This window comes from Thalassoroseus pseudoceratinae, from assembly GCF_011634775.1.
Lineage (GTDB): Bacteria > Planctomycetota > Planctomycetia > Planctomycetales > Planctomycetaceae > Thalassoroseus > Thalassoroseus pseudoceratinae.
Window position 1 is genome coordinate 173,015 of record NZ_JAALXT010000004.1, and the last position, 57,671, is coordinate 230,685.

42 protein-coding genes (1 of these 42 cut by a window edge) are annotated in these 57,671 nt (G+C 54.2%); 22 read left to right on the forward strand and 20 right to left on the reverse strand.

Annotation, left to right across the window (positions count from 1 at the left end; translation table 11 throughout):
• Positions 1-137 precede the first annotated feature (137 nt).
• Positions 138-1,448 carry a xylose isomerase gene (xylA, locus tag G6R38_RS15005; RefSeq protein ID WP_166827145.1) on the forward strand — a complete coding sequence of 437 codons (1,311 nt, stop codon included), beginning with the start codon at positions 138-140 and terminating at the stop codon, positions 1,446-1,448.
• A 6-nt stretch (positions 1,449-1,454) separates the two neighbouring features.
• Here xylA and G6R38_RS15010 read toward each other — a convergent pair whose 3' ends face one another.
• The 3 genes from G6R38_RS15010 to G6R38_RS15020 all read right to left on the reverse strand — a co-directional run bounded on the left by G6R38_RS15010 (position 1,455) and on the right by G6R38_RS15020 (position 4,545).
• Positions 1,455-2,543 (reverse strand): glycosyltransferase family 9 protein, encoded by a 1,089-nt coding sequence (locus G6R38_RS15010; protein WP_166827150.1) that lies wholly within the window; start codon positions 2,541-2,543, stop codon positions 1,455-1,457.
• Between the two features lie 163 nt (positions 2,544-2,706).
• Positions 2,707-3,357 carry an alpha/beta fold hydrolase gene (locus G6R38_RS15015; RefSeq protein ID WP_166827155.1) on the reverse strand — a complete coding sequence of 217 codons (651 nt, stop codon included), beginning with the start codon at positions 3,355-3,357 and terminating at the stop codon, positions 2,707-2,709.
• Positions 3,358-3,462: 105 nt separating this feature from the next.
• Entirely contained in the window at positions 3,463-4,545 is a 1,083-nt protein-coding gene (locus G6R38_RS15020; protein WP_206028601.1) for an HD domain-containing phosphohydrolase, read from the reverse strand.
• A 432-nt stretch (positions 4,546-4,977) separates the two neighbouring features.
• Here G6R38_RS15020 and ffh point away from each other — a divergent pair, with 432 nt between their 5' ends.
• The gene (ffh, locus tag G6R38_RS15025; RefSeq protein WP_166827164.1) at positions 4,978-6,495 is read left to right on the forward strand and encodes a signal recognition particle protein; all 1,518 of its coding nucleotides are present in this window, start codon (positions 4,978-4,980) and stop codon (positions 6,493-6,495) included.
• Between the two features lie 316 nt (positions 6,496-6,811).
• Here ffh and G6R38_RS15030 read toward each other — a convergent pair whose 3' ends face one another.
• The 5 genes from G6R38_RS15030 to G6R38_RS15050 all read right to left on the reverse strand — a co-directional run bounded on the left by G6R38_RS15030 (position 6,812) and on the right by G6R38_RS15050 (position 13,402).
• A complete protein-coding gene (locus tag G6R38_RS15030) occupies positions 6,812-7,228 on the reverse strand; it encodes a hypothetical protein (RefSeq protein ID WP_166827168.1) in 417 nt (138 codons plus the stop codon).
• Positions 7,229-7,290: 62 nt separating this feature from the next.
• Positions 7,291-8,226, reverse strand: a complete 936-nt coding sequence (locus G6R38_RS15035; RefSeq protein WP_166827172.1) for a DUF1559 domain-containing protein — start codon at positions 8,224-8,226, stop codon at positions 7,291-7,293.
• Between the two features lie 435 nt (positions 8,227-8,661).
• The gene (locus G6R38_RS15040; RefSeq protein ID WP_166827177.1) at positions 8,662-10,335 is read right to left on the reverse strand and encodes an ABC1 kinase family protein; all 1,674 of its coding nucleotides are present in this window, start codon (positions 10,333-10,335) and stop codon (positions 8,662-8,664) included.
• A 135-nt stretch (positions 10,336-10,470) separates the two neighbouring features.
• Positions 10,471-12,429 carry an AAA family ATPase gene (locus tag G6R38_RS15045; RefSeq protein ID WP_240928219.1) on the reverse strand — a complete coding sequence of 653 codons (1,959 nt, stop codon included), beginning with the start codon at positions 12,427-12,429 and terminating at the stop codon, positions 10,471-10,473.
• Positions 12,430-12,547: 118 nt separating this feature from the next.
• The gene (locus tag G6R38_RS15050; protein ID WP_166827182.1) at positions 12,548-13,402 is read right to left on the reverse strand and encodes a hypothetical protein; all 855 of its coding nucleotides are present in this window, start codon (positions 13,400-13,402) and stop codon (positions 12,548-12,550) included.
• A gap of 501 nt (positions 13,403-13,903) precedes the next feature.
• Here G6R38_RS15050 and G6R38_RS15055 point away from each other — a divergent pair.
• The 7 genes from G6R38_RS15055 (at position 13,904) to G6R38_RS15085 (ending at position 32,302) form a co-directional block, all read left to right on the forward strand.
• Positions 13,904-15,952 carry a GAF domain-containing sensor histidine kinase gene (locus G6R38_RS15055; RefSeq protein ID WP_166827188.1) on the forward strand — a complete coding sequence of 683 codons (2,049 nt, stop codon included), beginning with the start codon at positions 13,904-13,906 and terminating at the stop codon, positions 15,950-15,952.
• A 114-nt stretch (positions 15,953-16,066) separates the two neighbouring features.
• Positions 16,067-17,068 (forward strand): 4-hydroxythreonine-4-phosphate dehydrogenase PdxA, encoded by a 1,002-nt coding sequence (pdxA, locus tag G6R38_RS15060; protein ID WP_206028602.1) that lies wholly within the window; start codon positions 16,067-16,069, stop codon positions 17,066-17,068.
• 186 nt (positions 17,069-17,254) lie between these two features.
• Entirely contained in the window at positions 17,255-19,846 is a 2,592-nt protein-coding gene (locus G6R38_RS15065; RefSeq protein WP_166829073.1) for a PSD1 and planctomycete cytochrome C domain-containing protein, read from the forward strand.
• Positions 19,847-19,970: 124 nt separating this feature from the next.
• Positions 19,971-21,425 carry a DUF1501 domain-containing protein gene (locus G6R38_RS15070; protein ID WP_166827193.1) on the forward strand — a complete coding sequence of 485 codons (1,455 nt, stop codon included), beginning with the start codon at positions 19,971-19,973 and terminating at the stop codon, positions 21,423-21,425.
• A 326-nt stretch (positions 21,426-21,751) separates the two neighbouring features.
• Positions 21,752-26,053 (forward strand): LVIVD repeat-containing protein, encoded by a 4,302-nt coding sequence (locus G6R38_RS15075; RefSeq protein ID WP_166827198.1) that lies wholly within the window; start codon positions 21,752-21,754, stop codon positions 26,051-26,053.
• A gap of 218 nt (positions 26,054-26,271) precedes the next feature.
• Positions 26,272-31,170: a PVC-type heme-binding CxxCH protein gene (locus G6R38_RS15080; RefSeq protein ID WP_166827202.1), complete on the forward strand. Its 4,899-nt coding sequence runs from the start codon at positions 26,272-26,274 to the stop codon at positions 31,168-31,170.
• 103 nt (positions 31,171-31,273) lie between these two features.
• The gene (locus tag G6R38_RS15085; protein WP_166827205.1) at positions 31,274-32,302 is read left to right on the forward strand and encodes a ThuA domain-containing protein; all 1,029 of its coding nucleotides are present in this window, start codon (positions 31,274-31,276) and stop codon (positions 32,300-32,302) included.
• A 121-nt stretch (positions 32,303-32,423) separates the two neighbouring features.
• Here the strand turns inward: G6R38_RS15085 and G6R38_RS15090 are convergent, their stop codons facing one another.
• Complete coding sequence (locus G6R38_RS15090; protein WP_166827209.1) at positions 32,424-33,287, reverse strand: UbiA-like polyprenyltransferase; 864 nt, start codon at positions 33,285-33,287, stop codon at positions 32,424-32,426.
• A 137-nt stretch (positions 33,288-33,424) separates the two neighbouring features.
• Between G6R38_RS15090 and G6R38_RS15095 the strand changes: the two genes are divergently transcribed.
• From G6R38_RS15095 to G6R38_RS15110, 4 genes are all read left to right on the forward strand, one after another.
• Positions 33,425-33,679: a FliM/FliN family flagellar motor switch protein gene (locus G6R38_RS15095; RefSeq protein ID WP_166827216.1), complete on the forward strand. Its 255-nt coding sequence runs from the start codon at positions 33,425-33,427 to the stop codon at positions 33,677-33,679.
• A gap of 165 nt (positions 33,680-33,844) precedes the next feature.
• Positions 33,845-34,654, forward strand: coding sequence for a DotU family type IV/VI secretion system protein (locus G6R38_RS15100; protein ID WP_166827221.1), 810 nt, complete (start codon positions 33,845-33,847; stop codon positions 34,652-34,654).
• 142 nt (positions 34,655-34,796) lie between these two features.
• Entirely contained in the window at positions 34,797-35,498 is a 702-nt protein-coding gene (locus G6R38_RS15105) for a hypothetical protein (RefSeq protein ID WP_166827228.1), read from the forward strand.
• A 61-nt stretch (positions 35,499-35,559) separates the two neighbouring features.
• Positions 35,560-36,399, forward strand: a complete 840-nt coding sequence (locus tag G6R38_RS15110; protein WP_166827233.1) for an ExeA family protein — start codon at positions 35,560-35,562, stop codon at positions 36,397-36,399.
• A gap of 73 nt (positions 36,400-36,472) precedes the next feature.
• Here the strand turns inward: G6R38_RS15110 and G6R38_RS15115 are convergent, their stop codons facing one another.
• Complete coding sequence (locus G6R38_RS15115; RefSeq protein ID WP_166827238.1) at positions 36,473-36,988, reverse strand: hypothetical protein; 516 nt, start codon at positions 36,986-36,988, stop codon at positions 36,473-36,475.
• 406 nt (positions 36,989-37,394) lie between these two features.
• On the opposite strand from G6R38_RS15115, the gene G6R38_RS15120 reads away from it, so the two are divergent.
• Entirely contained in the window at positions 37,395-38,339 is a 945-nt protein-coding gene (locus G6R38_RS15120; RefSeq protein ID WP_166827242.1) for an AAA family ATPase, read from the forward strand.
• Positions 38,340-38,402: 63 nt separating this feature from the next.
• Here G6R38_RS15120 and G6R38_RS15125 read toward each other — a convergent pair whose 3' ends face one another.
• Positions 38,403-39,728, reverse strand: a complete 1,326-nt coding sequence (locus G6R38_RS15125) for a PQQ-binding-like beta-propeller repeat protein (RefSeq protein WP_166827246.1) — start codon at positions 39,726-39,728, stop codon at positions 38,403-38,405.
• 174 nt (positions 39,729-39,902) lie between these two features.
• Positions 39,903-41,393, reverse strand: a complete 1,491-nt coding sequence (locus tag G6R38_RS15130; RefSeq protein ID WP_166827251.1) for an AAA family ATPase — start codon at positions 41,391-41,393, stop codon at positions 39,903-39,905.
• Positions 41,394-41,502: 109 nt separating this feature from the next.
• Here G6R38_RS15130 and G6R38_RS15135 point away from each other — a divergent pair, with 109 nt between their 5' ends.
• Both G6R38_RS15135 and G6R38_RS15140 read left to right on the forward strand, forming a co-directional pair.
• Positions 41,503-42,675 carry a M20 family metallopeptidase gene (locus tag G6R38_RS15135; protein WP_166827256.1) on the forward strand — a complete coding sequence of 391 codons (1,173 nt, stop codon included), beginning with the start codon at positions 41,503-41,505 and terminating at the stop codon, positions 42,673-42,675.
• A gap of 240 nt (positions 42,676-42,915) precedes the next feature.
• Entirely contained in the window at positions 42,916-44,037 is a 1,122-nt protein-coding gene (locus G6R38_RS15140) for a hypothetical protein (RefSeq protein WP_166827262.1), read from the forward strand.
• Between the two features lie 22 nt (positions 44,038-44,059).
• Here G6R38_RS15140 and G6R38_RS15145 read toward each other — a convergent pair whose 3' ends face one another.
• Positions 44,060-45,028, reverse strand: coding sequence for a glycoside hydrolase family 16 protein (locus tag G6R38_RS15145; protein ID WP_166827267.1), 969 nt, complete (start codon positions 45,026-45,028; stop codon positions 44,060-44,062).
• A 194-nt stretch (positions 45,029-45,222) separates the two neighbouring features.
• Between G6R38_RS15145 and G6R38_RS15150 the strand changes: the two genes are divergently transcribed.
• Positions 45,223-45,606 (forward strand): group I truncated hemoglobin, encoded by a 384-nt coding sequence (locus tag G6R38_RS15150; protein ID WP_166827272.1) that lies wholly within the window; start codon positions 45,223-45,225, stop codon positions 45,604-45,606.
• 23 nt (positions 45,607-45,629) lie between these two features.
• Here G6R38_RS15150 and G6R38_RS15155 read toward each other — a convergent pair whose 3' ends face one another.
• Positions 45,630-46,481 carry a hypothetical protein gene (locus G6R38_RS15155; RefSeq protein WP_166827275.1) on the reverse strand — a complete coding sequence of 284 codons (852 nt, stop codon included), beginning with the start codon at positions 46,479-46,481 and terminating at the stop codon, positions 45,630-45,632.
• Positions 46,482-46,867: 386 nt separating this feature from the next.
• Here G6R38_RS15155 and G6R38_RS15160 point away from each other — a divergent pair, with 386 nt between their 5' ends.
• Complete coding sequence (locus G6R38_RS15160) at positions 46,868-47,314, forward strand: helix-turn-helix domain-containing protein (RefSeq protein ID WP_166827278.1); 447 nt, start codon at positions 46,868-46,870, stop codon at positions 47,312-47,314.
• Complete coding sequence (locus G6R38_RS15165; protein WP_166827281.1) at positions 47,311-48,006, forward strand: IS630 family transposase; 696 nt, start codon at positions 47,311-47,313, stop codon at positions 48,004-48,006. Before G6R38_RS15160 ends, G6R38_RS15165 begins: the two co-directional genes overlap by 4 nt.
• Before the next feature lie 53 nt (positions 48,007-48,059).
• Here G6R38_RS15165 and G6R38_RS15170 read toward each other — a convergent pair whose 3' ends face one another.
• Both G6R38_RS15170 and G6R38_RS15175 read right to left on the reverse strand, forming a co-directional pair.
• Positions 48,060-49,424, reverse strand: coding sequence for a DUF2254 domain-containing protein (locus tag G6R38_RS15170; RefSeq protein WP_166827284.1), 1,365 nt, complete (start codon positions 49,422-49,424; stop codon positions 48,060-48,062).
• 218 nt (positions 49,425-49,642) lie between these two features.
• A complete protein-coding gene (locus G6R38_RS15175) occupies positions 49,643-51,376 on the reverse strand; it encodes an OprO/OprP family phosphate-selective porin (protein WP_206028603.1) in 1,734 nt (577 codons plus the stop codon).
• A gap of 604 nt (positions 51,377-51,980) precedes the next feature.
• On the opposite strand from G6R38_RS15175, the gene G6R38_RS15180 reads away from it, so the two are divergent.
• Positions 51,981-52,757 (forward strand): TIGR01457 family HAD-type hydrolase, encoded by a 777-nt coding sequence (locus G6R38_RS15180; RefSeq protein WP_166827287.1) that lies wholly within the window; start codon positions 51,981-51,983, stop codon positions 52,755-52,757.
• Positions 52,758-52,865: 108 nt separating this feature from the next.
• Here G6R38_RS15180 and G6R38_RS15185 read toward each other — a convergent pair whose 3' ends face one another.
• From G6R38_RS15185 to G6R38_RS15200, 4 genes are all read right to left on the reverse strand, one after another.
• A complete protein-coding gene (locus G6R38_RS15185; protein WP_166827290.1) occupies positions 52,866-53,528 on the reverse strand; it encodes a hypothetical protein in 663 nt (220 codons plus the stop codon).
• Positions 53,529-53,795: 267 nt separating this feature from the next.
• On the reverse strand, positions 53,796-55,058 hold the full coding sequence (locus tag G6R38_RS15190) for a hypothetical protein (protein WP_166827293.1): 1,263 nt from the start codon (positions 55,056-55,058) through the stop codon (positions 53,796-53,798).
• 790 nt (positions 55,059-55,848) lie between these two features.
• Positions 55,849-56,112, reverse strand: a complete 264-nt coding sequence (locus G6R38_RS15195; protein WP_166827296.1) for a hypothetical protein — start codon at positions 56,110-56,112, stop codon at positions 55,849-55,851.
• Between the two features lie 151 nt (positions 56,113-56,263).
• Entirely contained in the window at positions 56,264-56,560 is a 297-nt protein-coding gene (locus tag G6R38_RS15200; protein WP_166827299.1) for an RNA recognition motif domain-containing protein, read from the reverse strand.
• 482 nt (positions 56,561-57,042) lie between these two features.
• On the opposite strand from G6R38_RS15200, the gene G6R38_RS15205 reads away from it, so the two are divergent.
• Positions 57,043-57,255: a hypothetical protein gene (locus G6R38_RS15205; RefSeq protein WP_166827301.1), complete on the forward strand. Its 213-nt coding sequence runs from the start codon at positions 57,043-57,045 to the stop codon at positions 57,253-57,255.
• Between the two features lie 142 nt (positions 57,256-57,397).
• A protein-coding gene (locus G6R38_RS15210; RefSeq protein ID WP_166827304.1) for an REP-associated tyrosine transposase crosses the window boundary here: on the forward strand, positions 57,398-57,671 show its start. It continues 275 nt past the right edge of the window; only the first 274 of its 549 coding nucleotides appear in the window; it begins with the start codon at positions 57,398-57,400; the stop codon falls past the right edge of the window.

Here is a 57,671-nt window from a genome sequence, read left to right on the forward strand (position 1 = left end):
CCGCCTCGTCAAAATCGACGGTCTTTCCTTTGAAACCGGTAGTTCGCTGGCTTCGTGCAAAATTGCAGTTTCTTTTCCACTCCGTTAGCATATCCGGAACCCACACTTCTTTGCTGGCTGCTTGAGGATACACCCTGATGGCTTACTTCCCCGACGTTGATACCATTCCGTTTGAAGGCCCTGGAACGAAGAATCGGTTAGCGTTTCGGCATTATGATCCGTCGGCGACCATCGAAGGCCAGTCGATGAAGGATCTCATGCGGTTCAGCGTCGCGTATTGGCACACGTTCCGCGGAACCGGGAGTGATCCGTTTGGCGGCGGCACGTTGCAACGCCCCTGGGATGACGGGTCGGATTCAGTGGAGAACGCCTTGAAGCGTGTCGATGTCGCTTTCGAATTCATGCAGAAACTCGGAGCACCGTACTACTGTTTCCACGATCGCGACGTGTCGCCGGAAGGGGCATCGTTGGCTGAATCGCACAAGAACTTCGATGTCATCGCCAAACGTCTCAAAGAACAACAAGACGCAACCGGCATCAAGCTATTGTGGGGAACGGCGAATTTGTTTTCGCACCCCCGCTACATGCACGGAGCAGCTACCAGTTGCAACGCGGATGTGTTCGCCTACTCGGCCGCCGAGGTGAAGAAGGCCATCGAAATCACCCATGAACTTGGTGGCGAAAACTACGTGTTCTGGGGCGGTCGCGAAGGCTACATGAATCTGTTCAACACGAACATGAAACGGGAACTCGATCACCTCGCGAGATTCATGCACATGGCAGTTGATCATGCCAAGTCGATCGGCTTTACCGGTCAGTTTCTCTTTGAACCCAAACCGAAGGAACCGACCAAACATCAATACGACTTTGACGCCGCCGCTTGCCTGAACTTCTTGCGTGCCAATGACTTGATGGATCACGTCAAGTTGAACATCGAAACGAATCACGCCACGCTCGCCGGTCATACCATGATGCACGAGTTGGAATACGCTCGCATCCAAAACGCTCTCGGTAGCATCGATGCCAACACGGGCGACTTGCTGCTCGGTTGGGACACCGATCAATTCCCGACCGATATCTACCTAACCACACAATGCATGCTCGTCATTTTGGAGCAGGGCGGTTTGGCTCCGGGGGGAATCAACTTCGACGCCAAAGTTCGCCGAGAAAGTTTCGAGCCGATTGATTTGTTCCACGCCCACATCGGCGGAATGGACGCCTTCGCACGCGGAGCCAAAATTGCGGCGGCGATCCGGGCGGACGGGGCACTCACGGATATCGTCAAGAATCGCTATCGCAGCTACGACGATGGCATCGGTGCCAAGATTGAAGCCGGTACGGTGTCGTTCGCGGATCTCGAAAAGTACATGCTCGAGAAAGGCGAAGCGGATGCAAATGAATCTGGTCGTCAGGAAATGATCGAAAACCTGATCAATGATTATTTGTAGGATTCATCACGCGGCTTGAGACGAGGACAACTCCCGTTCGACGACCATCTGAACGGCTTGCCAAACGCGTTGGGTTTCCAATTCGTTGAAGCAAGCCAGATGGTCGGCACCGCTGTGTGGGCATTTCTTGCGATAGCTGCCGGCACAGGGGACACGTGTTGCAACCAAGGCGTGTTGCGTTCCCGGCGGTCCCGATTGGACCGGGTCGGTGCACGTGAATGCCGCCACGACCGGTGTGCCCATTGCAGCAGCCAAATGCATCGGTCCGGAATCGTTGGCAAGAACCACCGTCGCGGATTCCAACACTCCAGCCAATTGTCGCAGTGATGTCTTCCCGGCTAAGTTCACCACTTCGGTCGATGCGACAAATCGCTGGAGACTTGTTTCGACTTGGGAGGCGAGTTCCACTTCATCGGGGCTGCCGACGACGACAATGCTCAGATCCCACTGACGCACCGCGTTCGCGGCCACATGAGCGAAACGCTCCGCTGGCCATCGCTTTGTCATCCATTTGGCACCGGGAGCAATTACCAGTCGCGGCGAAGTCGCCCGGACCAACGCATTCTCGATCCAGTCTCGATCATCGGCCGTGATCGCGATTTTCGGAGCCAATTTGGTGGCATCACACCCCAACGCGGTCGCAACATTTTGATAGCGAACCTGTGCAGACACATCGCGAGCGGTTCCGGGTAGTGTGAGATGACACGCCCGATGCGCTCCCTCACGGGCGGTTTCCATGCCAAGTCGTAACGGTGCCCGACTCGCCCACGTCATGATCCCCGTGCGGATCAGTCCCTGCAAATCCAAAACGAGATCGAAATGAGCCCGCCGGATTTCACCAAGCAATTCCAATTGCGACCGCCAATTACCACGACGGTGAAAGGAAATCGTCCGCTCGAGATCCGGATGACCTTCCAAGAGATTCCGCAGACCATGGGCAATGACCCAAGAAACGGTCGCCTCCGGAAACCGATGCCGAAGGGCGGGTAAGATCGGCAATGTCTGCACGATATCCCCGAGCGCACTCGGCTTGATGATACCGATCCGCTTCGCGTCGATATGTGGAAGATCGGGGAGCGAAATCCGTTTTGCCATGAAAAAGCCTGAATCCGTGGCCGCGATTTGGTCGGGGAATATACAGTGGAACCGGTCCGTCGGACAAGAGGAGTTCGAGAGACAAGTAGGCCGGGCACCGCGAATCACTCTCGACCCACCATCTCAATTTTGCCCGCCGTCTTCGGCATAGAGACGCCGCACGTCACTCCACCTGCATATCGCCATCGATCTCTGCGATGAATCGCACGATTTGCCGGATGGCATTCTTGTAATTCTGCTCGACAGTGCGATCGGAGTTCTTTCCCGGTTGGAAACTGTGATCGCCGTCGGGTAGCCAATGCGTTCGGACTGTGTCGGCGAGTGCGTAACCATCGACTTCCGTCTTGTCACCGAACTTATCACGTGTTCCTTGCAGAATCAGCGTGGGCGTTTGGATGTCCTGCAAGTGCTCGATTCGCAACTTGTCCGGTTTACCACTCGGGTGAAACGGGTATCCTAAGCAGACCAATCCAGCCACTTGGAATTCGTCCGCCACTAGCGATGCGATCCGTCCCCCCATGGACTTTCCACCGATGATAAGACGTTCATTCCCAAGGGATTCGATCACCAACTTCCAAGTTTCTCGCAAGACCGCTTCCCGATCCGGCGGACGTTTGCGACCGGTGCGTCCGCGTTCAGCCATATACGGAAACTCAAAGCGAACCACTTGGAAACCCTTGTCCGCGAGCCCTTCCGCGAAGGAGTCCATGAAGCGATTGGACATGCTCGCCCCCGCTCCGTGGGCCAAGGCAATTGTCCATTTTGCCTTCTTCGGGCCGTTTTTCAGCAACACCGGCGTGGTCTGGCCAGACATTTCGAATCCGTAACGATCGAGACAAGTGCGTAATCCGAGGCGATGATAACGGCTCGAGAGTCGCAAGACCAAGCCCAGACTGAATTCGATCGCCAGGGAACTGACTTAGTCCATCAACTTGTCTTGAACCGCGATGATGTCATCGATTCTTCGAAAGAATGCATCGAGAATCGTGCCATCGAAATGGCAATCGCGGCCCTCTTCGAGAATCGCCAGGCACTTCTCGCGTGGGAAGGCTTCCTTGTAGGGTCGTTCGCTGCTCAAAGCGTCAAAGACGTCTGCCACAGCCGTGATTCGACCTTCGATCGGAATGTCTTCACCCGACAACCCCCGTGGATACCCGGATCCATCCCATCGCTCGTGGTGCGTTTGGGCAATGATCGATGCCATTCGGAGAATCGAAGATCGGGGCGAGTCACTCGATTTACTCTCGCAGGTCCCTGGTGGCAACGCGGTCTGCCGATCGTCGGCCGGTTCGATGATGTACTGACCAAACTGGGTGTGGTTCTGCATCTTCCGGAACTCTTCCGGCTCCAATTTGCCCGGTTTCAGCAAAATGGAATCCGTGATGCCGATCTTTCCGACATCATGGAGCTGGGCTGCCAACTCGATCTGCTCGACATATGCCGGCGAAAAGCCCAATTCGCTGGCGATGATCCCCGCATATTTTCCGACACGAATCACGTGTTGGCCGGTGTCGTCGTCTCGATACTCAGCCGCACGAGCCAATGCGGCGATGACGTCTCGTCGAGAGGCTTCCAACTGAGCCGTCTTTTTGCGAACCTCGCATTCCAATTCGATCGAATACCGCTCTAATTGATCGCGATGCGCTTTCGCCGCCAACACATTCCGAATTCGCGGAACAAGTTCAGTTGGCTCGATCGGCTTCGCCATGAAATCCGCAGCGCCCAGTTGAAGCGCTTTGGCTTTGATTCCAGCGTCGTTGGCGGCCGTCAGGATAATCACAGGAATCTGGCGAAGTCGCTCATCTTGAGAGATCGCCTCCAGAATCTCCAGCCCGCTCACTTCGGGCATCATGATATCCAGCAAGAGCACATCAGGTTCGGCGCGGCTGAACATGTCCAAAGCCTGAACAGATTTGCTCGTTGTGACGAAATCTCCGTATCCTTCGGCCAGCAAGAGTTTGCGGACAACTAGAATGTTGTACGGCTCATCGTCGACGATCATGATCTTCGACTTCTTGATCACTTCATCCTGAGGACTCGCGAATCCTCGACGCGTCTCGGTAGTCGATGCTGATTTGGAGTTGGTAGATGTTGTCACGGCATGAACCAGTCGCGATATTTCCATCGAGGGCACCTTACGCATCTGCGGCGTTGTCGTTTGAGTCGAGGAGGCATTTCGACCAACAGTTGTCCCGGTACAGATTCGAAGAAGATCACCGAACAACCGTAGTTTAGAAGTGGCACGGCTATTGGAAATAAATCGGCAGGTTGACCAAGCGATTGACAAGTGATCGGTTAAAAGTCCTGTTATGCGACTTGAAATGATGAATCCATGTTCGCACAAACCCGTCAACGAGTGTTGTCACTGATTTCTCGCCTCTCTAAGATGGTAGATTCACGGTGGTCGGAAATTTGAAGACGAACGAGGTTCGGCATGTTTGATGGAATTTCGAAGGGCATTCGCGGGGCGCTGTCCTTCATGGATCGCGGTCGGCTGACCGAAACGAACATCCAGGAAGGGATGCAGCAAGTCCGGCAAGCCTTGCTGGAAGCCGACGTCAATTACGACGTTGCCAACGATTTTGTCGAACGTGTCACGCAGCAGGCCATCGGTGCGCAAAGCGTTAAAACCGTTAAACCGAGCCAATACGTCGTAAAAATCGTTTACGACGAACTGACCCGGCTCATGGGCGGCGAACCCGATGCTGAACAAATCGAGCCCAAAACCGTCGCCACCCAACTCGGTCTGAAACGTGATGGCGTAACCGTCATCATGATGTGCGGGCTACAAGGGTCCGGGAAAACCACCACCTGCGGAAAACTCGCCCGCTTGCTCAAAGAGGGGGGCTACGAGCCAATGCTCGTCGCGGCGGACTTGCAGCGTCCGGCGGCGATCGAGCAGTTGAAAGTCATCGGCGGACAGCTGGGTGTGCCGGTGTACTCGGAAGAACCGTCCAAAAGCACACCGGTGAAAGTCTGCAACAACGGCCTGAAAGAAGCCAAGAAGGCCGGTAATGTCCGCGTGCTGATTCTCGACACCGCCGGTCGATTGCACGTTGACGACGCACTCATGAAAGAGTTGCAGCAGATCGACAACCAGTGCAACCCCGACCAAGCACTGCTCGTCTGTGACGCGATGACCGGGCAAGACGCGGTCAACTCGGCGAAAGCCTTCAACGATTCCTTGGTGCTCGATGGGGTCGTGCTCACAAAGCTCGATGGTGACACCCGCGGTGGGGCGGCACTCTCCATCAAGGAAGTTGCGGATGTCCCGATTAAGTTTATTGGTGTCGGCGAGCAACTTGACAAGCTCGAACATTTCCACCCCGACCGGATGGCCCAACGTATCCTGGGCATGGGCGATGTCCTCACGCTGATCGAAGATGCGCAAGAGAAGCTCGATCAGGAGGAAATGCTCAAAGCCCAAGAGGAGATGGAGAAGGGCAAATTCACGCTGGAAACGTTCCAGAAGACCATGCACCAGATCAAACGCATGGGGCCGATGAAGCAGATCATGAAAATGATTCCTGGCATGGGCGATATGATGGGGGCCATGGACGACATGAACCCCGAGGAGGATCTCAAACGCATCGACGGCATCATTAACTCAATGACGCCCGAAGAACGCAAGAATCCCGACGCCATCGACCGCAGCCGTCGAGCCCGTATTGCAATGGGGAGTGGCGTCGATCCCGCCGACGTCAACAAGATGCTCAAGGACTTCAAAGGCATGTCCGGCATGATGTCCGCGGTTGCCGGCGAAAAGAACCCGATGAAGCGATTCAAACGGGTCCAAGAAATGGCCAAGGGCGGGATGCTCGACCCGAACGCTCAAGTGAAAAAAGAGAAACAACGCAGCAAACGCGGCCCCCAAGACACCGCCAAACTCCGCGAAGACAAAAAGAAAAAACGCAAAGAAGCCAAGAAGAAACGCAAAAAGAACCGCAAATAGGCGTTTGGGTCTCGACTTCGATGCAATCCAAACAACACTCAACCGCTCAATGTGTTAACGGTGAATCGACATCGAGAAACGGCTTGTTCGCACCATTGCTATCACGAAATTCGCGAGCAAGCCTCCCTTCATTCTCCGATAAAACCCGCCCCCCCCTCAGCCCAGAACATCCAAGCGTTCGACTCAGCCATACCATCGCATGCTTGAACCGTCTTCATGTCATTGCAGCATTGAGTTGAGACAAAAAAACGCCGCTAGCCTTTTGCATAGGCTAGCGGCGTGATTGGATGTTGGTGGTCGAGAGATTTCGCGGCGTTCACTCGCCTTTGAGGTCAAAGGTGAAAGTGTTGTCGCCGGAATCGCTGACGGTTTCTGTTAAGGTCGAATTCGAATTGAATTCGGCCGGGATGTACTGAACCTGAGATGCCCCTTCGCCAGAGTCGGCGTATTGCGTCGGAGCAGGGGCTTCTTGATACGCGGTGATTTCGACGCGTTTATCCCCGGCTGTTGAATCGAACGAAAACTTGCCGTTCTCAATTTTGCCGGCCCAACTCTGGCCTTCGCCGCTGGCGGGACGAAACACGATATCGCCCGAAGACAATGGCTCGCCGTTGTACGACGCTGTTCCGGATACGGTAAACGTCTCCGGTCCTTCGGTGCCGCCACCACAACCCATCATCACAAGTGCACAGAGTGCTGGTGCAACAAAACACCGCGTCCATGTGTCAATCATTAGGAAGTCAAACTCCGATTTGTTGTTATGAAAGCCAAGCGTCAGGGAAGAATTGATGTCGACTAATTCAGTTCGACGACTTCGCCCTGGTTCGTACTACCAATGCCACGCCATGGGACAAGATCGATATTGTCACTGAAGAACCGGACAGAACCATCCGCCATCACGCCTTGCACACCACCGGAGTGATAGCTTCGTGCGAAGTTACGTAGATCGCTGCCGCCACCGACCGGAGTACAAGGAGCCTTCGGGAAGTTGTCGTTCTTGCAGTCGTAGATTTGGTCGGCCAATGTCGTGTTCGGGCCTTCGAGTGTGGTGAAGCCGTACGAACCGTGTGGACCACCACCCCAATAACCACCAGCGCCGCCCCAACTCACGCCATTCGGTCCGCTCGGAGTCTTTCCACGAATGATCGACTCACTCGCCATGATCGTGTTCGATGTTCCGTCAATCACGTCCCCCATGTCGGTTCGGGAATTGTTGCAGAACATCCCGTTGAGCGATTGGCTGTTGCGGGTCATCAACGTGTTGCCGGCACAGACGACGTAATTACCTTGAAATCCATCACCGTTGGAACGGCGACCACCGCCACCACCGAAACCAGGCGATGAAGGATCGGACGGGCACATTAGGATATCAATGACCGCGTCCTTCAAATCGGGTGGTGTGTCCATGACCCACTGCCCATCCCAAGCTTGGTATTGTTCGTAGAGGTTGCCTTGCTCGATGAACGGCAGGACTTGCTGCATCCAGGTGTCGCGACGGTGATATGTGCCCGAATCAAAATAACCGTACGGGAACTTTTCAAAGGTGTCGTGATAGTTGTGGAGCGCCAAGCCGAGGTTCTTGAGATTATTCTTACATTGTGTCCGACGAGCTGCTGCTCGTGCCTGTTGAACGGCCGGCAACAAAAGTGCGATCAAGATAGCAATGATGGCGATCACCACCAGCAACTCGATCAATGTGAATCCACTACGAGACTTCGGTTTCCTGTGCATAGACTGCCTTTCGAATGAAAGAAATTAGAAGATTAGTGACTGCCCGACGCCAACTACATACTTCTACCACCGCAAGAACGATGCCAACAACTGCCGAAAAAATTAGCAGAGAATTATTGATGGCGTCGGTGGTTGTGATCTTTCAGCTTATCGACTGAAAACCTAGCAATCAATGCACGGAAATGGCTATTTCTGACACCGTCCCACCAACATGTACGCACAACCACGCTTAAGAAGTAGGCACGATTGCCCGGATTTTGGTGATAAAAACGGCAGTCACGGCACGCGGAATCGTGAACCAAATCGCGACCCATCCACGGTTTGCGATAAGATTGGCGGCGATCAAAGAAGAATCACTTGGCTAGAAAATGTGCCTTACTCGACAAAAATGCATTCACTAAAATCGCGAATGCGAAGTTTGACAAGACCGGCAAACTACAGTCGCCCGCTGCGAAAGATGCCGTAAATGAGCCAGATGCCGAGCAGGCTGGAGACAAGGAAAATCGGAGCACTCAACCACACGTCGATTCGTGTGCCGCCTTGCAGTACGAGTGCCGACGCCACGATCAACGCGGAAAGCACCATACCGATCACCAGACGATTACCGCTGCGGTCGATGTCTTTGATGGCGTAATCAAGACCGTGGTGCTCAAGATGAACCGTCAATTCGCCTTCGCTAATCTTCTCCAGCGTTTGGGCGATGTTCATCGGCGCATCGTGGAGCAGGGCCATGAGCGTTTTCGTTTCCGAGAACAATCGCCCCGCCACCCGAACTGGATTAAAGCGGTCGCGAACGACTTTCGCGACATACGGTGCCAAATGTTCGGCGAGATTGAACTCCGGATCGAGTTCACGTCCCACGCCTTCGAGCGTCACCAAACAGCGAATTAAGAGCATCAAGTCTGCGGGAATCCGAATCGCATGAAATGAGAGAATGGTGACGAAATCTGAAAGCATCCGCCCGATGTTCACGCGATCGAGAGGCATCCCGTAGTAGTTCTCGATGAAGTCACGCAAGTCGATTCGCAACAGGGCAACATCCAGTGGTCGCCAGGGCTGCCCGATTTGTTGAATCAACTCAACGGCTTTGACGACATCGTGTTGCGTCACTGCTAGGAATAAGTCGACGACCTGCTCGCGGAGTTCGTCTTCCAAGCGTCCCACCATACCGTAGTCGAGCAAACAAACGGTGCCATCGGCCAGAATCCGGATGTTCCCGGGGTGCGGGTCACCGTGAAACACACCGAGTTCAAAGGCCTGTTTCATGAAGATTCGGGCGCCGTTGGCGGCGACGTATCGAATGGGGATGCCCGTAGCGGCAATCTGGTCTTGTTGATCGATGCGAAACCCTTCGACATATTCCATCGTCAGGACGCCATCGCTGGTCAATTCCTCGAATACCCGTGGCACGACGAGGGTGGCGTCGTTACGGAAGAGGCGTCGAAATTCCTCGATCGAACGGCCTTCACGAAGAAAGTTCATCTCGCGACGAATCGTGCGTGCGAATTGATTGACCAGCCCGACCGGATCGAATGTCGCTGACTCGGGAATGTTGCGTTCGATGAGGGCGGCAATTTCGGCCATCAGGCTGAGATCGCGTTCCACTTCGTGCGGTACATTCGGACGCCGAATTTTCACAGCGACCTGTGTGCCGTCATGATGAACTGCCCGATGCACCTGAGCCAGCGAACCGGCAGCGAGCGGTTCCGAATCAAACTCGGCGAACAACTCGTCAACCGGTTTGCCAAGTTCACTCCAAATGACTTGGCGAGCTAATTCGGACGGGAAGGGCGGGACATTCTCTTGAAGTTTGCAAAGTTCCCGAATGATATCCGGCGGAAGCAAGTCCGGTCGTGTGCTGATCACCTGGCCGAACTTGATGAACGTGGCTCCCAACTCTTCCAACGAAAGACGAATGCGTTCGCCGCGAGTTCGTGGGGCGGATGACTCACCACTTCGCCACCAAAAGACAATTCGTTTCGTGAATTGTACGTACCGTCCCAAACGCAATCGCTCCAGAAAATCGCCGAACCCGTGGTGCAACAACACGGTGGCAATCTGACGGCTGCGGCTGAGGTTTCTCAGCAATCGAAACGGTCGCGACTCCAAAGCGATTCACCTTCGGTGAGGGGTTGGGGATCAAGATTTCGGGGTGAAGGTTGGAGATCGAAATGCCAGAGCCCGGCACAGTTCGACGGACGGTGTTCACGGATCCCGAAATCCAATCCCGGAAATCCCACGCCACTACATGACGGAGAAATAGTTCTCGACGGCGAAATCGAATGCTTCGTTCGAGAGCACCTTCGGAGTCTTATGATAGACACAATAGTTGCGAACTTGTAAGAGCAAGTCGCGGGGTTGGCAGGCCCGGTAGGGACGATCCATCGGTTCGTAGTGAGTCTGAATGAGGTAGTCCACCGCATCCGGTTTGTATTCAAACCCCATGATCGGTGACATCAACTTGAACAAAGCGAGGAATTCTTCTTTGCTTGGATCGGGCACTTCAATTTTGTACGGGATCCGTCGTAGGAACGCCCCATCAACCAAGTCTTTCGGTTCCAAGTTCGTCGAGAAAATGATGAGCTGATCGAACGGGACTTGCACTTTCTTCCCGCTGGGCAGGTTCAGGAAGTCGTAGCGTTTTTCCAACGGAACGATCCATCGGTTGAGGAGTTCATCCACGGGCATTGTTTGGCGACCGAAGTCGTCAATCACGAGCGTTCCACAGTTACTCTTGAGTTGCAACGGGGCTTCGCAGATTTTCGTTGCCGGGTTCTGGCAGACTTCGAGCATCGACATCGTCAATTCCCCACCGGCGATGACCGTCGGCCGCACGATCTGCACCCAACGAGGATCGACACCAGAGAGATCGAACAAACCGTCGTCTTGCGGCTCGGTAATGACTTCGTGCATACCGGGGTCGAACACGCGGACGATATCGCCGTCGATTCCGAGCGAACGGGGAATCCAAATGGATGTGCCGAAGCACTTCGTGATCCGTTCGGCGATACTCGTTTTTCCATTTCCCGGTTCGCCAAAGAGGAACATCCCCCGACCGGAATTGATCGCAGGGCCCAATCGTCGCAGCATCGTTTTGTTGATGATGAGATCGGAAAACGCGGCTTCCAAATCAGCTTCGGTGGCTTCTTGCCGTGCGATGCTTTGAGCGGCCATCGCTTTCAGGTAATCCCCCAATGGCACAGGAGCCGCCCCGGAGTAACTTCCTTCCCGCATGTATGCACGTGCCCGATCACGCCCCATGTCGGTGATGGTGAATTCGTAGTCCCCCATCTCCGCCGTTCCGCGAAACGCCAATAGTTGATCGTGCTTCAATTGCTTGAGAATCGGATCCACAATCTGAAACGGTAGACAAACCTGCGTGCATATTTGCCGTCCGGTTGCCGTTCCTTTGCCGAGCAGGTATTTCAACGCGAGTTTTTCAATGTCCTCGATGTTGAGCCCAGTCTCGGCGATCGTTTCCGGTATGGGAGGCCGGAAAGTGGAATCGTCATGCGAACCGCCAAGCAAACTATTCACCCGATCAAACAACGCCGTCAGCGGTCGTTGGGGTTTTGCCACATCGGGAGCGGATGAAACGATGTGATCGGTGTCCGTCTCGCCGAGAACGCCATCGCGACGGTCTGCATCTGTCGGCAGCGGGCCCAATCGTTTGAGAACATCCGCAATTCGCGGGTTTTTGTGGAGCGGTGTTGGTTCTTCCGGCTCGACTTCCGCAGACTCTTCGCCCTCCGATTCTTCGGCGTCGGTGACGTTGTCCGTCGGATCGTCATTCAACGTCGGGGAGTTCAAGTCGTCGAAATCGATCCCGAGACTATCGAAGGGATCCCCGGCGTCCAACGGGGCATCATCCGCTTCCAGACCCCCAACTTCGGCAATCTCGTCCGACGCATCTTCCGAATTGATCGCGACCTCATCGGCTCCGGTCGCCTCGAGAATTTCGTCGACTCGATCACTCTGCTCGGACGTAGGGCTCTCGGTCGTATCCGCGTTTTCAACGGGGTCCGCGGGAGCCTCGGAAACAAGCGGTTCGTTTTCGTCGGTTTCGGGAAGCGACTTTTCGACGGATTTACCCGCTCGATTGGCATTGGATCGCTTCCGCCCACGACCCTTTCCGCGAGCTCTTGGGCTTTTCAACTCCGCAAGGAGTTCCGTTGGTGACAATTTAGGAGGATTGGCCGACATGGGATCGAACTCGTCGCGTGACAAACGTTGGGGAAACCCGCTCTGCAAACGTAGTTCACACCCACAGCTTGTCAAATTTCTCGACAAAGAACCCGTGTTCGGCCATCACCGCTGAAGATTAGTTTTCCGTCAGCAAGCTGGTGGCATTCTGACCGGCTTCGACGGCTCGCATTTCGACCTGGTAAGTCGAGGCCGTTTCGAACTGATCCCGTTCGGCGAATGTTTCTTTCGTCTCGCGTTGAGCGATGACTGACCAGCGAACTAAACCGAACGGAGAATCCTTGGCGTACCACATGTCGGCAGTGTTCGTTGTCCGCACGCTCTTGCTCTCAACAACGACAGACCCGCGGAAATGCGTAGCCGAACTGATTCCCGGCAGCGTGACCTCGGGGTCTTCATCGGCGGCGACTTCTTCCAATTCGCGGTACGGAGCCAACAACGTAATCGCGGGATGCACATTGAAGACCGGCGATGAAATGGCCGCAGCAGCTTTGTCACCGAACTTTCGGTACCCCTTAATCAGTGGAAGAAAGACGACTGGAATACTGTCACTGTCCACCACACCGTCTTCTTTCGGGGGTCCGATCCGGGACTGCAATTCGTCGACCGCCACGAGAGCTTTGTACACACGACGACTTCCTGGCCCACCGACCAACGTGCCATCCTTTTCAAGTCCCGTTTCCACTACGAATTCCAGCCATTGAGCCTCGACCGGAGCCCCACCATTCGGATTCGCTTGTTGAACCCGCTCCAACGCCTTAATCGTGAGATGTCGTCGCCATGGCCCAATGACCAGGTCCTTATTGTTCGGATCTTGAGGCCGACGCTCGGTTTGCGTGTAGTCGCCTTCATAGCGAACCCATGTTCCTGGTTCCGGGAGCTTCCAGACCAAGCCCTGCGCGGAAACCACGCTACTTAAGCCAAGACAGCTCCAAACCATGACGATCATTGGGGATAGGGTTCGAAGGGACATTCGTTTTCGGTCCTTTGAATTCGTTTCCATCACTGTTTGGCTGAACACACTCCGCGCAGCGGAGAATGAGTCCGTAACGCGTCATTGAAGTTTGCCATACGCAAACACCCGCGACAAGCACCAATTCGCTTCCCCAGGAATTCCGAGGTCAATGTCATCCCGACCACACCGAACAAATGGTTTACGGGATTCTTTCGGCGGACAGGGACACTGCACAAAAGAACTGGACACTCTAAGCCGATCCTGAGATTCAAGTGCTGTCGAAAGCCCCTTTCATCACTCTATCGACACGCAGAAGAACGTGTTCACATCGGCACTCATCAATGTGTAAGCCCGCAGAAAATTGAAAAAAAAATCAGTATTTGGGAAAAACATTAGTGAGAATACGGATCTGTACGGGTATTTGACTGTGGAGAGTGGTTGCAACATCACTCAAAACTATCCGTTCCAAGCCATGCCCCCCTCAAGACTACCCATGGCTAAATACTGATTTGAGCTGCTATGCCTCACGAGCTCCAATCCGAAGAATCTCAAGCAGCCAAGGTTCAATCGTCCCTTGACCTGTCTGTTCTGAACATCCTCCCAACTGTCGCAGCAGGCACTGGTGGTTTGTATGCCTGCTTTATTGCCCTCTATTGGGTATTGCTTCCCCCTAATGCTGCCGGAATTCTGACAGTTTGTGCGTTATTGACAGTTGCGGCCATGATTGGAATCTACCAATTCCTTCAATCACGGGAGCTTTCGACGGAATGGACGTATCCTACATTGAGCACGATCTTCGCGTTTGTGCTTGTCAATCACGCCGTCCATGTCGCACTTTCGCCAATCCCGGAACAGATTACGAACACCGCTATTATCATTATTGCGTTGGGTTTGATCTACCTCTCTATTCCTTGGGTGATTGGTGCGATTGCATGTCTGCTAGTGCTTGTCGTGAGTGAGCTGACGTTTTTCGCTCCCAATACACTTTGGGGAAACCACTCGTTTGTCTTGGTGGGCTCGGTCGCGGTTTCGATCATGGTCCTCAAAGCTCGACGAGACAACGCCATCAAGCTGCTGGGAGCTCAGCATGAAGTCAAAGTTCGTCATCACGTAGAAGACACGTTGCATAATATTGCAACGGGCCTCCTCGCGGCTGAACCGGAGGATGTCGCGATGGCCACCGAACGGGCACTGACGGCCGTTCGAGATTGTGCGAATGCAGATGTTTCTTACATCGTTCAGATTCATGGCAACCCGCCCACTCTGCGAATGCTCCACGAATGCCAACGCGTTGGTAAGAAAGTTGGCACCAACGCTATTAACGGAGTCCAAGTCAACGAGTTTCCATGGTTTTGGAATCGTCTTCAGAAAGAGCCCGTTCTTGCCATCGATTGCGTTGACGAGATTCCCCCGGAAGGTGCCAAAGAACAGGCTGTGTATCGAGCGATTGGTGTTCAAGCGTTCTTGGCCATCCCCTTGATGTCTAAGAAAGGTTTGTGGGGGTACTTGGGACTTGTGTCGCTGACGCAACCTCGAAAATGGGTGCTTGACGACGTGAGATTGGTCCGAACGTTGGCGCGGAACTTTCTGATTGCGATCGATCGCCAATCGGCTTACCAGGAAATCGAAAGCCTTACAGAACGTCTGTACCATGCGTCCCGCTTGATCTCGGCCGGAGAAATGGCGGCCGCTTGGTTTCATCAGCAACGGACACTCTTCCAAAGCTCAGGCCAGTTCATCGTCGCCGCTCAGAATTTTTTGGCCCAAGATCCTCCCGCATTGGATAGCGTTTCCAAGGTTCTCAGGGACCTCAAGGATTGCTGTGTGACCAATGAGCAAACCCTTACTGAGTTTCTAGCGTACATCAAGACGGGTGCAACCGAACACGAGCCTTGGTCTATGTTGCGACTCGTCGAGATGGCAAGCCAGCTCACAACGCACCAAGCCCTTGAGCATAAGGTCCAACTGGATTTCACTGATGCAAGCCACAATCAGCAAGTCAGATGTAGTGGCAATTTGATTGTCCAAGTCATCGTTAATCTGGTTCTGAATGCTGTTGAGATTCTTCGCAACGCGGAACCATCGGAGAGTCCTTGTATCAGTTTGAAACTGACAAACGAGACCGATGACACAGTCGTTCTCTCCGTCGCCGACAACGGTCCTGGTGTGCCGCCCGAGTTAGCGAGCGTGATCTTCGAACGCTTCTTTACAACGCGAACGGAGGGCTTCGGTATTGGGCTATTCATCGGCCGCAAGATTATGGAGGCTCATGGCGGGCGTCTGGAACTTAATACTCACCACCGACCTGGATGCGAGTTCAGGCTCTCTCTGCCGCTGATGCCCGTCGATGCTCCGAGCAAAAGTGATGAGGATGACGACACGTCGGATTCCGAAACGGGCCTCAACATAGATTCCGACACGATTGCCGACTCGGAAACCGGCAAGGAAACCTTGACCGACTTTGATATGGATTCGCATGTGGATTTGGAATCTCACATCGATTATGATCCGAAATCGGATTCGGACTCGGATTCCGAGATTGCCGGTACAGGGCGTGGTAACTGCTAATTCGTGGTTCGCGGATGCGTTGCATTCATTGGCAATTGCTTCCCCATTGAGTACGTCCCCCTGGCCGTAACACGAAAACTAGCCCTGGCGTAGCCACACGACTGACTGCCAAACATGAGTCGACCACGGATCGGAATCACAATGGGCGATCCGGCGGGCATCGGGCCGGAGATTTGCCTGAAACTGCTAGCAAGACACGACATCCGTCAAATTTGCACGCCGATCGTGTTTGGAAATCTCGCGATCTTGCGGCGTGTGGCTGACAAACTCAGCCTGCCGGTATCAGCTCAGACAATTTCCTCGTCCGAGTGGCCCTCGAAACTTAGTGCGATTGATGGGCCAGCCATTTACGATATTGGTGAGCCGGATGTTGCTGATGTCCAGCCGGGCAAGATTGACGCGGTCTGCGGAACTGCCGCCTATCAATACTTTGATCAAGCGATTACGGCCGCCATGAATGCCAAAATTGCGGGCATCGCCACCGCACCGCTTCACAAAGAAGCACTTCATGCCGCAGGCGTTCCATATCCGGGACACACGGAGATTCTGGCAGCAAGAACAAACACGCCCGATGCCTGTATGATGCTGACCAGCCAAGAAATCACATGCAGCTTGGCCACCGTCCATGTGGGCTATGCTGAAGTTCCTACGCTTCTCAATACAAATCGAATTCTTGAAGTCATTCATCTAACCGCCGATGCCATGCGTCGGATGCGAAAACGAGAACCGCGGTTGGTGGTGTGCGGGTTGAATCCGCATGCTGGTGAAGGTGGACTCTTCGGGACTGGGGAAGAGGAGCGAATCATTGGTCCAGCAATCAAGGCTGCTCGTGAGGCGGGGCTCACGATTGAAGGTCCACTACCACCGGACACAGCATTCGTGCCCGCAAAACGCAGCCAGACGGACGCGTACGTGTGCATGTACCACGATCAGGGGCTAATTCCCCTCAAGGCGTTGGCGTTCGATCAGGGCGTGAATGTGACCCTGGGACTACCGATTGTGCGGACTTCGGTCGATCATGGAACGGCGTTCGATATCGCTTGGCAGGGCATCGCCGACGAAAACAGTCTGTGTGAAGCCGTGCGATTGGCCACCAACTTGGCCGATGTTTCTTGAGAATATCGCCCTGACGTTCCTAGTTTCGACAAGCCACGGAAAACCGATATCCGATCGGCGACAACTCCCGGGAATAACGATATTTCCTCGGTTTCCCCTGGCGAGCTGTTGCAACTCGGGCCGACGCATCTACAATACTTAATGCGTTCATTGCCCGCCTTCACTCCAGAATGCATCTCCCGCCCCATGAAAACATTCGCCTGCGCCCTCGTTTGGCTCATCGCTTCCCCAGCGATTTTACTGGCAGCCAAGCCCGAGATTGCCTTCGAAACAGACATCCGCCCGCTGTTCAAAGCGCGTTGCTTCCACTGCCACGGTGAGGGAGAAACCGAAGGCAGTTTGGATTTGCGATTGCGGCGTCTGATCGTGCAGGGGGGCGATGCGGGGCCGTCCATCGTTCCTGGCAAGGCCGACGAGAGTTATCTTGTCGATCGAATCCGCGATCATGAGATGCCTCCCGCAGACTCCGGCGAGCCGCTCACGGAAGCAGAGATCGCGACCATCACCAAATGGATCAACTCCGGCGCAAAAACACTGCGTCCCGAACCGGAAAAAATCGGGCAGGGTATGTTGATCACCGAAGAGGACCGCCAGTTCTGGGCATTCCAACCAATGCGGAAACCGAAGATTCCAACGGTTGGCGGTCTCGAAAGTCCGAATCCGATCGATGCCTTCATTGCCCGCAAACTCCATGAAAATGAATTGGACTTCGCACCCAAGGCGGACAAACGTGTGCTGGTCCGGCGGGCCTATTTCGACTTGATCGGTTTGCCGCCGACTCCGGAAGAAGTCGCTAACTTCCTAGCCGATGACAGACCCGATGCCTGGGAACAACTGATTGATCGACTGCTGAGTTCACCGCACTACGGAGAACGCTGGGGTCGGCATTGGTTGGATGTGGCCGGTTACGCGGATTCCGAAGGAGCAAACGACAAGGACACCATTCGCCCGTGGGCGTACAAGTATCGCGATTACGTGATCAATGCGTTCAACAACGACAAACCGTTTGATCAATTTGTCCGCGAACAACTCGCCGGCGATGAACTGATCACCCCGCCATATGCCGAACTAACACCGGACGAAATCGAGAAGCTGACCGCAACCGGGTTCCTGCGATTGGCTCCGGATGGCACCGCGGCATCGAATGCCGAGCCGGTTGTCACAAGAAACGAAGTCGTCGCGAACACAGTGGAAATCATGTCGAGTTCCCTGCTCGGACTCACGGTGCAATGTGCCCAATGCCACGAACACCGTTACGACCCAATTCCCCAAGCCGATTACTACCGGCTACGGGCCATCATTGAACCGGCATTAAATCCCAAGAAATGGCGGAGACCGGTCAATCGCCTCGTGTCTCTCTATACAGCCGCGGATCGCGCTGCCGCTGCGAAGTTGGAAGCTGAGGCGAAGGCAGTTCTTGCCAAGAGAACGGAACGACAAAAAGAACTGATTGAAGCCGTCTTCCGACGTGAGTTGGCAAAATTGCCGGAAGCCGAACGGGCAACTGTCGAGACGGCAAGGAACACGCCGGTCAAAGAACGCTCACCAGAGCAAAAAGAACTCTTGGCGAAATATCCCAGTGTCAATGTGTCTGCCGGTTCACTGTACCTCTATGACCGAAAGGCGGCAGACGAACTCAAGAAACTCGCCGCCGACGCCAAAGCCATTCGCGATCGCAAACCGAAACAAGAGTTCTTGCGAGCATTGACTGAAAATCCTGGCGAAGTTCCCGAGACGCACCTGTTCCATCGCGGTGATCCAGACCAACCGAAGGAAGTGGTCGAACCAGCCGGATTGACAATCTTGGGCGATGGCCAAACGCCACCCACGTTTCCCGTCAACACGAAAGACATCCCGACGACCGGGCGACGGCTGGCATTCGCGAACTACCTCACGAGCGGTCAACACCCGCTGTTGACGCGTGTCTTTGTGAACCGCGTTTGGCGACATCATCTCGGGCGTGGCATCGTGAACACTCCCAGCGATTTTGGCCAACTCGGCGACCGTCCGTCGCATCCTGAATTGCTCGATTGGTTAGCAACAGAGTTCATCGATCGCGGTTGGAGCGTCAAGACGTTGCATCGCATGATTATGACCTCGCAAACCTATCGTCAGGCACTTGCGACTGATTCAAAAACCCTCGAAACCGATCCCGACAATCGCCTCTTTAGCGGGGCACGACTGCGTCGATTGGATGCGGAAACGCTTCGTGACTCTATCCTCAAGGTCTGCGGACGAATCAATGACGAGATCGGCGGAAAGCCAGTTCCGATCATGGCCGACCGGGCCGGTCAGTGGGTCCTCGGGATTGAGAACCTCAGTGCCGGGCGACCGGGTCCCGTGTTACCACTGCACGGTCAGGAGTTTCGTCGAAGTGTCTATGTGCAGGTTCGTCGATCACGGCCGTTGGACATCCTCGACGCCTTCGATTGGCCTCGCATGGAACCCAACTGCAACGCTCGGGCATCCTCCACGGTGGCTCCTCAATCACTGATGCTGATGAACGGACAATTCACGCTGGACAACGCCGACCATCTTGCGGAGGAACTGCAAACTCAATTCGGTACCGATCTGTCCGCTCAAATCCATTCGGCGTGGCTCCGGATTCTCTGTCGGCCACCGAGCCCACAAGAGCTTGCGACTGCGACGGATTTCGTGAACGGTCAAGCTGAAGAGTTCGCAAAGCAACCGGACATGGAGCCTGTTGCCACCCGACACGCCCTTGCGAGCTTGTGCCAAGTCCTCCTTGGATCGAATGAATTCCTCTACGTCGACTGAGACTTGCGAACGAGCATCACGATTCTGTGTTCTGAGTGAACGCAGTGCAATGCATTGTTCCCCAAGTCGCGGCACATGCCCCATTGATATCAAACATTGATCGCCCAGAGTTGAGACAACCAATATGAACCCGATTGATCACACTCGTCGTCACTTCTTGTCCAGCGGAGCAACGGCCGCTGCCAGTGTGGCGTTGGCAGCATTGCTGAATCGTGATGGGTTGCTCGCCGCACCGGCGAAACCGGACTTCGAACCGAAAACGTTCGACACACTCCCCAAGCAACCCCATCACGAACCGCAAGCGAAGGCAATGATTTCGCTGTGGATGCAGGGCGGGCCCAGTCATCACGACATGTTCGACCCCAAACCAGCCCTTGCGAAACTCGACGGCAAACCGTTCCCTGGCAAAATCAAATACGACAACGCCGCCCAAGCCAGTTCTAAAGTCTTGGCGTCGCCTTGGAAGTTTTCGAAGCACGGTGAGTGCGGAATGGAACTTTCGGAGCTTGTCCCTCACACCGCGAAAGTGGCCGACGATATTACGCTCATTCGGTCGATGCATACCGGTGTGAACAATCACGGCCAGTCAATTCAGGCTCTCAATACGGGACGTATTCTCTCTGGGCGACCGGTGATCGGAAGTTGGTTGACGTATGGTCTTGGCTCGGAGACGCAAGACCTTCCGGCGTACATTGCTCTTACCGATCCCGGACAACTCCCGGTATTAGGTGTCGAGAATTGGTCGAATGGTTTTCTTCCCGCGGTTTACCAAGGAACGGTCGTGCGACCAAAGGAACCACGGATTCCAAATCTCGATGCACCGGCTCACCTAAAAGGCACACCGCAATCGCGGGCCTTGGAGCTGTTGAAAGTCCTCAATGAACGGCATCGCAACGAACGCCCAGGGCAATCCGATCTGGATGCCAGAATCGCGTCCTATGAATTGGCCGCTCGGATGCAATCAGCAGCGAAAGAAGCCTTGGACCTATCGCAAGAATCCAAAGCCACGCAAGCCATGTACGGCATGGACAACCCCATCACGAAAGAGTATGGCAGTCGGTGCTTAATCGCCCGGCGTTTGATCGAGCGGGGTGTCCGATGCGTCCAGGTCTTCACTTCCAACCAGTTATGGGACCATCACGGTAGCATCATCTCCAAGCTGCCCGCGGCGTGCAAAAAGGTCGACCAACCATCCGCAGCTCTCGTGAGCGATCTCAAAGCACGTGGTTTGCTGGACACAACCGTCGTCCATTGGGGGGGCGAAATGGGGCGGCTGCCGGTGGTGCAGAATGACGCCGGACGGAACAAAATCGGCCGTGACCACAACACTTACGGCTTCTCACAATGGGTCGCCGGTGGTGGTTTCAAAGGCGGATATGTCCACGGTGCGACCGATGAGTTCGGTCATCATGCGGTTGAGTCGCCCGTCAGCCACAGCGATTATCACGCAACGCTGTTGCACCTGTTCGGTTTGGATCACCGCGAACTCACGTATCACCGTAATAACCGCGATCTCTCGCTGACCGACGGTCAGGAATGCCAAGTCGTCAATGAATTACTGCGAAACCCACCAGCCTAAATCTTCTTGCGTTCTTCCGTGGCCTTAGGTGGACGCGAAGCATGAACGCCGCGAATTCATCCCCGTTAAATTGCGTTTTTCGACCGAATCGACTTTGGGGCGGCAACAACCGTCGTCCCAAAGTCGTTTGCGTTCCAGTGCCGGATCTTGAGCGAATTTTCCAAAATTTGGCAAAATTGCGTGACTGAACACCCGCAACCCGCTGATTTCCCCTTGACCTGACCGGAACATCCGGTTATCACCACTGGCCATTGTTCGTGTACGGCGAGGAAGCCGAAAATGCGCGAAACAATTTTTCGTCAGCCGGAGAGGGAGGGCCGGAAGCGATGGGTCGCGCCAAAGCACCGTTGGCCATCTTGGCCATTTGCATCACAAGTTTGTCAGCGTTCCTCTGGTGGACGCTGCAACCTGCACCAGTCGCACCATTATCTGCGGCTGAGGAACCAGCTCCTCCGAGAAACACGGTCGACTCCGAACCGACCGAGCCGACATTGGGTGAACGCATCCGTGGAGCGGTTCAGCAAGTCACTGGCACACAACCGGCTTCGGTCGGCCAGGGTACTGTGTTGCAAGCCGACGCGATTTTGCAGGAAGATGCTGCAACACGGGCTCCGAAAGCAACGCAAGACCCGTTTCCGCTGCCCCAAAATTTCGACGCACATCAAACAAGCTTGCTCAATCAAACCAAAGACGACGCGATCGCCAAGAGTTTTGGTTGTGTCGAGTGTCACAAGACCGTGCACGATCCACACTACACGCAATCCTTCCATTTGGGATGCGTCGACTGTCACGGTGGCGATCCGACGGCAACGACGAAAGAACGAGCTCATCCCAGTCCGCGGTTCCCGGATGCCTGGCGAACGGCGGCGAACCCAATTCGATCCTACACGTTGCTCAACCACGAACGCCCCGAGTGGATTCGCTTCGTCAACCCCGGCGACTTGCGTGTGGTTCACATCTCTTGCGGTGGTAGCGGATGTCACTCCGATATCAACCTGCAAGTCAAGAAAAGCATGATGACCCATGGCTGTATGCTCTGGGGTTCGGCGTTGTACAACAATGGGTCCGTTCCCAACAAGTGGGCTCGGTACGGCGAAAGTTATTCCATGCTGGGCACGCCACAGCGAATGCAAACCTACCCGCTGCCCACCGAAGAAGAACGCGACAAGAAAGGCATCTTACCGTTTCTTGATCCGCTGCCTCGATACCAAAACTCGCAGCCAGGTAACATCCTGCGAGTCTTTGAACGTGGTGGCCGGTTTGTGATTGAAACCGGCATTCCAGAGCGATTGAACGACCCCGGTAAACCACGCGAAAAACTCGGTGCTCGCGGTCTTGGAACTCTAAACCGAACCGACCCTGTGTTCGTGAGTTTGAACAAGAGCCGGTTGCTCGACCCGACGCTCAACTTCATGGGCACCAACGATCATGCGGGTGACTATCGCTCCAGTGGTTGTACGGCGTGTCACGTCGTCTACGCGAACGATCGTAGCCCCGTTCACTCGGGCCCATATGCGAAGTACGGCAACCGAGGCACACGTGCCAAAGCTCCGGATGAAATGGTCGTCAGTGTCGACCCGACAATCCCCCCCGACGAATCAGGACACCCGATCGAACACCGGTTTGTCCGAACCATTCCGTCGAGCCAGTGTATGATCTGCCATATGCACCCTGGTACGACAGTCATGAATAGTTACTTCGGTTATATGTGGTGGGACCTCGAAACCGAGGGCGAACACATGTGGCCGAAGAAACAACGCTACCCCACCTCGGAAGACTATGCTCAAGGTCAAATGAGTGACCCACACGAAGCCAGTGTGAAAGGTTTGTGGGGCGATAACGAGTTTCTCAGTAAAGTCGCGGAACTGAATCCGTTCCTAGACAAAACACAGTTCGCTGATTTCCATGGTCACGGCTGGGCGTTCCATTCGGTCATCAAGAAAGACCGAGACGGTACACCGCTCGACCATAAGAACAATCGACTGGAGAACGTCGGCAACTCGCAAATGCAGATGTCGATTCTCATCCCCCAGTACGTCAAACAACTCTATAAGGATCGAGACAAGAAAGATCCGGAGTTGATCAAGCAGATGGAAGCGCAGCTCGACAAGATGCGCGATAATGTGCCCGTGCATATGCTCGATGTCCACCTTGAAATGGGCATGCACTGTATTGACTGTCACTATATTCAAGACATGCATGGCAACACAAAGCTCTATGGTGAAGTGCGAGCTGCCATTGAAATCCAATGTATCAACTGCCACGGGACATCATCGGAGTTTGCATGGGAAGTCAGTGAAGATGGACTCCGCACAACTGGCCCCGCCGCTGAAGAACGCGGACCGGACAAACCACTAGGCCGACTCATTTCTGCAATGCGAACACCATTCGGTGAACGACGCTTTGAGTGGAAAGACGGCAAGCTCTATCAAAACTCGATGGTCGAAAAAGGTCTGTCCTGGGAAGTCAAGCAAACCAAACACACAATTGACCCAACCCATAAAGACTACAATGCGCAATCAGCGATTGCGAAGACCGCGCACCTCGATGAAGAGTCGGGGCAAATGAAATGGGGGATGCTTCCGGAAGATCCGCGGAAGTGTGCTCACTCAAGAAACAAGCTGTCTTGCATTGCCTGCCACTCTTCGTGGAATCCAAGTTGTTATGGTTGCCACCTGCCCCAAAAGGCAGACCGCAAGATGCCAGAGCTTCACAACGAGGGTGATGTCGACCTCAACTATACAGCCTACAACTGGCAGACGTTGAGAGATGAAGTCTATATGCTTGCTCGTGACGGCATAGTCACTGGCAATCGAATTGGACCGGCACGGAGTGCTTGTGCAATCCACGTGGGTTCGTACAACAAAAACCGCGAGTCCATCTACTATCAACAGCAAACGATTTCCGGCGACGGTCTATCAGGAATTGCGTTTAGCTCCAATGCCCCACACACCGTGCGTGGCAAAGGCGAAACCAAACTCTGCACCGACTGTCACGTGTCGGAAATGGAAGACAACAATGCCTTGCTAGCCCAACTCATGATGCAAGGCACGAACTTCATGAACTTCATCGGCAAGTACTGTTGGGTTGCTGCTGATGATCATGGATTATTCGCAGTTCAAGTCACCGAACGTGGCGAGCCTCAAGCGGTGATCGGTAGTAAACTACACAAGCTATCTTACCCGGACTACTTTAAGGAACACATCAAACGCGATGGCTACCTAGAGTTGTTCCATGAACACCCTGGTAAAGACATCGGTGAGAACATCTTCCATCCGTTCCAGAAACCTCGAATCCTGAGTCTGCAACACCGAGGCGAGTTCCTGTACGCCGCCTGTGGTGAACTTGGATTGCGAATCTTTGATATCGCATTTACAGACCACAAAGGGTTTAGTGAACGAATTGTGTCGGCTCCTGTTTCGCCAATCGGGCAACGACTCTATGTCCGCACGAAGTTTGCGATGGATGTCGCCGCTCCGACGACGATTGCACCGGACCCAACCCGTGTGCAACATCCGGAGAATAAAGAACCGGCAGTCCACCCGTTGTACGCAAACATTTATGTTGCGGACAAATACGAAGGACTCGTCATCGTGAGTGTCGGAACGCTGCTAGACGGCAACCCGACTAACAACTTTGTTGAACGAGCGGTGACCTTCAATCCTGGTGGATTACTCAAAGGTGCACGGAGTGTCGAAATCGTCGGAACCTCAGCTTATCTATGCTGTGATGCCGGTCTCGTCGTCGTTGACCTTGAGGATCCGACTCACCCGAATGTTGCATGTGTCGTGGAAGGTGTGCATCACCCGACGAGTGTCGGCGTACAGTTCCGCTATGGATTCGTCACGACCAGTGAAGGTCTGACAATCCTAGACACCACGGACTATAAACACCCGCATGTCGTAAGTGTGTTGCCTCTACCTGAAGCACATAACGTGTATGTCGCTCGCGGATATGCTTATGTTGCTGGTGGCAAACATGGTCTTTTGATTTGCGATGTCAAGAACCCGCTTGCACCGAAACTAGACCAGTCATTCACAGCCGGTGGCTGTATGAATGATGTCCACGATGTCAAACTTGGCATCGCTTACACTAGTCAATTCGCGTATGTGGCGGACGGCAAGAATGGCCTGCGAGTCGTCCAACTTACTTCGACTGACACGCCTGGCTATCGCGGATTCAACCCGCGACCAACTCCGACACTTGTGGCGACTTTCCAAATCCCGAAGGAGGGACACGCGGTTGCCATCTCTGAAGGTGTTGACCGTGACCGAGCGGTTGACGAAGCCGGGAATCAATTGTCTGTCTTCGGGCGTGTGGGAGCACGGCCACTGAACAAAGTCGAACAGATGCGAATGATTCAGAACCAGTTCACTGGTGAGCTGTACCGAGTAATCGATGGTCGGCGAAACTACGAGATTCCCGATCCGGTCATGCGAGAAAAAGACCTTTGGAAACAGTTGGTCGACTACTTCCCGAATTACGTGCCGTACGATCCACGGGTGAAACGGCCGAGTGTGGAAGCCGGCATTCCGCGGATCAATGCCAAGAGTCCCGAAGGCCTACCAGCGAAGGATCCGGCGGGGGTCATTTATCGCCCGACGGAACTCGCTCCGCCGCCGCAGTAGGTTCGCCTGGTCCAATTTGATTTCTTTAGCCGCATCCCCATCGGATGCGGCTTTTTTGTTGGGCCTCCACGTGGGATAGACCACATCGGGAATTCTTGGGCACAGTTGTGAAATCGTCGATCTGACTCTACGCTTGAGATCCACACAACTGAAACCGGCGGGCCAATTCCATTCGCATCCGTCCGCCAATTGCGACCGAAATTGGATGAGGATGATTCATGACGCTGCCGCGATTATTAGGGACGCTGTTCATTGTTGCTTGGTCGGCGGTGTTACTCGGAGCCGAACCGAAGCTGGAACTCAAGAAGGGCGACCACATCGCCTACATCGGCAATACGCTCGCCGACCGAATGCAGCACTATCCGTGGTTGGAGACGGCAATTCACGCGGCGTACCCAGAGCATGAGCTTGTCTTCCGGAATTTGGGGTTCGCTGGCGATGAACTCAAGACACGCAATCGATCACAGAATTTCGGTTCGCCGGACGAGTGGCTAACAAAGGTGGAAGCCGACGTCATCTTCTGTTTCTTCGGTTTCAACGAAGCCTTCCGGGGCGACGATGGCCTACCGACGTTCCGCAAAGACCTCGCTGAAATGATCGACCATATGCGGTCGCAGAAATACAACGGCGAATCGGCCCCGCGGTTGGTCATGTTTTCGCCGATTGCTCACGAAAACTTGAACAGCCCGCATCTGCCGGATGGTCATGCTAATAACGCGAATCTTCAAAAGTACACGGCAGCAATGCAGAAGATCTGCGGCGAGAAGGAAGTTCTCTTCGTCGATCTTTTGCATCCCAGCAAATTGCTCTACGAGCATGCCGAGAAACCGTTGACCATCAACGGTATTCATCTGAATGAAGCTGGCTATGCGGCGATTGTTCCGATCGTGGCCGAACGAATCCTGCCAAACGCTCCGTCATTGTCCTCATTGAAACTTCTGTATTCTGCCGTACAGGACAAGAACTACTACTGGTTTAGTCGATATCGGGTCGTCGATGGTTACAACGTCTATGGCGGGCGATCCAAGTTGGCTTGGTTTGGGCAGTCGAATGCGGACGTGATGATGCGGGAGATGGAAATCTTTGATGTCATGACCGCCAACCGCGATCGTCGCATTTGGGCAGTTGCACAGGGTGAGGATTTCGAAGTCAAAGATGACAACCTCCCCGAAGAACTCGCGGTGCGAACCAACAAAGCGGGCGATTTAGCAGACGGACGGTTTTCCTATCTCGATGGTGAAGAAGCCATGGAGAAGATGAAACTCGCTGACGGTATGCAGGTCAATTTGTTCGCTTCGGAGGACATGTTCCCGGAGTTGATCAACCCCGTCCAAATGTCGTTCGATACCGATAGTCGGTTGTTCGTTTCGGTCTGGCCCTCTTATCCGCACTGGAATCCGACGCAACCTCGCCGGGATCGCATCCTGTGTCTGCCGGATGAAGACGGCGATGGCGTGGCGGACGAGTGCATTGTGTTCGCGGACGAACTCAACAGCATCACCGGGTTTGAATTTTGGGGTGGTGGCATGTTGGTGGCCGCTCCGCCGGAAATTTGGTTCCTCGAAGACACGGATGGCGACAACAAGGCCGACAATAAAATTCGTATGTTGCAGGGCGTGTCCAGTGCGGACTCGCACCACTCCGCGAATGCGATGGTCATCGGACCGGACGGCGGGTTGTACTGGTCGCGGGGTATTTTCAATATTGCTTCGATGGAAACACCGACGCAAACGTACCGTTCGACTCGCAGCGGCGTGCATCGGTTCGATCCGCGGACGTTCGAAATGAGCTTTCACTTCCCGATCGGTCCGAATCCGCACGGTGACGTGTTCGATCAATGGGGGTACCAGTTCGCCAACGACGGCACCAGCGGCACCGGGAGTTACGTCAACATCGGCAAAGGCGTCGGCAACAAGCATTGGTTCGAAAAACGAGTGCGACCGGTGGCGGCGACAGGGTTGTTGTCGAGCGAACACTTTCCGAAAGAAAACCAAGGCAACTTCCTGATCTGCAATACCATCGGCGTGCTCGGGGTTTTGCAGCATGAAGTGAAATATAACGGAGCCGACATCACCGCCGAGGAAATCGAACCAGTGCTGTTGTCGTCAGATCCGAATTTCCGTCCGGTCGATGTGGAGATCGGCGGGGATGGTGCATTGTATGTGGCGGATTGGAGCAACGCTCTCATCGGACATATGCAGCACAACATCCGTGACCCGAACCGCGATCATGAGCACGGTCGAATTTACCGTGTGACTGCGGAAGGGCGGGAACTTCTCAAACCGCTCAAGCTCAAAGGCAAACCGATTGCCGAGGTATGTCAGGCATTCTTCGCGAAGACGAACGCGGTTCGTTACCGAGCCCGTTTGGAACTCACTGGTCGTGAAACCGTCGACATCGTGCGTGAGGTTACGAAGTTTGCGAAGTCACTCGATCCGAACAACCCTGCGGATGCCCAGGCCATGCTCGAATGTTTGTGGGTCTTCGAGGAACAGCGGGTACCGAACCCCGAACTGTTGGCTCGCGTATACCATGCGGAAGAACCGCGAGTCCGAGCGGCAGCGATTCGCACACTTGGTCATTGGGGCACGCAGATCGAGGATTGGCAACCGTTGCTTGTCGCGGCCGCGCAGGATGAGTCCGCGCTCGTGCGAGCCGAAGCGGTCAAGGCGGCGGTTTCGTTTGAAGGGTTGCCCGCGGCGGAAGTGATTTTCGAAGTCGCCGCTCGTCCGCTCGATCCCGAATTAGAAACCGTGCTGAAGTATGCCCGTGGCCAGATGAACGTCGAGAAACTCGTGCAAGAAGCCTTGCGTTCGAAGATACCTCTTTCGAAAGCGGCTGAAGCGTATGCCCTGCGGAATGCCAGTGCGGCGGACTTGTTAAAACTCGACCGCACCGAAGCGGTCTATGCAGCGATCCTCAGTCGCGATGATGTAGCGATGAAGGATCTGCAAGAGTCGCTCGCCGGTTTGGCAAAGTTGACTCACGAAGAACCGGTCTCGCTGTTGCATGATCTCATCGTTTCTCTGGATCAGAAGAATCAAACGAATAAGTTGGGAGAATTGCTCATCCGGCGTGCCCCAGCGGAGTTGAAAAAGTCCCGCGAACTCTTGCGTTCGCTCGCGACTGATGTCGAACACTTGTCAGCATCCACTCATGAAGCGGCGTTTGCAGCGTGGATCATCGCGGATCAATCTGGCGACGCGGCGTTTCTGGCGGCTTCGAAGAGCAAAGACTCGTTGCGGGATTTGCTCAACGCGGTGCCCACGATTCCGGATGATAAGTTGCGAGCGGAACTCTATGACGACGTACGGGCGTTGGCATTTGAACTGCCGCCGAACTTGGAAGCCGAACCCGGCGGAGCGGCGTTGGCACGTCCTGGTATTCACGTCGATTATTTTTATCCCAGTGCCAGCAACGTCGCTCGCGAGACTCTGGACGGGATGCAACCCAAAGCCAGCGGTATTGTTCCCGAAATCGTGATGAACGTGCCGCAATTGAAACAACGTGACAAATTCGCACTGCGATTCAACGGCCTGGTGCAAGTGAATCAACCCGGCAAATACACGTTCTTTATCGCCTCGGATGATGGTTCGCGAGTCTATCTGAACGATCAACTGCTGATCAACAACGATGGTCTGCACGGCATCGTCGAGCGATCCGGTTCGGTGGAACTCACGCCGGGGTTGCATTCGCTGCTAGTCACCTACTTCGACAACGGTGGCGGCGACGGCTTGAAGGTTACGTGGTCGGGGCCGGGAATGAAGAAGCAAAGCATCTCCGCCGATCGGTTGTTCGTCGGTGGCAAGCAAACGCTGCACGATCTCGCGATCAAAACTCTTGAATCGATTCCTAATCACGATGACGAGAAGTTCCGCGATTTGACTCGACTGATCAAACTCGGTAAGCACCGTCCAGCAGCGATTGCGGCGATGGCGAAGTTGCCAGAATCGAGTCATCCCGCGAATGTCACGGAGTTGGTCGACAACCTCGTTGGTTATCTCAGTAGCATCCCTGCTTCACAAAGAACGGGACCGGCGGCGTTGGAAGCCGTGGAGCTCACGAGGTCGCTTTCAAAGTCGCTTCCGAAAGACGATGCAAACGCGGTCGAGGAGCGATTGAAGAACCTCGATGTCCGCGTGATCGCCATCGGCACCGTGCCAGAACGGATGATTTATGATAAGGAACGGATCGCCGTTCAAGCGGGTCAGCCGGTTGAGTTCCGATTCTCAAACTCCGACAACATGCCGCACAACTTTGCGATCGTCCAACCGGGCACGCTTGCGGAAGTCGGTACGCTCGCCGAAAACACCGCTCGCGATCCGGACGCCATGGAACGTCAATACATTCCCAAGACCGACAATATCTTGCTCGCCAGCCGGTTGTTGCAACCGAAGCAATCGCAGGCTCTCACTTTCGAAGCTCCAAAGAAACCGGGTGTGTATCCGTATGTCTGCACGTATCCCGGTCACTGGCGGCGGATGTATGGGGCGTTGTATGTCGTTGAAGATTTGGAAGCTTACCAAGCCAATCGCGACGAGTATTTGGCGAATCACCCGTTGTCCATTCAAGATGAGTTACTGGAATTCATCGGTCGCGATACGGACTGGAAAGTCGAAGACTTGGCCGAGTACGTCTCCCCACTGAAACATGGCCGTTCCTTCGATGTTGGCAAAAACCTGTTCCGCGTTGCGAACTGTGTGGCGTGTCACAAGTTCGGCGGGGAAGGGCGGGAACTTGGACCGGATTTGGCGAAACTCGATCCGAAAAAGCAGACGGCGTTACACATTCTGGAATCGATGATCGAACCGTCGAAGCAAATCGACGAGAAGTTTCAATCGAACACCTTCGTGCTGACATCGGGACAAATCGTGACCGGCATGATTGTCGAGGAAACTGAGACTGAAGTGAAAGTCCTCGTCGACCCGCTCGCCAAGGGCGATCCGTTAGTCATCAAGACAGCGGATATCGAGGACCGTGTCAAATCGAAAACCTCGATCATGCCGAAGGGTTTGCTCAACAAACTGACGCGGGAAGAGATTCTCGATCTGATCGCGTATGTTTACGCAAAGGCTGACAAGAAACATATGATGTTTGAAGACCATTCCCACCACTAGTCGGAAAGCCGGAAGATCGAAGTCTGGTCAATTGAAAGAGTATGCCACGGCTCTGTGACACACATTGATTTCATGAAGCTCAACCTTTGAAATGGACGATGCGATGAAACGAAACTTGCTGCTCGCGATGGGCGTATTACTGTTTGGCGGCTCACAATTGTTTGCCGAAGATTTGGTCTACAAAGGCAAAGAGGGGCCGGGGAAGGGGAAACACGTCGTGCTGATTAGCGGCGACGAGGAATACCGCTCCGAAGAGGCGTTGCCGATGCTGGGGAAGGTTCTCAGTCAGCGTCACGGTTTCACCTGCACGGTATTGTTCTCGACGGACCCGGAGAAGGGGTACATCGATCCGAACAACCAAAACCATCTGCCTGGTTTGGAAGCCTTGAAGGACGCGGATTTGATGATTGTTGCCACACGGTTTCGGACTCCGCCCGAAGAAGACATGAAACACTTCGAAGCCTACCTGGATGCCGGGAAGCCGGTCATTGGCCTGCGAACCGCGACGCATGGGTTTCGTGGACCGTGGTCGTATTTTGGTCGGCAGATTTTAGGTGAACAGTGGGTGGCACATCACGGTGCCCACAAACGCCAAGGCTGTCGCGGAGTGATCGAAGAAGAAAACGCCGACCATCCGGTTCTCAATGGTGTGAAAGACGTATTCGCTCCGTCGGATGTATACGCCGTCACGCACCTAACCGATACTGACACGATCTTGCTGCGGGGAGCAGTGACGGAATCACTCGATCCCGATTCAGAACCGATCGATGGTCCGAAGAACAATCCTATGATGCCGTTGGCATGGATGCACAATTACAAATCCCCCGGCGGCGGTGAAGGCAAATCGTTCTGCACAACCATGGGGGCAGCGGTGGACTTGGTTAACGAAGATGCTCGCCGCATCGTCGTGAATGCCGTGTATAATCTCACGGGACTCGATGTGCCGAAGAAGGCGAACGTTGAGTTCGTCGATCCGTTTTACCCCAGTTTTTACGGGTTCACTCGGAAACCGTTCTGGAAAGAACGCGATATCTACCCATGGGATTTCGCACTCGGCAAATCGCCGAAGGCCGTGGACCCGCCAGGATCACCGGAGTGGCCCTATCGCAAGATGGGACCAAAGTCGAAGTGAGGGTGTCAGGCGCGAGGCGCTGTCGGAACACAGTGGAGCGTCAACTCAAGAATTTAGGGTTGGGTGCCATTGGCTTTGCCAGTGGCACCCGAACTTTCACGCCTGACAGACCAGTCGGTTCTCAAGCGATGAGGACATCGATCAGTCCCAACACGAACAAACCAATTGAGATAATCGCATTGATTTGGAAAAACGCGAGTCCCACGCGGCTGAGATCGTTGGGTCTTACGATGGCATGTTCGTAGGCCAGCAGGATAGAAACTCCGACCACTCCCGCGAAGAACACCCATCCCAATTCCGCGACCCACCACAAGCCGAACAGGCAAGCAATGGTCAGCAAATGGCTGATGAACGCCACTCGCAAGGCTGATTTCGTACCGAGTTTTGCCGGCACGCTGAACAATCCGCGATCGCGGTCGAAAGATTCATCCTGGCAGGCGTAGATGATGTCAAACCCGCCGACCCAGAAGAAAATCACGGCCGCGAGCAGGACTGGCGTCCAAGCGACTTCCCCAGTGAGTGCGATCCAAGCGGCGATCGGCGAGAGCATCAGAGCCGCTGCCAACCAATAGTGACACCACATCGTGAACCGTTTGGCGTACGAGTAGCCGAGCAGAAACAACAGCACCGGCACAGACAGAAATAACGGCCATCGATTCGGCAGGAACAGCAGCGTCGAAACGATGAACCCGGCCGATGTGAAGATGACAAATAGCGTCACCGCACGGACCGAGAGAGTCCCAGCAGGTAAATGACGACCGGCGGTCCGGGCGTTATCGGCGTCGATTTTTCGATCCACCAACCGATTGAACGCCATCGCAGCCGAGCGGGCGAAAACCATGCATAGCAGGATGCCGAGGAGATCTTGCCAGCGGAACGGCACCGTCCGCCAAGCCAACACCGCTGCCAACAACGCGAATGGCAACGCGAAAACCGTGTGACTGAATCGAATCAAAGAAAAAAATTGGCTAATGCGATTCCACATCCGCGGGGCGTCCTGAAGGAGTCAAACCGAGTCCGCCGTATTCTAGCTTCACCGCAACGAATCGCCATGCCTGAAGAAACAAGTCGGGTTTGGTCGATGAAAGAATCAACGAAGTTGCAAAACGCGGGGGAGCACCAATGGGTACGTCAAAAGATGTCAACGCAAGACGGCTAATGGGATTGCCGGTCACAATCTCGGTTCGGCTCGCCGAGCGGCAAGTGGAACTTAAGCAAATGTTGAGTCTGTCACCAGGATCGCTACTGACTTTCGACAAATCCTGCGACGACCTGCTTGATCTGTACGTCAACAACCAACTGTACGGGCGTGGTGAAGCAGTCAAGATTGGTGAGAAGTTCGGATTGAAGATCAACAAAATCGGCGACACGTTGTAGTTCTGGTGGGCAGGGCTGGCGAATTGGCGACGATGGGAAAACACGTCAAGTTTCAGCAGACGGTGTAACCGGTCCCAATCGAAAAAAGGCCGAGTGGCCGCGGAATTCCGTTCGATCTATAACTTATCCAACCAAAGTCGTTCGCAAGCCGAGAGAACAGACTCTATGCGGAATCCGCTGAAAGAGCGAGTCATTCGTGTCATGCTGTCAGTCGTTGACAGCCTGGAATCCCTGAACGAAGAATCGCTGCAAGCGAAGGACGTGCGTCCGCAAATTCACCATCTCCTCTCGAAATGGCCTGATTCTCCGAACGGTAGCGAAGAAGAACTGACGCGAGCGGCATTGGTCTACTGGATCGACGATTTGCTCAGTCACGCGGATTGGCCCGGAGCGTCACAATGGCGGAGTGATCCGCTGGAACATGAAATTCTCGGCACCGGTCATGGAGCCTGGCGATTCTTCGCGTCCGCGGAAACTGCTCGCTATTTGGGGTATGTCAACGCCCTCGAAGTGTTCGCAGCCTGTACTCAACTGGGTTTCCGAGGCGTCTACCGAAAACGCGACTCACGACGTCAACTGCAAGCTCAACCGGCAGCGTTGGCACGGTCGACGATGTCGTGTACGTCCTCGGTGACGGGAAATTCCGAGACTCGTGAGCACGACGGAATTGCGACAAGCACACAGGTTGCCACTGCACCGGTTCAGACAGTGGTTTCTTCGGATCCCGGTCAGGATGACGCTTCGTGTTACGAATGGCCGCCGAGAAAAAGTCGCGATGAAGTATTCGCGGAACTTCCGCCCACGATCGACACTTGGGCGGCCGCAGTGTTTCGTGAACTTCCCGGCGACGTCGATTTGGCGAACATCACTTTGCCGTCATCATGGAAATCCAGCCTCTTGGGCTTACCCAAACTGCTCGTCACGCTCACCGCAATGATCGCAATTGTTGGAACACTCTGCTGCTTGGTTTGGTGACATCAACACGAGACCAGTGCCCACTCCAACAAAACCTCCCAAACTGCCAATCCGGCAAAGTCGAGAAAATCCTCAAGATCGGCCCATTCGCGGTCGATGTTAACGATATGTGTAGGCCCGTGCGGATCGGTGGGAGCCAGTTATGCCGCGATTTTTGAAGACCATTTTCACGCAAATTGTCCAACTATGCGTGTGGTCCGCTCGTCAAATTTGGCGTGGAGCAACCGAGCTGACGCGTTTCGTCGGTGTTGTGCTGCGTGAAGTCGGCGGTCGGGCGTGGCAACACCCTCGGACAACCGGCGTGGTATTGGGATTGGGCGTCACAGGCACATTCTGTCAGCTGATGTTCTCTGAAACTTGGTTTCCCGCAGCCGCCGATGTGTCCTCATCGCAAGAACAATCTACCGAGAAAATGACTGGCATGGACGGACAACTGATTTCCGTCTTGCCAGATGTCGAGCCAGCGAAAATCGAAACCGACTTTCCGATGACCGCTTTGGTGCCGAACAAAGTGACTCCCCCCGAGTTACCGGAATTTGAACCGATCTTGCCCGTTGCGTCTTCGGAGGCGACAGCCACCGCAGCACAACTGGCATCGCAACAGAATGAAGCGCCGGTGACGACTGGTTCGCAATTTGGGACACCTCCGTGGTCCGAGCAATCAATTCCTGACTATCAGCCCAACGGACGACAATCGGTGGCTAAAACTGCGACTTCCGCAGCGAATGCCCCAGCGGCTTGGTTGACGGGAACCATCGAAGACGGTCACTCAAAATCGCCGGCAGTTCCCGCGACTCGAATCGCCGGTCCGTGGGGTGGTCCTCGGATGCCACAACGAAATTAGATATCCGCCCGATTTCCACGAATATCTGCAGACTTCAAACACGCGAAATGAGATGTGAGACATGTACGAAGCACATTGGGGTTTGAAGCAACGGCCATTTGAAAACAACACCGCTGGGGACTTCTACTTCCGCAGCGAAACGCACCGGGCGGCTGCGCTGAAGGTGCGATATGCGATCGATGGCCGACTTGGTGCCGCACTGCTGTGTGGTGAAGTGGGCGTGGGCAAAACGTTCCTCTCACACATGGTTGCAGCGAAGGCAGCCGATGACGGAATTCTCTCGCTCCACCTAACATACCCCCGGCTCACGCCAAACGAACTCATCGGCTGGGTTTACGCCGAATTGCGAGGACACGGGCCGATCGACACCATTCCCGGCACGTTCGACGGCACACTCCGAGCGTTGGAAGCCCGGCTCAAACAGCTGACCAAAGAAGGGCAGCGGCCGGTCCTCTTCGTCGACGATGCCCACTTGGTGAACGATCCGGAACTTCTGCAAGCGTGGCATTTGCTCCTGAATTTCCAGCAACAAGAGGACATCGACTTCACGTTGGTCCTTGTCGGTGAACCATCGTTGCTACCGCAGATCCGTCGCTGCCGACCGCTCGCCGAGCGTATCGGAGTGACCGCCTTGGTGCGACCACTCGACCAGGCGGAAACTGCGGAATACATTCAGCACCGCCTAGAAACCGCCGGACGCACTGAAGACGATGATCTTCCGTTGGTGTTCTCTGACGATGCCATCATGACGATCTTCGAACGATCCGGAGGGATTCCTCGCCGCATCAATCGTCTTTGCGACCTCGCTTTGCTAGTTGGCTACGCGGAACGTCTCACGACGTTGACCGGCACCGAAATCGAAGGCGTCGCGCAGGAACTCACGCTCGGTATCGCCGCTTAACGTTCAACACATCCTAACGACTAAACATGCCCACTCCGTCGTGGGCATGTTTCACGTTGGCGTTGACCAGAACTCAGTCGTCATCGTCGCGACGTTTCTTCGCTCGCTTGAGCCGATCTTCTTCCTGCTTTCGCCGACGTTCGATCGTCTTGAGCTCCTGCTCCTGCTTGCGGACTCGCTTCTCGATGTCTTCCAGCTTCTTCCGAGCCTCTTTCAATTTGTCGTCGGCTTTGGCTCGTTGCTCGAGTTCTTTCTTGGCTCGTTGTTCGATTTCCTTGCGGCGTCGTTCCTCTTCCTTCGTCAGCCGACGTTCGAGTTCATCCAGTTCCTTGTGAGACTTCTCGACGTCTTCCTGGTGGAACACCGAACCCGGCGTGTACGCACGGCAATTCTGGTATCCGCGGACCTCGTAACTTTGATCGAGGCTTCGAAACGAGTGAGCCACATCGGATAGCTCCTCGTTCACACTCGACGAGACCACCCCCAGCCCAACTGTTCCACCAACAACACCGACCGTGCCCAGCAGAACCGCTTCCGCGGACAACATGTAACCGCGTTCATCCCGCCACAATTCCAAAAACCAACTCATGACGCATTCTCCACGCAAAAAAAACAGCGAGTTCCGTTGATTCACGAGAGACGGCACGAATCGACAAACAAATCAATTGATGCCAAAGGTTTTGAATCATAACGCCACCACTCAAACGGCATCTCCAGTGGGAAACACCAAGGTTCGCGTTGTGACTACTGATCCAAATTCAAACGGATGAGAGAGCGTGCGTGGTCAGGGACTCACGACTTGTTGATCGAGTCTCAAAATATCACGACTGTCACAGACTGTAAAGATAGAAAACATAGAATGATTAGGAAAATTGACATTTCCATTCGAATCGGCAGAATCGGATCGCGTAACCTGAACTAGGCTCGACGGTTGCAACGATCGTCAATTGTATGAACACTGAACCAAATTCCGGCCCTTCAACGAGACGATTTTTATGGCTCAGATAACGGCCACCGCGAAAAAGCTCATTTCAAATATCGAGACGGTCATCATCGGGAAACGTCCCGAGATCGTGCAGACGATTGTGTGCTACTTCTGCGAAGGACACATTCTGCTCGAAGACGTCCCCGGCGTCGCCAAGACGATGTTGGCTCGAGCGCTTGCGGCGAGTGTGGGCGGCGAGTTTCATCGCGTCCAATGCACACCCGATTTGTTGCCCACGGACATCACCGGGGCGAGCGTGTTCAATCCGAAAACGACGGAATTTGAATTTCGAGCCGGTCCGATCTTCACGCAGATTCTGCTCGCTGATGAAATCAACCGAGCCACGCCACGAACACAGGCGGCTCTATTGGAAGCAATGGCCGAGCGGCGAGTGAGCGTCGACGGTGTGACGCACAACCTCAAACCGCCGTTTCTTGTCATCGCCACGCAGAACCCGGTTGATCACGAGGGCACATTTCCGCTACCGGAAGCACAGTTGGATCGCTTCCTCATGAGACTCTCGCTCGGTTACCCGTCCCGTGAGGCGGAAGGGCAAATGCTCGAACGGTTGCGTGAGAAACACCCGATTGATGCGGTGAAAACTGTTGTCTCGAGTGCGGAAGTCGTAGCGTGCCAGCTGGCGGTGCGGGACGTGCATGTTGACGAGAAAGTCCGCGAGTACATTCTGGAAATCGTTCAACAAACCCGTGAGCATGACGATGTTGCTCTCGGCGGCAGCCCACGGGCGTCAATCGCGTTGTATCGGGCATCGCAGGCACTCGCCGGAATTCGCGGGCACGATTTCGTCACCCCGGACGATGTCAAACGCATCGCCGCCCCGATTCTGGCCCATCGGTTATTGATCCGTCCGGAAAGTCGCCTGCGGAAAGTCACGCCGCACCACGTGGTCGAACAAATTCTCAACGAAGTCGAAGTGCCGGTGCTGCGAGGTTAATTTATCCGAAGACCAGAACCGGACTCATGCTCCAATCCGGTTCTGACCTTTGTCGAAGACTCATCACTTGCCCAATGAGACGCAGACAATTTCTTTGTCGTTGCGAGCGTAGACCGATTGGTTCGCGAACGCGGGGTGCACCCAGACGACATCGCGACCGAAGGCGTTGCTGGTGGGGTCGATGATGTGCGTGCGGCTGAGTTCTTCGTATTTCTCTGGTGTCAGTTTCGCGAAGATCAGATCGCCGGTTTCACTGAAAAGAACGAATCGATCCGACGGTTCGTGATACACGATGAATGCGGTTCCGTGTCCCGCCCGACGATCGCCCGTGGTCGGTTTGTAGGTTTCCCACAATCGTTTGCCGTCTTCGAGATTGACCGCGCGCAACGCTCCCGGTCGGCAATCGCAACCGTACATCGTGCCATCTTGAATGAACGGCGTACTGTTGGCGGCGTACAGACCGGTCTTAGCTTCACCTCGCCAAACGACTTCGGCGGCGGGTTTGTCCGAGTCGAGTTTCATCAACGCCCCAATGTTGCCGATGCCGCTAGCAAACAGACAATCGCCCGATTTCTGCGGTGCCATAATCGACATGGCATAGTCCGGTTTGAGCGGAATCTTCCAATAGAGTTCACCATTCTTCGGATTAAGGCTGTTGATTTTGTCAGCGTCCCAAATCAGCAGTTGCTCGGTTCCTGCCGCTTCGATGACCGTCGGCGGAGCATAACCGATCTCACTCGCCGAGAGTGTTCGCCATTGCTCCTGCCCCGTTTTTTTGTCAAACGCGACCGCGACACTTCCCTCACCACCGACGAGACAAATCAACGAATCACCGTACACGAGCGGATGCGAAGAGTATCCCCAATAGGGTGCTTCGGCGTTGTAATCTTCGGTGAACGATTTCGACCACACGACCGAACCATCTTTGACATTCAGGCAGAACAGGTTTCCTTCGGCTCCCAGCGTGTAAACGTGATCGCCGTCGACGGTCGGTGTGCATCGAGGACCGTTGCCATAGGAGATTTCATAGGGGCAATTGTAGGCGTGTTCCCAGAGTTGTTTGCCGGTTTTTGCGTCGAGACACAATACCCGTTCCTGTCCGGTCAATTTGTCTGCCACGCCGGGGTTGAATACGACATTTCCGGAGTCTTTCTGGTAGTCCATCACAAAGACTTTGCCATCAGCAACTGCCGGTCCGGCGTATCCGCCACCGATTTCCACTCGCCACTCCGGCTTGGCGGGTTCTTTGGGCAGAGATTCAACAATACCACTCTCTCGCCAAACGCCGTCCCGCTCCACGCCTCGCCATTGCGGCCAATCATCAGCATGGGTTGGTTCGCTGGTGAAACTCAGTGACAGCACGCTCAAGACAGTTAACCATCGAAGCATTCGTTCATACCTTGCGAGAATTGGAGGGATCGACATTGAGGGTATTCTATTCCGTAGCGTGTCGCGTTCAATGGGTGCCGCGGCTCTGTAAGTCGCGCAGAGCGATGGTCCCGGAATCAGCACGGCTCACGTCTTATGTCGATGCAATTTCCTAGCTGCACACACCCGGCGATTTCAATCCGCGGAGACACAACGATTGTGAGCCCACCCGCGGAGTTCGTGGATGCGTTCTTCCATCATCAATGCCAACGGTCGTGTGTTGCCGATTTCTTCGAGCAGATGTTCGTCCGCTAATTCCCGCCGCTGTGAGAATGCCGAGAACAATGCGGACACAATGACTTGCTCCAATTCCGATCCACTGAAATGTTCGGCGGCTTCCGCGAGGCGGGGCAAATCGTAGTTGGCCGGGTCTCGGTTGCGGCGTTTCAGATGGATCGCAAGGACTTGCTCGCGGACGTGCTGACTCGGCAAATCGACGAAGAACACCTCATCGAACCGACCTTTCCGCATGAGTTCCGGGGGCAGGGCGGAGATGTCGTTCGCGGTGGCGATGATAAAAATGGGATGTCGATGGTCCTGCATCCACGAGAGCAACGTGCCGAACATCCGTTTCGATAAGCCACCGTCTCCGCCACCTTCACCCGATGCTGACGCGAACGCCTTTTCAATTTCGTCGATCCACAACACCACCGGCGCCATCGCCTCGGCTTGCAACAAGGCCCGCCGCAACTGGCTTTCGGTTTCGCCAATGAACTTGTTGTAAAGCACTCCGGGATCGAGTCGCAGCAGCGGCATTTTCCATTCCGAGGCGACGACCTTCGCACAGAGACTTTTCCCACAACCGGGCACACCAAGCATCAACATGCCGCGTGGCGATTCTAAACCAAATTCACGAGCCTCCTTCGAAAACCCGCCGCGACGCCGTTTCAACCACGTCTTCAAGTTCGCGAGCCCCGCCAGTTGATCCGGTTCGACATCCGCCGCGATCGCCTCCAAACATCCGGCACTACCAAGCAACGTGCGTTTGCCCTCGACGATGGATTGCAAATCGTCGGCACTCAGCGTGTTGTCCGCATAGATCGCCGCCGCCACAACACGTTCCGCTTCCGCACAACTTAATCCGCGAAGGTTCTGCACGAGTTGTTCGAGTTCCTTCCGTCGCAGCTTGGCAGTGACGTTTTGCTGGCTCTCGTCTCGAATTTTCTGGTACGTCTTTTTGACGCACTGTTCCAACTCAGCCGCATCCGGCCAACCGACTTCAAAGCGGATCGTGAAACGTTTGATTTCCTCAGGCAACGGTAGAGCATCGATGAGAATCAACGTGGACTTTGTGCGGGAGCACAATCGAAGCAAATCCCGCAACGTGCGATGCACCAACGCATCTTTGCAATGCGGACCGAGATCCTTGAAGACAAACACCGTTCGTTGAGCGATGTTCGGAATGTGTTCCAAAGTCGGCATGACTTCGCCACCGTCGATGACAGCCCGGTTCGGTCCACCATCACCGACGGGACGCAATCCGGTTGTCAGCGACCACTCAAAGAGACTCTGCCGCATCCGTAGCACGACACTCCGCACCAGATTCGTCGCTCGGTCCTCATCGGTGGTTTCAATGGCGATCAACGGGTTTCCGGCGCGGATGAGAAGTTCCAGGGAATCCAGCATGAGATCAACTCCGCCAATCGCTTCAGTTTGTTTGCGGTGCGAATTTCATCATACTAGCTGCCACACTCAATGCACGCTCGCACGCAAATCTCAAACAACGAAATGTTTCATGCTTGTTACCGACCGATTGAAAGAACTGATTGCCATCCCCAGCGTCAATCCGATGGGACGCGATATCACCGGCCCCGAGTATTTTGAAGCTCGTGTCACGGAATACCTAACCGACGTGTTCAAAACCTGGGGAGTCCCGTTCAAGGTGACGGAAATCACACCGGGCCGTGCGAACATTGTCGCGCGTTGGGATGGATCCAATGGCCGAACCGTTCTGCTCGACGCCCATCAAGACACGGTCCCCGTCAGCGGAATGACAATCCCACCATTTGAACCGGCGGAACGGGATGGCAAGATTTACGGACGCGGATCGTGTGATGTGAAGGGCGGTTTGGCGGCAATGCTGACGGCGTTCGGGCGGTTGGTTCACGAACAACCTTCCGACGCGGCGACGGTGTTTCTCTCCTGCACATGCGACGAAGAAGCCGGTGCGAAGGGTGTGACGAAACTAGCGGAGCAAATCACGCAGGCTGACGAATCGTCATTCTTTTGGCCGCGTCCGGAAGCAGCCATTGTCGCAGAACCGACAAATTTGGACGTCGTGGTGGCCCATCGCGGAGCAGTGCGGTGGAAGATTGCCACTACGGGGCGGGCGTGTCACAGTTCGCGTCCTGAAGACGGCATCAACGCGATTTACCGAATGGCTCGTTTGCTCTCAGCACTTGAGGAATACGCCGGGTTGGTGGGCGATTCCCTTCCACCGCATCCGCTCTGTGGACCAGCAACGCTGAGTGTCGGACGGATCGAAGGCGGTGCGAGCGTGAACATCGTGCCGGATGCGTGCGTCATCGAAATCGATCGTCGTTTGATCCCCGGTGAAGACGGCGAAAGTGCGCGTCAACAAGTCGCGGAGTTCTTGCGATCGAAACTCGATTTCGAATTCGAAATGCAACCCCCGTGGATCGCAAGCCCACCACTGCCGGATGATGACAACGGTGCCCTTGCCGACGGGCTTCTGAAAACGATCGAAAGCATCGTCGGCCCTCATCAACGAGTCGGCGTTCCGTATGGCACAAATGGTTCCCGCTTGGCCGCGATTGACGTGCCAACGGTCGTATTCGGTCCCGGCGACATCGCTCAAGCCCACACGAAAGACGAATGGATCGATATTGCCGAACTCGAACAATCGGTCGATGTGTATTACCAGTTCTGTGTTGACGGTTCGTTCTGACGTCCGCCTGAACAACGTTCACATCCCAAAAATTCCTTGATCGCAATTGGTGGCCTCGTTGGGTACGCTAGAGAGCGAATCGGCCTTGACTCTTCCTTTCTCTAGGTAGGCCGGTTGATTTAAAGCTCTTCAAACTCTCTTGCCAACGGGCCACCTATGACGATCAACTTCGGGAAACTACGAGACCGCTTTGCGCAAATCCGGAATCAACCAACGGCAAAACGTCGTCGGAAACAGCCCATGCCAATGGCTGCGGAAGTTCTGGAGTCGCGAGTCTTGCTTAGCGCGTCGTCGGCTATCGTTCAGGATGCGTCATTGGATCCCGGTGCAATCAACAGTAGCTATGAACAAATCGTGAGCGCCGACTTTGATGGGAACGGTTCGATCGATTTCTTCTTCTGGAACCCCACAACTGGGGAGAACCGTATTGTTGTCGGAGAAGACTCGTCACTGATTACCAACATCATCACACCAACATCAATCAACGGGAACGATTTTACCACGGTCTTGACGGATAAGTTGGTGGATGAAGATGAATCGACCACGCCTGGTGAGCAACTCTTTTTCTGGAATCCGGTCACGGGAAAAAATCGACTCATCGCCGTGAGCGGATTGTTGCGGATAGTTCCGATCGATCCGAATCTCCCGACCACCGTAACGAAGTTCTTCCTCACTCCCGGGTTTGCCGACGTGAATGACAATGTCGTTCCGACCAATCTGATTAATGGAAACGACTTCACGACGGTTGTCAGTGGAGCCTTGGAAGACTTGTCTGTCGAGGCGGATCTCTTCTTTTGGAACCCAGCCACGGGCCGGAATCGAACGATTGTCCTCGATACCGTCAATCAATCCCCTGAGTTCCGAGGCGTACGGTCGGACGTCATCGAGCGATCAGCGATCAATGGCAACGATTTCACGAACGTTGTGATCAGCAACTTGAACGGCGGCGTTAGTGAGGGGCTCTTCTTTTGGAATTCCGTCACCGGGAAAAACCGAGCCATCAGCTTCAACGATGACTCCGGTTCACTCGCGACGGTGTTCCGTGTCGAAACGGACTTGATTGCCCCCGGTGCGATCAACGGCAACGATTTCACCACGATCATCTCGGGAGATTACGATGGCGACGGCGACGATGATCTGCTCTTCTGGAACTCGACTACTGGCCGCAATCGATTAGCAACCAATACACCAGAAGCGTTTTTAAGCTTGCCCCGTTATGAAGTCGAGACGAATTGCATTGCCCCCGGTGCGATCAATGGCGAACTCGATGTCATGATCAACATCGATACCAACGGCATTGACCAAGTCTTCTTCTGGGACCGGGAAGCGGGAATCAATCGGGCCGCCGTCTTCAACACATAAATCGGCCGCTGTACGTGACGGTTCAAAACGGCAACGAGCTTTTTTCTCTCGGAGGAGGAGGTTCGTAGCCGTCCGTTTTTTCGTAGACGCGAACGTAGTCGACGATCATCTCGGCGGGAAACGTCGTGGACGCATCGGGATTGCCCAAAAAGTTCCCGCCGATGGCGACGTTCATCACCAGATAGAACGGCTGATTGAACGGAGCCGGCCAAGGGTTGAGATCCGCTGCAGTCTTCGGTTTGGCCCCTTGACCATTCTCAGTTTTAGAACTGCTCCACCAGGATTTTTTCGTGGCGTATTGATGATCGTCCACGAACCAACGGATTTCTCCCGGTTCCCATTCGACGGCGTACGTGTGAAAGTCGGCGATCGTTCCGCCGTCCGGGAACGTATATTCGCCACCACTATGGGCGTTCGCCGGCCATCGGGACCCGTAGTGGATCGTTCCCAGAATTTTGTTCGGTTCTTGCCCCCGAGCTTCGAGGACATCAATCTCGCCGGAGGCGGCCCATGGTCCGTATTTCTCGTCTTGCGGCAGCATCCACAACGCGGGCCAAATTCCCTGGCCGGTCGGCAGTTTCGCTCGGAATTCAAACCGTCCATAGGTTTGATTGAACAGCGGACGACCGTCGCGTGTGCGGGTCTTCATCCGAGCAGAGGTATAACCGCAGTTGTGCAGCGATTCCTTGAGTACGCGAATGTGAAGTTGGCCGTTCTTCAGAAAGGCATTGCGAGAGTCGCTTGTGTAGTACTGTAACTCGTTGTTGCCCCAACCATGAATCCACTGGTTGGCATCGTAGTTGTAAAAGCCGTTGCCGAGATCGAAATCCCACTTCTTCGGATCAATCGTTTTGCCGTCGAATTCGTCGTTCCATGTCAGTGACCATCCCGGCGGCGTGGGGTCCGCAGCCAGAATCGCAGGACCATTGAAAAGCCAGATCAGAACTGCCAACCGTTGCCAAACGTGGAATTGTTGCGAGCGAGTGTTCATCGAGTGCACCTGGAAGATTTCGAGAATGCCGAGTGGATAGGCACAGTCTACAGTCCTCCGAAACGAAGTGTTATCTTCAAATGGTTTCTCATTTCTTGGGCGGTAAACTGGTACTGTCTTGGCTGGTTCCGCATAATTCAAATTCTCATTATCAGCGTGTTTTGTTGCCCCGTTGCCAGAAGGTGTCTTCCGTCATGAGTTCCGCAGATCAACCCCTTTACGAGCAACTGGGTGGAGCCGATGCCATTCCCGCCATCGTCGATGCGATGTATGCCCGTGTGCTAACCGATCCGGTTTTGAAGTCGTACTTCCAGAATGTCGATTTGGAGAAACTCCGACGAATGCAGACCGAGTTCATGGGGGCGGCACTCGGGGGGCCAGAGACGTACAGCGGAATGGAACTCTCGCACGCTCACCAAGGGCGGGGCATTACCAACCTGCATTTTTCCGCGTTTGTCGGGCATTTACTCGCCGTGCTCGAAGCACGCGGATGTTCCGAGCAAGACACACAAGCCGTAGCTCGCCGGATCAACACCTATGCCAGCGACATCACCGGTAATGTCTCTACGGATGGTTGAGCGAACGCTTCACGACGCCGGTTTCACGAACGAAGTTCATCGACGAATTGCTTCGCCTCGGTGGTCGATAGACCGCGTCGGCGGGTGAGCAACTTGGTTGCGTCGATGGTTCGACCTTGCATGGCCAATTGAAGAACGAGGTCGTCTAATTCCTGTTCGTCCAGTTCCCGCCAGTCGGCGAACCGGTGCTCGAGAGTCGGTTGAACGGTTACATCGACGGCCAATTGATCGAGAACCGTCTGTAACTTGGGCACCATCGCGTCCGTGTGGCTTCGCCATGTCAGACGGATCACCCCATCTCGGGGAATCGTCATCGGATCATGGGAGAATTTGGATCGCACCGTGATGCCGCCAAGATACGTGCGAACAGACGCCGGCCGATTGCGTTCATCGGCTAGCACTTGCCGGAGCGGTCCGAAATCAATCTCAGGATCAACTTGGATTTCCAAGAACCGTTGCCGAGCATGAACGGTTGCATTACCGGGTTTCGTGTCTGGCACGTTATGCGATTCGCAGTATTCTCGTGCGGACTCGATCTCTCGGAACGGCAACACCACAACGGGTGATGGATCATCGGGCGAGGAATTGGCGTACGATCGGCAATTGATGACAACGCCTTCCGAGCGAATCAGCATCAGCCAGTTTGAACTGCGAAGACTGGCGTAGACACTCCGAAGAATTGGCGGAACCACCAGCAACGCCAAGCCAGCACACAGGATCCACACGAAGGACGGAGCTTTGAGCCACCACCATAAAACCGGCGCCCCAGCAAACACCAAAACCATAATCAAACCGCCGACCACCGTGCCGATCCGTGATACCCGGCAAACCGTTCCATAGGTCAAATCGACTTCATTCGAGGACTGAATTTCCATACTCTGCCATCAGTGTGAAGGTTCGAACGAATCGTTTTTGGTCATCGTGGCTTACATTCAATCGTCGGCTATCCCCTGTGAATAACCAAGCGACATAACGAGCCCAAGGATTTTTTATTGGCCGCGATTACTATACAGCCTCAACCGCATACATGTCATCCGTGGCGACACGGGAAGAGAGCCGACGGATTGACTCAACCGCGATGATGTCACAACATCGTGCAAAGGCAAATGTGCTGCACGCAGCAGCGAACAATCGTTGCCGCTATAGCGTCATCGGCTAGCCCCTGTCTAGTGGTTTGTCAGCAATGAAAATTAGGGTTGCGTTGCTGGGAGCAAATCACGTTAATTCGCAGAACCAACTTCAATCCAAGGAGGGTTCTGTGATGAGCGAAAAGAAGTATATCGTGCGTCTGACGGATTCCGAACGCAAAGTCTGTTCGGAAGTGATCAGCAAACTCAAAGGGACGAGCCAAAAGGTGCGACGGGCGCAAATTCTGCTCAAGGCCGATGCGGACGGCCCGGCCTGGACCGATGCGCGAATCGCTGAAGCCTATGCCTGTCGGACCAAGACGGTCGAGAATCTCAGGCAGCGATTTGTGGAGTCAGGCTTCGAACAGACGCTTGATCGGAAACAGTCGCCCACCGCGGGCGCGAAGAAACTGCTCGATGGAAACGAAGAAGCGAAAATCATCGCCATGCGGCTTGGTTCCCCGCCGGACGGTTATGGCCAATGGACCCTCCGTCTGTTGGCCCGCAAGGTGGTGGAGTTGGAGATTGTCGAAAAAGTCAGCCACGAAACGGTGCGGCAAACGCTTAAAAAAATCGGATGACCAATCGCAACATCGAGTATTGGGTGATCCCCCCGGAATGCGACGCGGAGTTCGTGGCGCACATGGAAAATGTGCTGGAAACCTACGAAAAACCGTACCATCCAGGGCGGCCGGTGATCTGCATGGACGAGCAACCTGTGCAACTGATCCAAGAAACGCGTCAGCCGATCCCGGCCACCAAAGACCACCCCAAACGTGTCGACTATGAATACGAACGAGGCGGCACCGCTTCCATTTTTATGTTCTGTGAACCTCTGGGGAATTGGCGGCAAGCAACCGCCCGTGAGCACCGCACGAAATTCGACTGGGCCGAGGAAGTCGCCTCGCTCCTGGATGGGAGATACGCCGACTGTGAACAGATCACGCTCGTCTTAGACAACCTCAACACCCATACAATCGGCGCGTTCTATGAAGCCTTTGAACCGCAGCGAGCGCGCTCCTATGCTCGACGCATCGAATTGTGCTTCACCCCCAAACATGGCAGCTGGCTGAACATCGCCGAGAACGAACTCAATAGCATGACACGTCAATGTGTTGGCGGACGCAGAATCGGTGAGTTGGAAATCCTCCAACACGAAATCGCCGCATGGTCAACGGATGTCAATAACACTCAACGTGGCATCGACTGGCGAATGAAAATCGACGACGCACGATATAAACTCAAAACCGTCTACCCTAAAATTCAATGCTGACAAACCACTAGTTTGATTATGGCGGATGACGATACACTTACGGGAAATGCGTTCTAGAGTCCCGGGGCGTCATCATGTCGGGCGAGAATTGCTTGGCCTGCCGCTTCGATTTCTTCCCGGTCTTCGGGTAACGGATGCAACCGTTGCACGTCCGCGAGCAAGCACTTCGTTTGCCGAACAATTTCCCGGCAGTCCGCACCGCGAAAGACGCTTTGACTGACCCGATCCAGACCGATCATCAACCGCCGAGCAACCATCAAGGACATCGCACCGTCGTGGCGAATCGGCTGGAACGCTTGCCGGAGTAGTTCGGGGAACTGCACTTGTTGAAACAAAATCCGCGGTGAACCATCCTCATCCTGACGACATGGCAATGGGAATCGTCGACGCGTAAGCCGAACGAGAGATGCCGACAATCGGTCGACACAAGTCACCGCAGTGAATGGATCATTGATTCCCGGCGACAACGCTCTCAACGCGATCTCGACGACATTGTCAATCGCACAACAGATGTCTTGATGAGGGGTACGATCGCGACCGATCATGAAGAAACTGCTGAGCCGGTTCTTGACAGACTCATCGATTTCCCAGCGGTCCTTGTCGCCGTTCTCCGCATCCTCGCGATGCAAGATGTGCAGCAACACCGAGTCGCGGAGTACAAACCCACCGAGTTGCTGTCCGAGCACAAGCGTCACATTCATTTCGCAAGCGGTTTTTTGAAGAGCTTCCAAGTCGATTGCTTGCAAATACCCCTCAGCATCCGAACGCAATACGTGATCGGTCGAGGTCGCTGTGTTCATCAACGCCGTTGTTTCGACTGGCGATTGTTCCTCGAGCGGCTCCGGTTCCGGTTCTGGAAAAAACCGTTCGATAACACCGTCAAGTTCCGAAGCCGCTTCCATGACCACCGTTTGCGCTTGGATCGCCACACTCACATGGTGCACAAACCCGATCATCACCGCCAAACTTGTCAAAGCGAACCCACTTGCGACGGAAACCGACAGGTGCGGCACGAACGGCGATTCCTCAACCGCGGGGATGTATCGCTGGACGATCAAACAATACAACGCCGTCGCCAGGAACGCTCCTAAACCGAACTGAGTTGTCAGATCGGTGATGACCGTCCGCAACAATCGGGAGCCGAATTGCGACGAAGTCAACGATAATGTGACCATCGTCAACGAGAACACAACCCCCGCGAGCGTGATCATTGTTCCGCTCAGCAGGGACAGCGTGGAGCGTGCGGAGTCGGCACTGGTCACCAACCATTCCCAGTATTCGGTTCCGCTCGTGGCAAGTGATGAATCCAGTTCACACAATGTGAACGCCATCGCTCCCGTAGCGAACATCATTGCGGTTGGAACAAACCAAAAGCTACCGCGAAGCTGCTCCCAAACCCGTAGTAACCACAACCGCATGTGAATCCGCCTCGAATGCTGGATCAAAGAATTTCAACCAGCATAGCGAATTGGGGCAATTTTACAGAGGGTCACTGATTCTGCGGCGACCAGATTCCGAGTCCACACCAGAAGCATCCCGACCGGTTTCGCGTCTTTCGTGACCGTGGTGGACGTGAAACGCATTTGCTTTCCGGCCACCACAAGACACACCCCGCGACGATCAAATGAAAACGGCTCTAGAAATCGATCCGGGCCCGAACCCCGAGGGCTTCGTAATCACCTTCCGTGAAGACTTGATCGTCAACTTCGACCATCCGTTCGCTGATGTTGCCCCAGATATAGTTGGCTTGCAGGTTCGCGTTGGCATTCCAGTACCACACCATTCCCAACGTGATCGACTCACCCACACCGCCGAAGATGTCTTCGTCGGTCAGATCGGCATAGGAGTATCGAGCAGCCACCTGCCATGCCCCCCAACCACTTTTCCCTTCGCCACAGTTACCACTCAACTGGTCGGCCAGGTAGAAGTTCTCGAACGGTTTGATTCGGCCGAGCATCCCGGTCTTCCGTTCCCACGGCATGTGTTCGCCGGTGAGGAAATACGACGCGTACACGTAGCCACCATGAAGAAACACATCCTCGTCGATCCCCGGAGGCAGGATAATATCGGTCCGACTCACGGTGTTGAACTGATACTCACCGACAATCTGCAGCGGACCAAAGTTGACGACATGCTCCAGGGCGAGCAAGCGATACCAGTCCGCTCCGGCGATGGCTTCGGTGTCGAGCCAACGACTCACGGTTCGGGCTTCCGGTCGATGGCGGAAACGAGCTTCGTTGGCAGCTTGAACAGGGTTGGGATCGCCATCGGGTTCGGCGATCGTTCCGGCAATCGCAGCATGGGCATAATATCGCCCGTCGGTTTCCTCATCCCACCAATATGTGGAAGCGAACCGTCCCGCCACCTGACCTTGCAGGTGATCGCTGATGTATTGGCCTTCGTCCTGAATCAAACGTTGATTGAACACCCCGAATCGCCAGTTGAAGACTTCATCATCCGAAACACCATACGACTCGATTCCCAGACGACGAGCGTCGATGTTGAAGGCTTCGATGATGAAGGGCCGTTCGATGAAAACATTGTACCGGCTACTATTAATGTGATCGAGACCGTACGGGCGTTTCTGGTTCCCGATCAAAAGTGTTTGGAAAATCGGCAAATCCTCGAAGCCGATCCACACATCACGAAATTCCACGTCGTTCCCACTGGCGAACTCCATTTCGATCCGGTAGTTCATCTGATCTTCGACCTTCCCACGCACACCAAACCGGATGCGGCGGAAGCCCAGACGATTCTGCGGGGTGAATTCCGGATCACCGTATTCAAAGACATTGACACCGGGGGAATCGCCGGGGTAGCCCCAACCATCGATGTGCACCCGGCCGGCCACCTTCATCGTCGATGTACTCGTGCCAGACAGGACAAACCCGTCCACATCGCTGTTCAACGACTTGATGATTCCCTCATGCTCATCCAAGCGATCGGACAAATCGTCTAACTGCTCGGAGAAGCTCGATTGATCCTCGTCTTCATCGTCATCCGATTGCTCGGTGATCGGTTCCAAGCCGGGAATCGCATCCGGTTCGAGTTCCGTCCCCACGGTACCACTCGGGGCAGGGGGCGCGTTCTGCAAGAAATTGACCGGATACTGGGGTGTCAGGTCGACATTGGCCGTGCCAGTCAACCCGCCATCTCCGTTGGGACCAGAGAGTTGGTCAGGCCGACTCTCCAGTTCTTGGATGCGTTGTTCCGCATTTTCCAGACGTTGTAGCAACTCCTGGACGTCCAGGCCCATTGTCGGCGGAGTCGTTTCCTGCGCAACCGCCAGCGAGCCTGACCCAAGCCCTAACAACAGAATCAAAGCGATCACAGCGTGATAGCTTGAAACCGGCAAAGAAATCTGCCTCATAAATTTGGTTCCCAGCTCCGGACCATCCCGATTTTTCCTCAAAGGCCTAACAACCTGCACAACTCGTACAAGCAGTTATATTTACCCTATCGGCCAAGTAGCCCGCCTTGTTGAAACCTAATCAAATCTTAACATTTTACTGTTAATTAAAACGCAAGTTTGTACACTTCCACGATCGACATGCGATATCGTGGTTCGTCTTCTCACTGATCTCAGGGCGAGCCCATCAACTCTGTCGGACCACCGTCGGATCGGGGCACGATACAGAACGCCACATCGATACATACCGAGTTCTTGATTTCCATGCGGGTGTCGCCCGAGAATTACGCAAGACACGCCCCAATCGGTCTGCGGCAAACTCGGTCCGTGCGGTACCCAACATGCGATTGAACTTATAACTTGTTGCGATACCTGGGCTTGTGTCGGGACGCCACTTTTTCATCGAAAGCTCTCGAGATTCGGTATGACGATTGCAAAACGGCCTCGCAACGTGAGCGCTAGTCATACCATGTGCCTGTCGTCCCGCGGTGTTGCTATTGGGGCAAGAAGTCACAATTGAGTGAACCACCTGGTCGACCGGCTGACGCAGTGAGGAAAATTTTTGATGGCCGAAGGCTATTTGATCGACATGGATGGAGTGATCTACCGAGGGAGTCAATTGATCCCTGGGGCAGACCGATTCATCAATCATCTGCTCGACAACGATATCCCATTCCTATTTCTGACAAACAACAGTCAGCGAACGCGAAGGGATGTCGCCAAGAAATTAGATCGGATGGGGATCACGGTTCCGGAATCGCACGTCTACACCTGTGCGATGGCGACCGCTCGATTCCTCGCCCAACAGAAACCGCATGGGACGGCGTATGTCATTGGGGAAGGGGGGTTGCTACAAGCATTACACCTCAACGGTTACGCGATCGTCGATCACGACCCCGACTATGTTGTGGTCGGTGAGGGTCGCTCGTTCAATTTTGAAATGCTTGAAACCGCAGTCAAAATGATCTCTCGCGGTGCCAAATTAATCGCGACGAACATGGATCCCAACTGCCCGACACAAGATGGACTCCGCCCGGGATGTGGTGCGATCGTGGCCACCTTGGAGGCCGCAACAGGGCGGAAGGCCTTTAGCGTGGGCAAACCAAGTCCCATCATGATGCGGGCCGCTCAAACCGAATTGGGTCTTGAGGCCCACGAAACCATCATGATCGGCGATACGATGGAAACGGATATTCTCGGCGGAATCCAAGTTGGATATCGCACTGTCCTCGTTCTCAGTGGTGGAACCGCGGAAGAGGACCTGGTCAACTTTACCTACCGACCGGATGAAATCATCGAATCGGTCAACGATTTGGTCGACAACGCACTCTGTGTGGTCTGAGAACGTCAGCCGACAACGTTGAGCATTGACGAGTTGCAGTTGCTTCGCGAGAACAACTGCAACTCGTTTCTTGATATCTGCGACCGGTAGCCCAATCAGTCGCAAACACTAGTTCGAGTACGTCAGCACTTGGCGAATGGGACGTTTGATGAGTTGATAGATCATCGAAAACAGAACCAGGGCAGCGACTCCTCCCACGACGACCGAAGACCACACCGGCCCGATTTTGTAGCCGATGGTGTTAAGGAGTTGCTTCATCCCGGACCGACGCCCGGTGGCTTCGTATTCCGGTTCGCAAATCGTGGTGAACCAAATCCCAAAACCGCCAATGACCGCGATAACGGCCAAGACGAACAACGGCGACTGCATGACCGACCACGCGTCCGCTTCTTCTTCGCTTTCGGTGCCGCCAAGATGTTCCTTGATTGCCTCGAAAATCAAAGCCTGTTCTTTTCCCTCAGGAACTTTGATTTTTTGTTGGCTCTGATCGTACAGAGACAACTGCCTCAGCTCTTCCGCATAGGTGGCCTTCGAAATCTCACCTGCGGGCAAATGCAATGCTTTGGGCTGCGATTGCAACAAATCCGCCGCCTCATTCGGTGAGCTTTCCGCAGCAACGACGATTTTCTGCCACTCTTTGTAGTCTTTCATCTTGCGTACCAACGTGATTCCCGCTGGTGAAACGTAAGCCATATGATACTTCTTGTCGTCGCCGATTCCTTCTTCCCAAGAAACGAATGTTCCAGACGTTGAGCGCATTGTGTCGGCCATTGAATTGAGTCTCCGATCGATAATGGAAGGGAGATTCACAATCTCACAACCCGCCGACACTTTCAACACTATTTTGAGATGCCAGCGGATCGAAGATGGGATTCACCAGATCAGGGGCAGAATTCACTGAATCATGCACGACTTGGTTGAATACCCAATGAATGCTCACCCCAGGAACAAATATACAGTTGAGACCGCACTCACTACTTCCATCCTGCGTGAGATGTCTATCGTGGTCCACCACTACCATCCTTCACATCACAGCCCCTATGTCTTCCAAAACCATGACTGATTCGGGACGGAATACTTGACACCCATTTCCGGAGTGGCGACCTTCGTTTGGCCCGCATGCAATGACTTCACGCCGGCAATGACCATTCCTGACGTGAGCAAAGTCCGTTCGATTGGGTAGCTTGTTCGCCCCTCAAGAACAAGATCTTCAATCTGACGAGTCAGCGGATTAAAAAAGTCTGCCGTCGTCGAACCACGGTTCGGCATGGGAAGATACATCTGACAGGAAAAGACTTTGTTTTGATCCTTGATATAACCCGCATAGGTAAAGTCGCGAATCTCCGGTGTCAGTAGAATCGTCGTCCGGAAACCATCGCGATGTTCAATGAGATAGCCGAGTGACTCCGGCTGATTTTTCTTAAACCACTCATAAGTCAACTTACCATTGGGGAAGCCACCTTCAACCGGCAAGTTATGACTACGAGCCAACGCAGATACTAGCAATTCCCGCGTTAACTTCCGATCGGACTGTTCAAGCATTTTCCAAAGGTTTTTGCCACGTACCGCATGTACGCTTTGAATCCCAACTTCACCGCCGCGACGTCGCTCAGACATACACTGTGCCGTCTCCAATGCATGAAAGTCGTAGCTATCGACAAGGCCATAAGCAATAGAAACACTCTCGGTTAGGTCGGCGTTCCATGGCATTTCCACAGCGGGGAACCGGCGAGTGACGGGCAACGACGATCCTGCAAGGAATGGGAAATCAAGCCGACGGCTATCGTCGACCATCTCGACACATTCCTCCCACGAAGTCGAAAGATGCTTGTCATTAAAGACAGGCACTGATCGCTGAGACTTCTCAAAGACCTTTACGATGTCCTTAAACCAGTCATAACGTGGGTAACGAGTTTGCTTGAGTTTTGTGAGCGGATAGTCACCGTGCTCACCGATCAACACAACGCCATCAACGGCGAGTGTCCCGGTCCCAAGCGTCAACGCATCTTCGACTGACGAAAACGACTTCAGTCCATACTTCTGAATCCGACTCTTGCCTAAGTCGTCACTTGGAAATTGATCAATATAGACACTCGCAATCTCAACACGAGGGTCCTGCCAACGCCCATCCCAGGTGTACCCCAACGACAATCGATCGAGAAAGTGTTGAGCATGGGAATGCTTCTTGACAACAGTTCCTAAGAATGCAATTCGTGGCTTCTTCTTTTCCGCAGCGAAAGCCGACCACATCGGCGTCATGCATCCACCAGCCACAGACATCAAAAAACGGCGACGGTTCATCAAGCAGTCCTCTTTCCCGAATCAAAATCTCAAGAAGTCGAGCGAGCGATCCCACCGACTAGCATAAACAGATTCTTATCGGAATACGACGCTACTCAACGGAATTGGATCAACCGGTTGGAAGTGGTTGCTCAATGGTCACCAACATTCAAACCAATGTGATGACACACGCAGGAATGTCGGTGAACGACTAGGCCACTCAGCCAGAACACCGGGACATAAATTCACGCACTCCTCGTCGATACTTTCGATTCGCTAGATGATCTTCAGAGTACGTGGAATGAGTCGACATACTCCCTTGCCGATGAACCTTGCCATTCTCAGCCCACGACGTTTGCGACGATCGCGATCTTTAGATATGGATCGAGCGAATCATCCGGTCCGACGAAACCGCTCACATCCGAACCACACTCTGAAATGGACCAAGCTCAAGAAGCCGTTCAGCAAGCCGAGTCGGATCATCAACAGTCGAACTAACGCATGCTGAAATTTCGGGTAGCTTTTCTGGACAGGGACTTGCAAGCGAGTACGCATTAGCAACCGCTAGACAAATCTAGATAGTGTCTAGCGTTTTCTGCATGGAACCAATAAAAAAGACCGCTTTCCAGACTGGATAGCTGGAGGCGGTCTGTTGTGTTCTAGTCTGGTCCAATAATCGAACATCATCGTCAACATGAGTCGACAACGATATTTCATCGATTCAGGCTATTCAAATATGGCCTCGTGGAGCGTCCCCCAGCATCAAGTGCCAAGTAGAGTCTTAGTTGCCATGCTAGAAACGGTTCCGATACTAGTTTGGCTTCAACTGCAATCGTGGTCCGTTGTTGGTATCGTGGGCATCGAGTGTACGGGATGCCAAGACGCGGTTTGCGTTGCGACCAAGGACGAGGACAACCTTGCCATCGTGCGAAAATGTTGTATCGCCAGGTCGAGGGCGGGACGGACGGAGTTTCAATCGACGAGAACGCCGAACGATCCGGACAACACATCCTTCGTCTGCAGACTGAAGATAGCCCTGAAGACGTTCGCCTGCGGCTTGAGTGATTGTCAGCATGAAATCAACCTTCGAACTGATGAAATCGAAATTGGAAAGCGACGGCCCGACGTGAAAAAACCGCCGCAACAGCGAATCTGTGCGGCGGTTGCTTGTTGATCATTGGGCGAACAGACCGAGCGGTCGATACTCCCGGTCTATCCCAAAAGACCTAGTAGCGACGCTTGCCGCCTCCACCGCCGTATCCACCACCGCCACTTCGGCGTTCACGGGGTCGAGCTTCGTTGACAGTCAGTGAGCGACCACCCACTTCGGTACCGTTCAATCCATCGATCGCTGCGTCGCCGCCATCGGCCATTTCCACGAAACCAAAGCCGCGTGAACGACCGGTTTCCCGATCCATCACGACTTGAGCGGACGTCACGGTCCCGTAGGACTCAAACGTGTCGCGTAGGCCGTCCGACGTGGTGTCGAACGAGAGGTTTCCAACGTACAAATTCTTGCTCATACTAATCCCTTGCGAGCCTGCTTAGTGATCTTAAAGTCCAGGCCCATCCCAAAAAAATCCAGCACCATCCCATGATGGAGTGGAAAGGTCCATAACTCTCACGGCTCAACGCGTTCGCGACCAATCGGCTTCGACAAGACGGACCGAGACCCCAAAATTGGAGGTCAACATGCCAGAGATGCAAGGAGCAGACGAGCACACTCGTGCTAAAAATTCACTGGCTCGTCAATTGAGAGGTTGCCGGGCTTGATTCCAAGGCAGCAACACAAGAAGAGAAAAGCAAAGTGATACCGTGTGGTTGTGAGGTCGAAAGAAGTTTTCTTTTCATTCGACTGGAAGGTAAGTATATCACCATTGTTCAGAAAAGATAGATCAATTCTGAGAATTGTCAGAATAGTGGCCACTCACCCACCTTGTCACACCAACACCACCGCGACCATCGCCTTCGCGAACCGACTTACAATGGGACGAGTTTCCATGGTATGATTCGCCCCGATTCGGGCGGCCAAGTCTTCCGCGCGACACCTCTTGCACTCCCAATCACGGAGCTGATTATCGCAAACAACAAACGACAGATGACGATGGCAAAACGTCAACGGGAACAAGACAAGAAGAGAAAAGCCGACGAAAAACGTAGGCGGCGAGAACTCCGAAAGGAAGCCGCTGAAGATGTCCCGCAACGCCCGGAAACGTAACCTCTCATCGAACCAACATACGAAAAGCCCTCATTTCCATGAGGGCTCATTTTATGCGCGTTCGTCAACGATCGACTTTGCCTAGCCGTTTAACAGTGTGTAGGCTGGGACAAGTCCCAGCATTCCAGTAGACTCGATGCCCATGAGACAGTATCGTCGAAATTGTGATGGCTCAGTCTTTTTCTTCACTCTAGTCACACATGAACGACGACCAATTCTGACAACGGAACTCGGTCGATGTTCCCTTCGTCAGGCGATCCAAACGGTTCGTGACAACCACCCATTCTCGATTCGATCAATCGTCTTGCTTCCAGATCATTTGCACGCCGTGCTGGAACTTCCCAAAGATGATTCGGACTACTCCAAACGCTGGCGTCTCATTAAGGCCAAGTTTACACGCTTGTGGCGAGAAAGCG

Bases quoted from the DNA above. Each gene is read 5' to 3' on its own strand.
- G6R38_RS15165 (WP_166827281.1), top strand. From the start codon at position 47,311: ATGACCAATCGCAACATCGAGTATTGGGTGATCCCCCCGGAATGCGAC.
- G6R38_RS15055 (WP_166827188.1), top strand. From the start codon at position 13,904: ATGCCTCACGAGCTCCAATCCGAAGAATCTCAAGCAGCCAAGGTTCAA.
- G6R38_RS15085 (WP_166827205.1), top strand. From the start codon at position 31,274: ATGAAACGAAACTTGCTGCTCGCGATGGGCGTATTACTGTTTGGCGGC.
- G6R38_RS15035 (WP_166827172.1), bottom strand. From the start codon at position 8,226: ATGCACAGGAAACCGAAGTCTCGTAGTGGATTCACATTGATCGAGTTG.
- G6R38_RS15080 (WP_166827202.1), top strand. From the start codon at position 26,272: ATGACGCTGCCGCGATTATTAGGGACGCTGTTCATTGTTGCTTGGTCG.
- G6R38_RS15145 (WP_166827267.1), bottom strand. From the start codon at position 45,028: ATGAACACTCGCTCGCAACAATTCCACGTTTGGCAACGGTTGGCAGTT.
- G6R38_RS15045 (WP_240928219.1), bottom strand. From the start codon at position 12,429: ATGTCGGCCAATCCTCCTAAATTGTCACCAACGGAACTCCTTGCGGAG.
- G6R38_RS15075 (WP_166827198.1), top strand. From the start codon at position 21,752: ATGGGTCGCGCCAAAGCACCGTTGGCCATCTTGGCCATTTGCATCACA.
- G6R38_RS15110 (WP_166827233.1), top strand. From the start codon at position 35,560: ATGTACGAAGCACATTGGGGTTTGAAGCAACGGCCATTTGAAAACAAC.
- G6R38_RS15195 (WP_166827296.1), bottom strand. From the start codon at position 56,112: ATGCTGACAATCACTCAAGCCGCAGGCGAACGTCTTCAGGGCTATCTT.
- G6R38_RS15140 (WP_166827262.1), top strand. From the start codon at position 42,916: ATGCCAATGGCTGCGGAAGTTCTGGAGTCGCGAGTCTTGCTTAGCGCG.
- G6R38_RS15200 (WP_166827299.1), bottom strand. From the start codon at position 56,560: ATGAGCAAGAATTTGTACGTTGGAAACCTCTCGTTCGACACCACGTCG.
- G6R38_RS15205 (WP_166827301.1), top strand. From the start codon at position 57,043: ATGATTCGCCCCGATTCGGGCGGCCAAGTCTTCCGCGCGACACCTCTT.
- G6R38_RS15095 (WP_166827216.1), top strand. From the start codon at position 33,425: ATGGGTACGTCAAAAGATGTCAACGCAAGACGGCTAATGGGATTGCCG.
- G6R38_RS15105 (WP_166827228.1), top strand. From the start codon at position 34,797: ATGCCGCGATTTTTGAAGACCATTTTCACGCAAATTGTCCAACTATGC.
- ffh (WP_166827164.1), top strand. From the start codon at position 4,978: ATGTTTGATGGAATTTCGAAGGGCATTCGCGGGGCGCTGTCCTTCATG.
- G6R38_RS15015 (WP_166827155.1), bottom strand. From the start codon at position 3,357: ATGTCTGGCCAGACCACGCCGGTGTTGCTGAAAAACGGCCCGAAGAAG.
- G6R38_RS15170 (WP_166827284.1), bottom strand. From the start codon at position 49,424: ATGCGGTTGTGGTTACTACGGGTTTGGGAGCAGCTTCGCGGTAGCTTT.
- G6R38_RS15125 (WP_166827246.1), bottom strand. From the start codon at position 39,728: ATGCTTCGATGGTTAACTGTCTTGAGCGTGCTGTCACTGAGTTTCACC.
- G6R38_RS15155 (WP_166827275.1), bottom strand. From the start codon at position 46,481: ATGGAAATTCAGTCCTCGAATGAAGTCGATTTGACCTATGGAACGGTT.
- G6R38_RS15090 (WP_166827209.1), bottom strand. From the start codon at position 33,287: ATGTGGAATCGCATTAGCCAATTTTTTTCTTTGATTCGATTCAGTCAC.
- pdxA (WP_206028602.1), top strand. From the start codon at position 16,067: ATGAGTCGACCACGGATCGGAATCACAATGGGCGATCCGGCGGGCATC.
- G6R38_RS15150 (WP_166827272.1), top strand. From the start codon at position 45,223: ATGAGTTCCGCAGATCAACCCCTTTACGAGCAACTGGGTGGAGCCGAT.
- G6R38_RS15020 (WP_206028601.1), bottom strand. From the start codon at position 4,545: ATGATCGTCGACGATGAGCCGTACAACATTCTAGTTGTCCGCAAACTC.
- G6R38_RS15070 (WP_166827193.1), top strand. From the start codon at position 19,971: ATGAACCCGATTGATCACACTCGTCGTCACTTCTTGTCCAGCGGAGCA.
- G6R38_RS15160 (WP_166827278.1), top strand. From the start codon at position 46,868: ATGAGCGAAAAGAAGTATATCGTGCGTCTGACGGATTCCGAACGCAAA.
- G6R38_RS15135 (WP_166827256.1), top strand. From the start codon at position 41,503: ATGCTTGTTACCGACCGATTGAAAGAACTGATTGCCATCCCCAGCGTC.
- G6R38_RS15010 (WP_166827150.1), bottom strand. From the start codon at position 2,543: ATGGCAAAACGGATTTCGCTCCCCGATCTTCCACATATCGACGCGAAG.
- G6R38_RS15030 (WP_166827168.1), bottom strand. From the start codon at position 7,228: ATGATTGACACATGGACGCGGTGTTTTGTTGCACCAGCACTCTGTGCA.
- G6R38_RS15120 (WP_166827242.1), top strand. From the start codon at position 37,395: ATGGCTCAGATAACGGCCACCGCGAAAAAGCTCATTTCAAATATCGAG.
- G6R38_RS15065 (WP_166829073.1), top strand. From the start codon at position 17,255: ATGAAAACATTCGCCTGCGCCCTCGTTTGGCTCATCGCTTCCCCAGCG.
- G6R38_RS15190 (WP_166827293.1), bottom strand. From the start codon at position 55,058: ATGAACCGTCGCCGTTTTTTGATGTCTGTGGCTGGTGGATGCATGACG.
- G6R38_RS15115 (WP_166827238.1), bottom strand. From the start codon at position 36,988: ATGAGTTGGTTTTTGGAATTGTGGCGGGATGAACGCGGTTACATGTTG.
- G6R38_RS15050 (WP_166827182.1), bottom strand. From the start codon at position 13,402: ATGTCCCTTCGAACCCTATCCCCAATGATCGTCATGGTTTGGAGCTGT.
- G6R38_RS15180 (WP_166827287.1), top strand. From the start codon at position 51,981: ATGGCCGAAGGCTATTTGATCGACATGGATGGAGTGATCTACCGAGGG.
- G6R38_RS15175 (WP_206028603.1), bottom strand. From the start codon at position 51,376: ATGAGGCAGATTTCTTTGCCGGTTTCAAGCTATCACGCTGTGATCGCT.
- G6R38_RS15185 (WP_166827290.1), bottom strand. From the start codon at position 53,528: ATGGCCGACACAATGCGCTCAACGTCTGGAACATTCGTTTCTTGGGAA.
- G6R38_RS15100 (WP_166827221.1), top strand. From the start codon at position 33,845: ATGCGGAATCCGCTGAAAGAGCGAGTCATTCGTGTCATGCTGTCAGTC.
- xylA (WP_166827145.1), top strand. From the start codon at position 138: ATGGCTTACTTCCCCGACGTTGATACCATTCCGTTTGAAGGCCCTGGA.
- G6R38_RS15130 (WP_166827251.1), bottom strand. From the start codon at position 41,393: ATGCTGGATTCCCTGGAACTTCTCATCCGCGCCGGAAACCCGTTGATC.